Source organism: Pseudomonas acericola (SeqCode), from assembly GCF_053456465.1.
Genome location: NZ_JBRFJB010000004.1, coordinates 566,884 through 624,554, shown reverse-complemented (window position 1 = coordinate 624,554; position 57,671 = coordinate 566,884). Strand labels below are relative to the sequence as shown.

52 protein-coding genes (2 of these 52 only partly in view) are annotated in these 57,671 nt (G+C 61.4%); 38 read left to right on the top strand and 14 right to left on the bottom strand.

Going from position 1 to position 57,671, the window contains the following annotated elements; genetic code table 11:
* Positions 1-696, bottom strand: partial view of a serine hydroxymethyltransferase gene (glyA, locus tag ACU688_RS19135; protein WP_448185951.1) — the 5' portion only. Its footprint begins 558 nt before the window's first position; only the first 696 of its 1,254 coding nucleotides appear in the window; its start codon is at positions 694-696; its stop codon lies beyond the left edge, outside the window.
* A 248-nt stretch (positions 697-944) separates the two neighbouring features.
* Positions 945-1,667, bottom strand: coding sequence for a TraX family protein (locus ACU688_RS19130; RefSeq protein WP_448185950.1), 723 nt, complete (start codon positions 1,665-1,667; stop codon positions 945-947).
* Between the two features lie 90 nt (positions 1,668-1,757).
* Here ACU688_RS19130 and ACU688_RS19125 point away from each other — a divergent pair, with 90 nt between their 5' ends.
* From ACU688_RS19125 to ACU688_RS19115, 3 genes are all read left to right on the top strand, one after another.
* Entirely contained in the window at positions 1,758-2,798 is a 1,041-nt protein-coding gene (locus tag ACU688_RS19125; protein WP_017255052.1) for a threonine aldolase family protein, read from the top strand.
* Between the two features lie 173 nt (positions 2,799-2,971).
* On the top strand, positions 2,972-3,172 hold the full coding sequence (locus ACU688_RS19120) for a hypothetical protein (protein ID WP_448185949.1): 201 nt from the start codon (positions 2,972-2,974) through the stop codon (positions 3,170-3,172).
* An 88-nt stretch (positions 3,173-3,260) separates the two neighbouring features.
* On the top strand, positions 3,261-3,794 hold the full coding sequence (locus ACU688_RS19115; RefSeq protein WP_448185948.1) for an REP-associated tyrosine transposase: 534 nt from the start codon (positions 3,261-3,263) through the stop codon (positions 3,792-3,794).
* A gap of 73 nt (positions 3,795-3,867) precedes the next feature.
* On the opposite strand, the gene gbcB is transcribed toward ACU688_RS19115, so the two are convergent.
* Positions 3,868-4,968 carry a glycine betaine monooxygenase reductase subunit gene (gene gbcB / locus ACU688_RS19110; RefSeq protein ID WP_124527192.1) on the bottom strand — a complete coding sequence of 367 codons (1,101 nt, stop codon included), beginning with the start codon at positions 4,966-4,968 and terminating at the stop codon, positions 3,868-3,870.
* Positions 4,969-5,250: 282 nt separating this feature from the next.
* Here gbcB and gbca point away from each other — a divergent pair, with 282 nt between their 5' ends.
* From gbca to ACU688_RS19040, 14 genes are all read left to right on the top strand, one after another.
* Entirely contained in the window at positions 5,251-6,546 is a 1,296-nt protein-coding gene (gene gbca / locus ACU688_RS19105; RefSeq protein WP_448185947.1) for a glycine betaine monooxygenase oxygenase subunit, read from the top strand.
* Between the two features lie 819 nt (positions 6,547-7,365).
* Positions 7,366-7,860, top strand: coding sequence for a type II secretion system protein (locus ACU688_RS19100; protein WP_448185946.1), 495 nt, complete (start codon positions 7,366-7,368; stop codon positions 7,858-7,860).
* The gene (locus tag ACU688_RS19095; RefSeq protein ID WP_448185945.1) at positions 7,835-8,215 is read left to right on the top strand and encodes a type II secretion system protein; all 381 of its coding nucleotides are present in this window, start codon (positions 7,835-7,837) and stop codon (positions 8,213-8,215) included. The genes ACU688_RS19100 and ACU688_RS19095 overlap by 26 nt, the downstream gene beginning before the upstream one ends.
* Positions 8,202-8,717, top strand: coding sequence for a type II secretion system protein (locus ACU688_RS19090; protein ID WP_448185944.1), 516 nt, complete (start codon positions 8,202-8,204; stop codon positions 8,715-8,717). Before ACU688_RS19095 ends, ACU688_RS19090 begins: the two co-directional genes overlap by 14 nt.
* A 62-nt stretch (positions 8,718-8,779) precedes the next feature.
* A complete protein-coding gene (locus ACU688_RS19085; protein ID WP_448185943.1) occupies positions 8,780-10,294 on the top strand; it encodes a lytic polysaccharide monooxygenase in 1,515 nt (504 codons plus the stop codon).
* A gap of 197 nt (positions 10,295-10,491) precedes the next feature.
* Positions 10,492-10,923, top strand: a complete 432-nt coding sequence (gspG, locus tag ACU688_RS19080) for a type II secretion system major pseudopilin GspG (RefSeq protein ID WP_448185942.1) — start codon at positions 10,492-10,494, stop codon at positions 10,921-10,923.
* A 1-nt stretch (position 10,924) separates the two neighbouring features.
* A complete protein-coding gene (locus ACU688_RS19075; RefSeq protein WP_448185941.1) occupies positions 10,925-11,389 on the top strand; it encodes a transglycosylase SLT domain-containing protein in 465 nt (154 codons plus the stop codon).
* Positions 11,386-12,570 (top strand): type II secretion system F family protein, encoded by a 1,185-nt coding sequence (locus tag ACU688_RS19070; RefSeq protein WP_448185940.1) that lies wholly within the window; start codon positions 11,386-11,388, stop codon positions 12,568-12,570. Before ACU688_RS19075 ends, ACU688_RS19070 begins: the two co-directional genes overlap by 4 nt.
* Before the next feature lie 5 nt (positions 12,571-12,575).
* Complete coding sequence (locus tag ACU688_RS19065; RefSeq protein ID WP_448185939.1) at positions 12,576-14,213, top strand: GspE/PulE family protein; 1,638 nt, start codon at positions 12,576-12,578, stop codon at positions 14,211-14,213.
* Complete coding sequence (locus ACU688_RS19060; protein WP_448185938.1) at positions 14,194-14,919, top strand: hypothetical protein; 726 nt, start codon at positions 14,194-14,196, stop codon at positions 14,917-14,919. The genes ACU688_RS19065 and ACU688_RS19060 overlap by 20 nt, the downstream gene beginning before the upstream one ends.
* Positions 14,916-15,470 (top strand): hypothetical protein, encoded by a 555-nt coding sequence (locus ACU688_RS19055; RefSeq protein WP_448185937.1) that lies wholly within the window; start codon positions 14,916-14,918, stop codon positions 15,468-15,470. Before ACU688_RS19060 ends, ACU688_RS19055 begins: the two co-directional genes overlap by 4 nt.
* Positions 15,471-15,476: 6 nt before the next feature.
* The gene (locus ACU688_RS19050; RefSeq protein ID WP_448185936.1) at positions 15,477-16,013 is read left to right on the top strand and encodes a hypothetical protein; all 537 of its coding nucleotides are present in this window, start codon (positions 15,477-15,479) and stop codon (positions 16,011-16,013) included.
* Positions 16,010-16,498 carry a hypothetical protein gene (locus tag ACU688_RS19045; protein ID WP_448185935.1) on the top strand — a complete coding sequence of 163 codons (489 nt, stop codon included), beginning with the start codon at positions 16,010-16,012 and terminating at the stop codon, positions 16,496-16,498. Before ACU688_RS19050 ends, ACU688_RS19045 begins: the two co-directional genes overlap by 4 nt.
* A gap of 18 nt (positions 16,499-16,516) precedes the next feature.
* The gene (locus tag ACU688_RS19040; protein WP_448185934.1) at positions 16,517-18,451 is read left to right on the top strand and encodes a secretin GspD/PilQ domain-containing protein; all 1,935 of its coding nucleotides are present in this window, start codon (positions 16,517-16,519) and stop codon (positions 18,449-18,451) included.
* 132 nt (positions 18,452-18,583) lie between these two features.
* Here ACU688_RS19040 and etfB read toward each other — a convergent pair whose 3' ends face one another.
* The 6 genes from etfB to ACU688_RS19010 form a co-directional block, all read right to left on the bottom strand.
* Positions 18,584-19,354, bottom strand: a complete 771-nt coding sequence (gene etfB, locus ACU688_RS19035; RefSeq protein WP_448185933.1) for an electron transfer flavoprotein subunit beta — start codon at positions 19,352-19,354, stop codon at positions 18,584-18,586.
* A 10-nt stretch (positions 19,355-19,364) separates the two neighbouring features.
* Positions 19,365-20,585: an electron transfer flavoprotein subunit alpha gene (gene etfA, locus ACU688_RS19030; protein WP_448185932.1), complete on the bottom strand. Its 1,221-nt coding sequence runs from the start codon at positions 20,583-20,585 to the stop codon at positions 19,365-19,367.
* Positions 20,585-22,528 (bottom strand): dimethylglycine demethylation protein DgcB, encoded by a 1,944-nt coding sequence (gene dgcB / locus ACU688_RS19025; RefSeq protein ID WP_448185931.1) that lies wholly within the window; start codon positions 22,526-22,528, stop codon positions 20,585-20,587. The genes etfA and dgcB overlap by 1 nt, the downstream gene beginning before the upstream one ends.
* 163 nt (positions 22,529-22,691) lie before the next feature.
* Positions 22,692-24,752, bottom strand: a complete 2,061-nt coding sequence (dgcA, locus tag ACU688_RS19020; protein WP_124527207.1) for a dimethylglycine demethylation protein DgcA — start codon at positions 24,750-24,752, stop codon at positions 22,692-22,694.
* 15 nt (positions 24,753-24,767) lie between these two features.
* Positions 24,768-25,298, bottom strand: coding sequence for a DUF5943 domain-containing protein (locus tag ACU688_RS19015; protein ID WP_017738421.1), 531 nt, complete (start codon positions 25,296-25,298; stop codon positions 24,768-24,770).
* A gap of 55 nt (positions 25,299-25,353) precedes the next feature.
* Complete coding sequence (locus ACU688_RS19010) at positions 25,354-26,331, bottom strand: dipeptidase (RefSeq protein ID WP_003176573.1); 978 nt, start codon at positions 26,329-26,331, stop codon at positions 25,354-25,356.
* A 219-nt stretch (positions 26,332-26,550) separates the two neighbouring features.
* Between ACU688_RS19010 and ACU688_RS19005 the strand changes: the two genes are divergently transcribed.
* From ACU688_RS19005 to ACU688_RS18995, 3 genes are read left to right on the top strand one after another with little or no spacing between them, the layout of a single operon-like run.
* Positions 26,551-26,952 carry a lysozyme inhibitor LprI family protein gene (locus ACU688_RS19005; RefSeq protein ID WP_017738420.1) on the top strand — a complete coding sequence of 134 codons (402 nt, stop codon included), beginning with the start codon at positions 26,551-26,553 and terminating at the stop codon, positions 26,950-26,952.
* 38 nt (positions 26,953-26,990) lie between these two features.
* A complete protein-coding gene (locus ACU688_RS19000; RefSeq protein ID WP_448185930.1) occupies positions 26,991-27,473 on the top strand; it encodes a hypothetical protein in 483 nt (160 codons plus the stop codon).
* A gap of 27 nt (positions 27,474-27,500) precedes the next feature.
* Positions 27,501-27,917, top strand: a complete 417-nt coding sequence (locus ACU688_RS18995) for a DUF3010 family protein (RefSeq protein ID WP_448185929.1) — start codon at positions 27,501-27,503, stop codon at positions 27,915-27,917.
* A gap of 232 nt (positions 27,918-28,149) precedes the next feature.
* Here the strand turns inward: ACU688_RS18995 and ACU688_RS18990 are convergent, their stop codons facing one another.
* Positions 28,150-29,094 carry a GlxA family transcriptional regulator gene (locus ACU688_RS18990; RefSeq protein ID WP_448185928.1) on the bottom strand — a complete coding sequence of 315 codons (945 nt, stop codon included), beginning with the start codon at positions 29,092-29,094 and terminating at the stop codon, positions 28,150-28,152.
* Positions 29,095-29,287: 193 nt separating this feature from the next.
* Here ACU688_RS18990 and ACU688_RS18985 point away from each other — a divergent pair, with 193 nt between their 5' ends.
* From ACU688_RS18985 to ACU688_RS18965, 5 genes are all read left to right on the top strand, one after another.
* Positions 29,288-30,220 carry a choline ABC transporter substrate-binding protein gene (locus ACU688_RS18985; protein WP_124527211.1) on the top strand — a complete coding sequence of 311 codons (933 nt, stop codon included), beginning with the start codon at positions 29,288-29,290 and terminating at the stop codon, positions 30,218-30,220.
* A 73-nt stretch (positions 30,221-30,293) separates the two neighbouring features.
* On the top strand, positions 30,294-31,181 hold the full coding sequence (gene cdhC / locus ACU688_RS18980; RefSeq protein WP_448185927.1) for a 3-dehydrocarnitine:acetyl-CoA trimethylamine transferase CdhC: 888 nt from the start codon (positions 30,294-30,296) through the stop codon (positions 31,179-31,181).
* A gap of 175 nt (positions 31,182-31,356) precedes the next feature.
* Entirely contained in the window at positions 31,357-32,322 is a 966-nt protein-coding gene (locus tag ACU688_RS18975; protein WP_448185926.1) for an L-carnitine dehydrogenase, read from the top strand.
* A 106-nt stretch (positions 32,323-32,428) separates the two neighbouring features.
* The gene (locus ACU688_RS18970; protein ID WP_448185925.1) at positions 32,429-32,914 is read left to right on the top strand and encodes a thioesterase family protein; all 486 of its coding nucleotides are present in this window, start codon (positions 32,429-32,431) and stop codon (positions 32,912-32,914) included.
* A gap of 225 nt (positions 32,915-33,139) precedes the next feature.
* Positions 33,140-33,403, top strand: a complete 264-nt coding sequence (locus ACU688_RS18965; protein WP_017735989.1) for a hypothetical protein — start codon at positions 33,140-33,142, stop codon at positions 33,401-33,403.
* 105 nt (positions 33,404-33,508) lie between these two features.
* On the opposite strand, the gene gbdR is transcribed toward ACU688_RS18965, so the two are convergent.
* The gene (gene gbdR, locus ACU688_RS18960; RefSeq protein WP_003216915.1) at positions 33,509-34,612 is read right to left on the bottom strand and encodes a choline metabolism transcriptional regulator GbdR; all 1,104 of its coding nucleotides are present in this window, start codon (positions 34,610-34,612) and stop codon (positions 33,509-33,511) included.
* A gap of 522 nt (positions 34,613-35,134) precedes the next feature.
* Positions 35,135-36,511 carry an L-serine ammonia-lyase gene (locus tag ACU688_RS18955; protein ID WP_448185924.1) on the bottom strand — a complete coding sequence of 459 codons (1,377 nt, stop codon included), beginning with the start codon at positions 36,509-36,511 and terminating at the stop codon, positions 35,135-35,137.
* Positions 36,512-36,927: 416 nt separating this feature from the next.
* Here ACU688_RS18955 and ACU688_RS18950 point away from each other — a divergent pair, with 416 nt between their 5' ends.
* The 3 genes from ACU688_RS18950 to choV all read left to right on the top strand — a co-directional run bounded on the left by ACU688_RS18950 (position 36,928) and on the right by choV (position 39,965).
* Positions 36,928-37,875, top strand: coding sequence for a choline ABC transporter substrate-binding protein (locus ACU688_RS18950; protein ID WP_017735986.1), 948 nt, complete (start codon positions 36,928-36,930; stop codon positions 37,873-37,875).
* Between the two features lie 69 nt (positions 37,876-37,944).
* Complete coding sequence (gene choW, locus ACU688_RS18945; protein WP_017735985.1) at positions 37,945-38,790, top strand: choline ABC transporter permease subunit; 846 nt, start codon at positions 37,945-37,947, stop codon at positions 38,788-38,790.
* Positions 38,787-39,965 (top strand): choline ABC transporter ATP-binding protein, encoded by a 1,179-nt coding sequence (gene choV / locus ACU688_RS18940; protein ID WP_017735984.1) that lies wholly within the window; start codon positions 38,787-38,789, stop codon positions 39,963-39,965. The genes choW and choV overlap by 4 nt, the downstream gene beginning before the upstream one ends.
* 168 nt (positions 39,966-40,133) lie before the next feature.
* Here the strand turns inward: choV and ACU688_RS18935 are convergent, their stop codons facing one another.
* Positions 40,134-42,068, bottom strand: coding sequence for a BCCT family transporter (locus ACU688_RS18935; protein ID WP_448186034.1), 1,935 nt, complete (start codon positions 42,066-42,068; stop codon positions 40,134-40,136).
* Between the two features lie 380 nt (positions 42,069-42,448).
* Here ACU688_RS18935 and betI point away from each other — a divergent pair, with 380 nt between their 5' ends.
* The 10 genes from betI to yccS all read left to right on the top strand — a co-directional run bounded on the left by betI (position 42,449) and on the right by yccS (position 57,216).
* The gene (gene betI, locus ACU688_RS18930) at positions 42,449-43,042 is read left to right on the top strand and encodes a transcriptional regulator BetI (RefSeq protein ID WP_015886274.1); all 594 of its coding nucleotides are present in this window, start codon (positions 42,449-42,451) and stop codon (positions 43,040-43,042) included.
* A 92-nt stretch (positions 43,043-43,134) separates the two neighbouring features.
* A complete protein-coding gene (gene betB / locus ACU688_RS18925; protein ID WP_124527218.1) occupies positions 43,135-44,607 on the top strand; it encodes a betaine-aldehyde dehydrogenase in 1,473 nt (490 codons plus the stop codon).
* A 134-nt stretch (positions 44,608-44,741) separates the two neighbouring features.
* Positions 44,742-46,445 carry a choline dehydrogenase gene (gene betA / locus ACU688_RS18920; protein WP_448185923.1) on the top strand — a complete coding sequence of 568 codons (1,704 nt, stop codon included), beginning with the start codon at positions 44,742-44,744 and terminating at the stop codon, positions 46,443-46,445.
* 176 nt (positions 46,446-46,621) lie between these two features.
* Entirely contained in the window at positions 46,622-48,064 is a 1,443-nt protein-coding gene (locus tag ACU688_RS18915; RefSeq protein WP_448185922.1) for a TldD/PmbA family protein, read from the top strand.
* On the top strand, positions 48,064-49,380 hold the full coding sequence (locus ACU688_RS18910; protein WP_448185921.1) for a TldD/PmbA family protein: 1,317 nt from the start codon (positions 48,064-48,066) through the stop codon (positions 49,378-49,380). The genes ACU688_RS18915 and ACU688_RS18910 overlap by 1 nt, the downstream gene beginning before the upstream one ends.
* Before the next feature lie 258 nt (positions 49,381-49,638).
* Positions 49,639-50,487 carry an alpha/beta fold hydrolase gene (locus ACU688_RS18905; RefSeq protein WP_448185920.1) on the top strand — a complete coding sequence of 283 codons (849 nt, stop codon included), beginning with the start codon at positions 49,639-49,641 and terminating at the stop codon, positions 50,485-50,487.
* A 37-nt stretch (positions 50,488-50,524) separates the two neighbouring features.
* Positions 50,525-51,952 carry a multidrug transporter subunit MdtD gene (gene mdtD, locus ACU688_RS18900; RefSeq protein WP_448185919.1) on the top strand — a complete coding sequence of 476 codons (1,428 nt, stop codon included), beginning with the start codon at positions 50,525-50,527 and terminating at the stop codon, positions 51,950-51,952.
* 198 nt (positions 51,953-52,150) lie between these two features.
* Complete coding sequence (gene dbpA, locus ACU688_RS18895; RefSeq protein WP_235865629.1) at positions 52,151-53,488, top strand: ATP-dependent RNA helicase DbpA; 1,338 nt, start codon at positions 52,151-52,153, stop codon at positions 53,486-53,488.
* A 159-nt stretch (positions 53,489-53,647) separates the two neighbouring features.
* Positions 53,648-54,826, top strand: coding sequence for a BaiN/RdsA family NAD(P)/FAD-dependent oxidoreductase (locus ACU688_RS18890; protein ID WP_448185918.1), 1,179 nt, complete (start codon positions 53,648-53,650; stop codon positions 54,824-54,826).
* A 206-nt stretch (positions 54,827-55,032) separates the two neighbouring features.
* Positions 55,033-57,216, top strand: a complete 2,184-nt coding sequence (yccS, locus tag ACU688_RS18885) for a YccS family putative transporter (RefSeq protein ID WP_448185917.1) — start codon at positions 55,033-55,035, stop codon at positions 57,214-57,216.
* Between the two features lie 104 nt (positions 57,217-57,320).
* On the opposite strand, the gene ACU688_RS18880 is transcribed toward yccS, so the two are convergent.
* Positions 57,321-57,671, bottom strand: the final stretch of a protein-coding gene (locus tag ACU688_RS18880) for a substrate-binding periplasmic protein (protein WP_448185916.1). It continues 387 nt past the right edge of the window; 351 of the gene's 738 nt are visible here — the last part of the coding sequence; its start codon lies beyond the right edge, outside the window — the gene reads right to left on this strand; it ends in the stop codon at positions 57,321-57,323.

The window sequence follows — 57,671 nt, the reverse complement described above, 5'->3', positions numbered from 1 at the left end:
CAGGGTCTTGTGGGTGGTGGTGGTGACCACATCGGCGTAAGGCAGCGGGTTCGGGTACAGACCGGCAGCGACCAGGCCTGCCACGTGGGCCATGTCCACGAACAGCAACGCGCCCACTTTGTCGGCGATGGCGCGGAAGCGTGGGAAATCCAGAGTCTTGGAGTAGGCCGAGAAGCCTGCCACGACCATCTTCGGCTTGTGCTCGACCGCCAGGCGCTCGACTTCGTCGTAGTCGATCAGGCCGGTGTCGGTGTTGATGCCGTATTGCACCGCGTTGTACAGCTTGCCCGAGGACGACACTTTGGCGCCGTGGGTCAGGTGGCCGCCGTGGGCCAGGCTCATGCCGAGGATGGTGTCACCGGCGTTGATCAGGGCCAGGTACACGGCGCTGTTGGCGGACGAACCGGAGTGCGGTTGCACGTTGGCGTAGTCGGCGCCGAACAGTTGCTTGGCGCGCTCGATGGCCAGGGCTTCGACTTTATCCACATGCTCGCAGCCACCGTAGTAGCGCTTGCCCGGGTAGCCTTCGGCGTATTTGTTGGTGAGGCCGCTGCCTTGCGCTTCCATCACACGTTTGCTGGTGTAGTTCTCTGACGCGATCAGCTCGATATGATCTTCCTGGCGCTGCTCCTCGGCGTTCATCGCCGCCAGCAGTGCGTCGTCATATCCCTGGATCTGGTCTTGTTTGCTGAACATCGCGTCTCTCCCAGCCTTTCGTATTGTTGAGGCCCGGTGCAGGGCCCTTTGATGCGATGGTAGGGCTGGCGCTTGTAGATCAAATGCCTACGCACGCCACGCAAAGGTGCGTTTACGACATTGCCGAAACAACACCCAAAAAATGTGGGAGGACTTCTGTGGGAGCTGGCTTGCCTGCGATGGCGTCGCCTCGGTGCAACTGACACACCGAGGTGCCTGCATCGCAGGCAAGCCAGCTCCCACAGGGGTTAGGCGATGGTCTGGCGGACGAGTAGCAGCAGCAGGAAATGCAGCGGATAAAGGGTATAAGCCCAGCGCCGCATGGCCGGTGGCGAGACGTATTTGGCATGTCGCAACAAGAACAAACCCGCCAATGGCGCAATCAGGCATGCGGCCAGCCCCAACTTCGCCACCAGCGTGTCGCTATTGAGCAAAACCTGCCATTGATTGGCCGCCACACACACCAACCCCGGCAATACGCTGAAATACCAGGCACGGCTGAACACCAGCAACATCGCCAACGGCAGTAATACGCCGAAAAAACCGAACATCAACTGCGAGGAAAACACCCCGGCAATCGCGACGGCAACCAGCGCCAATCCTCGATCAAAAAGCGCCTTCTGCTGCCATCCTCGCGCAACCAGCAGGCCCAGCGCCAAGGTCGGCAACACGTTCAACGTATCGGCATCGTCGATAAACATCCGATACGGCACTTCGCTGATCACACTGAACAGCAGCAGCCAGCCCAGATAACGGCCGCTGACGGACGCGTTTTGCACCCGGTGCAGGTTCGCCGCAATCGCCAGGCAAAACCACGGAAACGCCAGGCGCCCCGGTACATACAGGCCATCCAGGCTCAACCCGACGTACCGCAGGTGATCCAGCACCATGCACAGCAGCGCCAGCCATTTGAGAGAGTCCAAAGCGCCGTCTCGGACAGGTCCGACAGGCAAGGTGTGAGTGCCGTGCATAATTCCCCAACGACTTTGCATTTACAGTACGTGCGCACCCCCGACAATCTTGGTTACAGTGCGCACCAACATCGACCACAGGAATGGGCCATGACCGACAAGAGCCAACAATTCGCCAGCGACAACTATTCCGGCATCTGCCCGGAAGCCTGGGCCGCCATGGAACAAGCCAACCAGGGCCATCAACGTGCCTACGGTGACGATGAATGGACCCACCGCGCCGCCGACGGTTTCCGCAACCTGTTCGAAACCGATTGCGAAGTGTTCTTCGCCTTCAACGGCACCGCGGCCAACTCCCTGGCGCTGTCCTCGCTGTGCCAGAGCTACCATAGCGTGATTTGCTCGGAAACGGCCCACGTCGAAACCGACGAATGCGGCGCCCCGGAGTTTTTCTCCAACGGCTCCAAGCTGCTCACCGCCCGCACTGAAAACGGCAAGCTGACCCCGGAGTCGATCCGCGAGATCGCCCTCAAGCGCCAGGACATCCACTACCCCAAGCCGCGCGTGGTCACCCTGACCCAGGCCACGGAAGTGGGCAGCGTGTACACCCCGGACGAAATCCGCGCGATCAGCGCCACCTGCAAGGAGCTGGGCCTGAACCTGCACATGGACGGCGCACGCTTCTCCAACGCTTGCGCGTTCCTCGGCTGCTCGCCGGCCGACCTGACCTGGAAAGCCGGCGTCGACGTGCTGTGCTTTGGCGGCACCAAGAACGGCATGGCCGTGGGTGAGGCGATCCTGTTCTTCAACCACAAACTGGCCGAAGACTTCGACTACCGCTGCAAACAGGCCGGCCAACTGGCGTCGAAAATGCGCTTCCTGTCCGCGCCATGGGTGGGCTTGCTGGAAAACGACGCCTGGCTCAAACACGCACGCCACGCCAACCATTGCGCGCAACTGCTGAGCAGCCTGGTAGCGGACATTCCGGGCGTGGAGCTGATGTTCCCGGTGCAGGCCAACGGCGTGTTCCTGCAACTCTCGGAACCGGCCATCGCCGCGCTGACGGCCAAGGGCTGGCGCTTCTACACTTTCATCGGCAAAGGCGGCGCGCGCTTCATGTGTGCGTGGGACACCGAGGAAGAACGTGTAAGAGAACTGGCGGCGGATATTCGCGAAGTGATGGGCGCCTGATACTGGCGTAATGCCGAGTCTGTTATTTGATATTTCTGACAGCAGTGCACTGCATATTCATTGACTAGCCTCTTGGAACCCGGAAGGAAAAAGCCGCTGCAGCGGCTACCTTTCGGGCCTAACTGCCTGCCGAATCATCGGCCGGAAATGGAAATCCAGCAGAGCGCTAAACCATGGAATATCAAAGCAACGGCAATACCCTGCAAAGTGACGACGGCGTCAGCACCACCGTGATTGACTGGGATGAGTTCAGGACATCCGCCAAAGTCGGCGACACCATCCGCGAGCCATCCAGAACATTGCGGATCTACGACAAAGTCTATGAACTGACAGCATCAGGCCAGCACTTCGTCGTGCACATCTTCGCCCAGTAACCACTAATGTGGGAGCGGGCTGATCGTTCCCACGCTCTGCGTGGGAATGCCTCCCCGGACGCTCCGCGTCCCATTCAAGGATGAATGCATGGGCAGAAGCCGCTACATCATCACCGAACCTGAAAAACCGCACTTCCTGACATGTACCGTCATGGAGTGGCTACCGTTGTTCACCCGAGACTACCTCGTTGCCCATCTCTTGAATTGCTGGCGCTACCAGCAACGCCATAAAGACTTAAACCTTTACGGCTACGTCATCCTCGAAAACCACCTGCATTTCGTTGCCCAGGCACCTGACCTGAACAAGTGCCTGCGCCAATTCAAGTCTTTCACCGCCCGCTCCATCATTGATGACCTGCAAAACAAAGGCGCCGAACGCGTTCTGCAACGCCTGCGCTTCAGCAAACGCGCGCACAAGACGGATCGGGTTTATCAACTTTGGCAAGAAGGCTCACATGCCGAGATGGTGTACAGCGAGGCTGTGATGCGACAGAAGCTCGATTACATCCACCACAATCCGGTTAAACGCGGTTACGTGGATTTGGCGGAACACTGGCGGTATTCCAGTGCGCGTAACTATGCAGGGGCGGAAGGGCTGATCGATATCCAACGCTGGTATTAATGAGGCGGGACGCGGAGCGTCCCGGGAGGCATTCCCACGCGGAGCGTGGGAACGATCAGAACTGCGCTCGCTGTTAGAACTCGATGCGCACATCGCCTTTCGGCACGCTGCAGCACGACAGGATGTAACCCTCGGCTTCGTCTTCCTCGGTGATCCCACCGTTGTGTTCCATCTCAACCTCGCCGCCCAGCTTCATCACCTTGCAAGTGCCACAGATCCCCATGCCGCAGGCTTTCGGAATCAACAAGCCGAGCTTGGCCGCCGCTGCGTGTACGGTTTCGCCGGGGGCCACGCGGATGCTTTTACCCGAGGCAATGAACTCCACCTGGTGCAGGTCCGCCAGATCGACTTCCGGTGCATCGGCGGCCTGTTCGGCTTGCTCCACCGCGTCGGCACGGGCTTCCGGTGGCGTCGCACCGAAGGACTCCTCGTGATAACGCGCCATGTCAAAACCGGCGACTTCCAGCAGGCGCTTCACCGCATTCATGTACGGCGTAGGCCCGCAGCAGAACACTTCGCGCTCCAGGAAGTCCGGCACCATCAGTTCCAGCATCTTGTGGTTCAGGTAACCGCGATAACCGGCCCATGGCTCGCCCAGGCCGTGTTTCTCACAGATCAGGTGCAGGCTGAAGTTGTCGATCCGCGACGCCATGTGCTCCAGTTCGCGGTGGTAGATGATGTCCTTGGGCGAGCGGGCGCTGTGGATAAACGTCATGTCGACGTTGGCGTTGGTGTCGTAGAACCAGCGCGCCATGGACATCACCGGGGTGATCCCCACGCCGCCGCTGAGGTACAGCACTTTCGGGCTCGGGAAGTCGATGGCGTTGAACAACCCCACCGGCCCGTGCACCGCCAGTTCCTGGCCTTCGTGCAAGGTATCGTGCAGCCAGTTGGAGACCTTGCCGCCCGGTACGCGCTTGATCGTCACCGAGAAGCTGTAGGGCACCGACGGCGAGCTGGAAATAGTGTAGGAACGCATGATCGGCTGGCCTTCGATTTCCAGCTCCAGGGTGACGAACTGCCCCGGCTTGAAAAAGAACAGGATCGGCTGATCAGCCATGAAACAGAAGGTGCGCACGTCCCAGGTTTCCTGGATGACTTTGACGCAACGGACGATGTGCCGACCATTGGCCCAGGTCTGGGTGGTTACCGGATTCAGGAAATTATTAGACATGTTGTTCTCCACCGCCGACGTCGGCCTTATGGTGGCGATTCTGCGTAACGCCGAATGCGCCCATTTACCTATCTGCGACATTCACATACTTATCGCGACCAGGCCCCAACTACCTAGGGTTAAGCGTCGGGATCAGATTGGGCCATGTCGCCCATGGATAAGGTTCGTCGCATCGGCGGCCCCACACTCGCTGCCAACAACGACGCTTTCTTTACGCCTTGCACTGCACCAACCGTAGCCACTATTCGCCGGCCACACAGAATGGCCATGAGGACACACACGATGGACGTCACCGCAACCTTAAGCTTGGGCGATCCGCTGGAACCCGCACGCAAGGCCACCGCGCAAATGCTGCAAGAGCGCGAGCGCACCTTCTCGCTGCCCCAGCCGTTTTACTCTGATGAGCGGCTGTTCGATATCGACATGCAGGAGATCTTCCAGAAAGAGTGGCTGATCGCCGGCATGACCTGCGAAATCCCCACCAAGGGCAACTACCTGACCCTGCAAGTGGGCAAGAACCCGATCATCGTGATCCGTGGCGCCGAAGGCGTGGTGCATGCGTTCCACAACGTCTGCCGCCACCGCGGTTCGCGCCTGTGCACCAGCGACAAGGGCAAGGTCGCCAAGCTGGTCTGCCACTACCACCAGTGGACCTACGAACTGGACGGCCGCCTGCTGTTCGCCGGCACCGAGATGGGCGCCGACTTCGACATGAAGCAGTACGGCTTGAAACCGGTGAACGTGAAGACCGCCGGTGGCTACATCTTCATCAGCCTGGCCGAGAACCCGCCGGCCATCGATGACTTCCTGTCGACGCTGAACCATTACATGGAACCGTACGACATGGAGAACACCAAGGTGGCGATCCAGACCACCTTGTTCGAAAAAGCCAACTGGAAGCTGGTGTTGGAAAACAACCGCGAGTGCTACCACTGCAACGCGTCGCACCCGGAACTGCTGAAAACCCTGCTGGAATGGGACGACGTCACCGACCCGCGCGCCGACCAGGCCTTCAAGGACCACGTCGCCGCCTCCGCTGCCGCCTGGGACGCCGAGAAGATTCCTTACGCCCACGCCAGCTTTGGCCTGCGCAACCGCATCGTGCGCATGCCGCTGCTCAAGGGCACCGTGTCGATGACCCTCGACGGCAAGCAAGGCTGCGCCAAACTGATGGGCCGCATCCAGAACCCTGACCTGGGCTCGATGCGCATCCTGCACCTGCCCCACTCGTGGAACCACTGCATGGGCGACCACATCATCGTGTTCACCGTGTGGCCGATCAGCGCCCAGGAAACCATGGTCACCACCAAGTGGATCGTGCACAAGGACGCCGTCGAAGGCGTGGACTACGACGTGGAGCGCATGCGCCAGGTGTGGGACGCGACCAATGACCAGGACCGTCGCCTGGCCGAAGAGAACCAGCGCGGTATCAACTCAACGGCCTACCAGCCAGGCCCGTACTCGAAGACGTACGAGTTCGGTGTGGTCAACTTTGTGGATTGGTACAGCGAGCGCATGCTGAGCAACCTGGGTGCAGCACCGGCGCCGTACCTCAAGGGCGTGGCCGTACACGAATAAAAAATGTGGGAGCTGGCTTGCCTGCGATAGCGGTGTGACTGACACACCGCTATCGCAGGCAAGCCAGCTCCCACATTTGAATCTTCTCAATGTTCAAAATTTGAGCAATACCGGCACAGACCTTTAACCCCGTGCCCTCCAGCCTTTACCCAACAACTTATCCACAAAGCCACCCACAGCAATTGTGGGCAACTCTGCTTACCGCCCACAAATAACTGAAGAAAATCCGTGACTTATTCAAGTAGACGGTTTTAAGCAAGCACTGGTCAATTTTTAACCATAACTCTGCAAGCAGCGTAAACCGTGGCCTGTAGCGGTACGCAAACACCTTATCCACAGAACCGCCAACAGACTTTGGGTGTAACTTTGCCTGCGCTGTGGAAAACCACGCCAAAGCGTCATAAACCGAGGCTTTCAGCGCTTTCATTCGCATTTACAGGCAAATCGATCACTTTTTGACCATGTCACCGAAAGCCTTTATCCATAAGGCCTGTAGACGATAGCGAACATCTTATCCACAGAAGCGCCAACAGACTTTGGGGGCAAGTCCAGCCCGCGCCACGCCCTTATCCACACAAAAAAGCCCCTAAAAACCGCAACTTAGCCTGATCACTTTTCATACAACCGGCTACAGGCGTTGATTGGCGTGGCCTGTGGACAGCCACGAACACCTTATCCACAGCTACGCGCACAGCGATTGTGGGTAACCATCCAAACTGTACAAAAAACACCCAGCACCTACACTCATTCTTGCAGTTCACTTCACAAGCCTGGGTTAACGCGGAAGTCCTTGGCGGGATGACAGGAGACACAACGGTGATGTGGCAGGGCAAACCCAGCCATCGCTGCGCCAACGGTTTTACGCTGATTGAATTGCTACTGACGCTGGCCCTGCTGGCCACGCTTGCGACAGTGGCTTATCCGCTGACGGCACTGATGGGTAAACGCGACCGCGAACTGGACCTGCAACGCTCGTTGCGGGAAATACGCCGCGCCATCGATTCCTACAAAGAAGCCAGCGACGACGGGCGCATTGAAAAGAACGTCAGTGCCAGTGGTTATCCACCGACCTTGCAAGCACTGGTCGAAGGCGTCACGGACAAAACCAACCTGCAAGGCAATAAACTTTATTTCCTGCGCCGCATTCCACGCGACCCCGTGTGCGAATGCCCCGAACTCGCACCTGAAAAAACCTGGCAACTGCGCAGCTACAAGAGCACCGCCGACAACCCACAAGAAGGAGAAGATGTCTTCGACGTTTCATCCCGCAGCCCCCGGGAGAGTTTGAATGGAACGTTATACAGCCAGTGGTAACCGGGGTTTTACCCTGATCGAGTTGCTGGTGGTCATGGCCATCATCGCCACGCTCATGACCCTGGTAACACCGCAGTATTTCCGTCAGCACGCCAAGGCCCAGGAAACCGTGCTGCGCCACAACCTGTCGTCCATCCGCCAGGCGCTGGACCAATACCGCGAAGACCACGGCGCCAACCCCGAATCCCTGCAAACCCTGGTGGATAAACGCTACCTGCGAGACGTGCCCAAAGACCCGGTCACCGACAGCCGTGACACCTGGCAACTGCAACCCTCAGACGAGCAAGGCCTGGGCGACGTGCGCAGCGGCGCGCCCGGCAGGGCCAAGGACGGGACGGCCTATGCCGACTGGTAAACAGCGCCAACAGGGCTCGGTGTTCATGGGCATGCTGGTGACGGTGGCCGTGGTGGCCGTGATGCTGATGGAAGTGGGCACGCTGTGGTCCAGCGTGTTGCAGCGCGAGCGCGAGTTGGAATTGCTGGCGCGGGGCAACGAGATCCGCCGGGCGATTGGGTTGTATTACCGGGAGGGCAACAGCTTTCCCAAGTCCCTTGAAGACTTGGTGCTTGACCGACGCCAGCCCACCGTCAAACGCTACCTGCGCCGGGTCTACGACGACCCGCTGACCGGCACCGCAGAATGGGGCGTGGTTGAGGGGCCGGGGGAAACCATCATGGGTGTGTTCAGCACGGCCAAGGGCACGCCGTTTAAACAAGGCAATTTCTCAGTCATTAACCAAGGTTTTTCAGGGCAAGGAAGTTATCAAGGGTGGGTGTTTCTGTATGGCTCTGTGCAGAGTAATCCTGCAACCCGCACCGCTCCCATGGGAGATCAGCTGACCAATGATGGCAATTGAATTAGCACACTGATCGTTCCAGCAGTTCGGAACTTGTTTATCTGAATTGAAGGTGACTGAGCATGAATAACTTAAAAAGGCACATCAAGAGTTTGCTCAAATGGATGCTTGCAGGTGTGCTGTTGGCGCCTGCGCTAGCGTTCGCCCATGGTGCGGTGGACATCCCCATTGCCAGACAAGTCTATTGCAAGACGCTCCCGGACTTTTGGTCAGGCAGCCCCAGCGACGCGGGATGCGCCGCACTGGACGCCGCAAGCGGGCAGTATCCGGGCCAGCAATGGAATGAAGTCGCGCATCTGATCGCAGCCCCCGGTTACAACGATCCCGACACTGTTAAAAGAGAAGTCCCCGATGGCCAACTTTGCTCCGCTGCCGACAGCAAGAAAGCTGGCTTGAATCTGGTTTCGCCGGACTGGTTCAGGACAGACGTCACACCCCAAGGCGGCATGATGGATGTGCGGATCATCGGTACTGCGCCGCATGTTCCAAGCTTCGCCAATGTTTACATCACTAAACCGGGGTTTAACCCTACTACCACGCCGCTGACGTGGAACAACCTTGTCCTGATCCACACAGAGCAACTGACTATTGCTCAAACCAACTGGGGCAGTGTACCCCCCGCCATACCCGGAGCCTCTGGGTTCTTCCAGTTCAAAGTCCCGCTTCCAGCAGGCCAGACAGGCCTTGCCACCTTGTTCGTGCATTGGCAGCGTATTGATCCCGCAGGAGAGGGCTTCTACAACTGCATTGATATCAACCTTGTTGGAGCTTCACTACCGGGATCGCTATTTGACCTGGGCCAATTCATCGATGCCATCATGAGCACGCTCAAGCCGGGCGATGCTGTGCACTTCCGTATTCTGGATAACTCACCAGCAGCGAAGGAGGTTGTAGACATCACCCTTCCTATTACGCAAACCAACCTGGACCCGACAATCTGGGGGCAACAACTGGCGAGCCAAATCAATCCGGCCATTGCCAAAGTGGGAGAAAAACAAGGCAACAACGTAACCTACAATGCAAAAGACCCCAGCGCCAACTCGGTATTCGCGCTTGCCAAAGGTTATTCCAAAGCGATGTCGATCATTCCAGGCGGAGGTCAAACGCCGGTCAATCCAGCGGCTCCGAGCGCGCGGATTACTGGACCAATCTCATTGAAGTCGGAAGAAGCCTTTACATTCAGTGGCACGGGGTCGACAGGCAGCAATGGCCCATTGCTCTATCAATGGGCAGTCCCTGGGATGGAAGGCTCGCAAAGCGGTAGTACCCTCCGAGGCAAAGCCTTCAAGGTCGTAACAGCGACTGTTTTCACGGCGCGCTTAAATGTACGTGATCAGCAAAATGGCAAAACTAGCCAAGCGACCTTGGATTTCACTGTTTCGCCCTCAGATGGCGGCGGCACTTACCCTGCCTGGGTCGCAAACGGTGGCTACATCGGCGGCTCAAGAGTATCTAACCGTGGGAAAAACTATGAATGTAAACCGGGGGATTCGGTGCCGTGGTGTAACCAGGCAGTAAACGAGCCTGGAACGGCCAATGTCCCTGCCTGGGAACGCGCCTGGCGGGTTATCCCGTAAGTAAGCGGCATATTCGTTGTCTCTATAACAGCAAGCGCCAAACGTTATAGGGCGCCTTTCGGCGCCCTATATCCAGCAACGCTACAGTTGAAGAAGTACGTGTTCCAACGCAGTCCTACCGGCGGTGCCCATTTGAACAACGGGCCGGGAGAGTTATACACAACCGCCGTACCTTGGCATCCCAACAGGGTATCTCCATGCGCGAACATTCATTTATCCACAGCTGCCGAACCGGCTTCACATTGCTGGAGCTGCTGGTCGTTCTCCTCATCATCGCCCTCCTCGCCGGCTACGTCGGCCCGAAGATGTTCGACCGCCTCGAACTGGCCAAAGTCCAAACCGCCCAAGGCCAGATGAAATCCCTGGCCGACGCCCTGAACCAGTACCGCCTCGACACCGGCAACTACCCCGACGAAACCCTCGGCCTGAACGCGCTCACCACGCGCCCCGCCAATGCCAACAACTGGCAGGGGCCGTATCTGAAAACGCTGCCGCCCGACCCCTGGGGCAACCCGTACATCTTCAAGAACCCCGGCACGCCACCCAACGACGCCGAGATCATCTCCCTGGGCCGCGATGGCAAGGCCGGTGGGATGAACACCTACGCCGACATCGTCTACGGCCTGTGACATGCGCACCCTGCGGCTTGCCCTGACCCTGTTGTGCCTCACGGGCACCGCCCAGGCCGACTGTTGGCAACTGGCAGCCAGCCGCTACCACATCGACCCTTTGCTGCTGTACGCCATCGCCAAGGTCGAATCCGGGCTTAACCCCAACGCACGCAATATCAACAGTGACAGCAGCCAGGACATTGGCCTGATGCAAATCAACAGCCGTCATTTGCCAGCCCTCGCGCAGTGGGGCATTACCGAACAAAACCTGATCACCCAGCCCTGCACCAGCGTGATGGTCGGCGCATGGATTTTGGCCGGATTCATTCAACAGAAAGGCTACGGTTGGCAGGCAGTCGGCGCCTATAACGCCGGCGCCAAACCGGGCCGGGATGAGCGCCGTACGCGCTATGCCTTGGCCGTCTGGCGCTACTACGGCGAGCTCCTGCAACAACGCCAACAACTGGCGAGACAGACGCCATGATCGACATCGACGCGCGCATCATCCGCGACGGCCATTTGCAGACCCTGCGCCTGCAAGCCCTCGACCTCAAGCAGGCGCGCCAGCAACTGCAAGCCGATGGTGCCCAGGTCGTCTCCCTGAAGGCTCGTCGCCAACTCAAGCTGCCCAGCCGCCGCGCCAAGTTCGCCCTCGGCCTGTTTATCCAGGAGCTGGTGGTGCTGCTCGACGCCGGCCTGGTGCTGGTGGAAGCCGTGGAAACCCTGCGCGACAAGGCGCCGCCGGGGATCAACCGGCAGGTGATGAGCGAATTGCTGGCCTCGATGTACGAGGGCAACTCACTGTCCAAGGCCATGCAGCTGAAGCCGCAGACTTTTCCCGAGCTGTTGATCGCCACCGTGGCGTCCTCGGAACACAGCGGCCAACTGGCGGTGGCCCTGCGCCGTTATCACCACTTTGAGGCGCACCTGGAGACGGTAAAAAAACGCGTCAGCGGTGCGCTGATGTATCCCTTGGTGGTGCTCAGCGTTGGCGCGCTGATCCTGTTGTTCCTGCTGTTTTTCGTGATCCCGCGCTTCGCCTCGGTGTTCGACTCGGTCACCGATCTGCCCGCCACCGCACGTTTCATGGTGTGGTGGGGCGCGCTGGTGGAGACCCGTGGCACCGAACTATTGATCGGCGTGGTGCTGGCGATTGTCGGCCTGGTACTGCTGTTGCGCAGCGCCGCATTCAAGCGCCGCGCCGCCGCCCTGTTCTGGAAAATCCCCAGCCTCGGCGCCCAGCGCACGCTGTTTATCCTCGCGCGGTTCTACCGCACCGCCGGCATGTTGCTGATGGGCGGGATGCCGGTGGTTACGGCGGTGCAAATGTCCGGCGCGCTGTTGCCCACCGAGCGCCAAAGTGCGCTGCGCCAGGCCATGACCGACATTCAGGCCGGGCAGCCGCTGTCCACCTCCCTGGCCCGCCATCAACTGACCACCGCCGTCGCCGAACGCTTATTACGCGTGGGCGAACAGAGCGGTGAATTGGCGGCGATGTGCGAGCGCATCGCGCAGTTTCACGATGAAGCGCTGGAGCGCGCCATCGAGTTGTTCAGCAAAGTCTTCGAGCCACTGCTGATGCTGGTGGTGGGCGGCTTGATCGGCCTGATCGTATTCATGTTGTACATGCCGATTTTCGAACTGGCAGGGTCCATACAGGGGTAGGCGCCATGAGCGAGCAGACACGGCAATGGCAGGCCCTCGCAGAGCGTCGTTCAATGTCGCTGGCCAACTACCTGCTGGAGGTGCTGCACAAGGCGCCCGAGCAATTGAGCAGCATCGCTGCGCCGCTGGGCTTGATCGCCATCGAGCCAAGCCACCTCGAAGCCCATTGGCGTTTCGACCACTTGCCACTGCCCCAGGCATTGATTCACAACGTACTGCCCATCGATTACCAGGGCCAGACCTGCCTGGTGCTGGGCGACCCGTTTACCTTGACCAATCGCCACTGGATCCAGTCCACCCCCAGCCTGCGCCAACTGCCCCTGGCCATGAGCTTGCCGGATGCGGTGAAGGCCCAACTCAAACGGGCCGAAACCAGCCAGCGCGTGATGCAGCCCTTTGGTGAAGACGACGAAAACGCCCGTGTCGGCCAGTCCGCGGCGGAAATCTCCCTGAGCAGCATCGCCCGTGACGACAACCCGGTGGTGCGCCTGGTCAACTCCATGCTGTTCGACGCACTGCAAAGCCGCGCCAGTGATATCCATGTGGAAACCACGCCTGCGGGCCTGGTGATCAAGTACCGCATCGACGGCGTGTTGCAGCAGATGGGCCAGGCCAGCGGCCTCGACATGGCTGAACAGGTGCTGTCGCGGATCAAGGTGTTGTCGGAGCTGGATATCGGCGAGCGCCGGGTGCCCCAGGACGGGCGTTTCAAGATGAAGATCCAGGGCCGCGAGGTGGATTTTCGTGTGTCGATCATGCCCAGCATCCATGGCGAAGACGCGGTACTGCGCATCCTCGACAAGTCGCAGCGCGGGGACTCCCTGAGCCTGGAAGGCCTGGGCCTGGCCGCCGACACCATCGCGCGCATTCGCGTGTTGGCCAGCGAACCCTACGGCATGCTGCTGGTGACCGGCCCTACCGGCAGTGGCAAATCCACCACCTTGTACGCGGCCCTGTCAGAGACCAATACCGGCGAGAAAAAAATCATCACCATTGAAGACCCGGTGGAATACGAACTGCCCGGTGTGTTGCAGATCCCCGTGAATGACAAGAAGGGCCTGACCTTCGCCCGGGGCCTGCGCTCGATCCTGCGCCATGACCCGGACACGATCCTGGTGGGTGAAATCCGCGACGGTGAAACCGCCGGCATCGCGGTGCAGGCGGCGCTGACCGGGCACTTGGTGATGTCATCGGTACACGCCAACAGCGCGTTCAGCGTGCTGGAGCGCTTCACCTACATGAACGTGGACCCGGCCAGTTTTGTCGAGGCCCTCAACGGCGTCGTTGCCCAACGCCTGGTGCGGCGTATCTGCGCGGACTGTGCGGCGGATGCCGAGCCCGACGCGGAAATCGCCCGGCTCGCGCAACTGAGCGACGCCCAACTCAAGCAGGGCCACTATCGCGTGGGCAAGGGCTGCGACGCCTGCCGCCACACCGGTTATCGCGGCCGGCTCGCCTTGGCGGAAGTGCTGACACTGACCGACAGCATCAAGGAAGGCCTGCTCAATCGCAGCTCGGCATCGGTCTTGCGCGAGCTGGCGCGTGACGCTGGCCACGTGTTCATCCGCGATATCGCCCTGGCCCATGCGGCCCGGGGCGATACCACGCTCAAGGAGATTCACCGTGTCATTTCCCTTTATTGAGCACGTCGTGTGGCTTAACAGCAGCGGCGCCACCTGGGCCGCGTGCCCGCGCTGGCGGGGTGCAACCGTGTGGCGCGTGGAACAGGCCGGCGAACCGTTGGCCGCCTGCGCCGCCCTGTTGGAGCAAGCGCCCCGGGGCCGCGTACGGTTCCTGGACCGGGCCAACGTGCTGCTGGGGTTTCCCCACGTGCATTACCTGATGCTGCCGTGGCAAACCGGCCTGTACCGGCAGGCCGACTGGCAAGGCTTCGCCGAAGCCGCGTTCGCCCAACAGGCCGGTATCGACACCAGCCAGTGGCAGGTGCAGGTCGCCAGCAGTGCGTTCGGCCATGACCGCCTCGCGGTGGCGATCCCACGGGCGTTGCTGCAAGACCTGCGCGACCTGTTCAAGCTGGCCCGCTTGCCCCTGCTGACCTGTACGCCACTGCTCACCGCCGTGGCCCAACGCTATTGGCGATACCTGCCCGAAGACTGCGTGCTCGCGGTGCCCGAAGCCACCGGCCTCAGTTGCCTGTACCGGCAACAGGGCGCGCCGTCCCAGGTGTGCGTATTGCCCACCCGACCCGACAGCGAGTTGAGCGACAACCTATTCACCGCCGACCTGCTCACGCAACGTTCAGCGCCGGCCACGCTGATCGTCGCCAACCGCCCCGTCGCGCCATGGCTGGGGCCGCTGCATCCCTGGCTGGAGGAAGCCCCGGTATGAACGCCAGGCTCGCGGCCCTGCGGCAACAATTGCGCGCGCCCCCGGCGCCCGAAGTGGATTTCCAACACCCCAACGCCGCCCACCGACCGCTGCTGGCGGTGCTGTGGCTGCTGGCGCTAGCGCTGCTGTTCAACACCTGGCAGCACTGGCAGCGCATGGAGCAACAGCAACTGCGCACCGATGAGCTGGAGCAGCAGTTCATTCAACTGACACGCCGCCAGGAGCAGTTGATCCAGGCCGCCATTCGCCTGTCGCCCCAGCAAAAACAACAGTTGGCGGCGTTCGCCAAACAGTCGCAGACGCCCTTTGCACTGATCGACGCCGTGGCCCGGGCCTGGTCCAAGGACATCGCCCTGACGCGGGTCGAGGTCAATACCCAGAACCAATTGCTGCACCTGGATCTGGAAGCGCAGGCACTGGCTGAAGCGTTCCGTTTTGTCGAGCGGCTCAAGGCCCAGCCGGGTGTGCGCGTGAGCCTGCAACAAAGCGCACGCAAGACCAACGACCCGCAACACCCGGTGCAGGTCAAACTCATCGTTGGCGCGGGATAGCCGCCCATGGACATCCTCACTCGCCACCTGCCGCGCCTGCGCTGGCAACTGATGCACTGGCAACAGAGCCTGGGCTTCTGGGGCCTGCTGGCGCTGGGGATGATGGCGGCAACGCTGTTGATCGAAGTGGCGGTGATTCACCCGGCAGGCATCGCCGACCAGCAGCGCCGCCAGGAACTGGAGGCCGGTATCGCCGAACAGCCGCAGGATGTGCAAGTCACGGAGCCTGCGGTGGTGGAAAAAATGCCCAGCGCCCATGACTTCGCCCCGCGCCTGGAAACCTTGCTGGGCACACTCGCCCAACGCGGCTTCATCATTGAACAAACCACCCTGGCCTACTCCGCGCCGGGCGACACCGGGCTGCAACGCCTGGACGTCGAGATCCCCCTCAGCGGCCCCTACCTCCTGTTGCGCGAAGCCTTGGCGGACTTAGCGCAGCAGCCCGCCGTGCGTATCGAAAGCGTGACCCTGGAACGCAAGGAGATCCTCAGTGGCTTGCTGAGCATCAGCCTCAAAGTCAGCGTCCTGGGGGTGGTGGAATGAAACTGCCGCTGTATTTGCGCGTGCTGTTGCTGCTCACCTTGATCGGCTGCGGCTGGCTGTTCTGGCAAGACACCCCCGACAGCCCTCCCCCCGCGCCCACAGCGCCGCGAATCGCCAAGCCGCTTGAATCTGCGCCAGCTTCAGAGCCAGCCTCCGCGCAGCCCAACACGGTAGATCTGTTCCCTGCCCAAACCTGGGTCCCACTGCCGCCGCCGACACCGGTCGATACCTCACCGCCCAAACCACCGCCATTGCCCTTCACCGTCGCCGCGCAATGGCGTTACGAGAACCAGGCAAAAATCGTCGTGCTGCGCGGCAACGGCAGCCAATACACCCTGTGCAACCGTTGCTCGGTGCCCGGGCGCATCGTGCCGGGCAAGATGCTCGACGCGCACTACCGACTGGATAAACTCACCGACACTGCCGTGGTACTGACCTACATGCCGCTCAAGCATGTCAGCACCCTGCGCCTGGACACGCGTTGACCGGGGAAGGAAACGATCATGTCGATACGTACGTGGATTCCCTTGAGCCTGGCGCTGCTGCTGCTCAATGGCTGCGAGACCCAGCGGGCGATCAAGCGCAGCGATGAGTTGCGCGAACAGGGTGACATCGTCAGGTCCGTCGAAGTGCTGCAAGCCGAAGTCAAAGAGTCGCCCGACGATGTGCGATTGCGCATGGAGCAATTCGGCAAGCTGGAGCTGCTGGTTGCCCAATACAGCCGCGAGGCCAGCGCAGCGCTGATGCGCGGCGACGACGCTGGCGCGATCCAGGCCCTGGAAACCATCCTCAAATATGACCCCAGCAACCTCGGCGCACGCCAGGAAATCCAGAGCATCCAGGCGATGAAACAACTGCGCCCGCAACTGGCACGGGCCTATGAGATGAAACGCGCCAACCCGGTTGAAGCGCTTAACTTGGTGCGCCAGATCATCGCGCAAAAGCCCAACTACCGAGAGGCCCTGGACTTTCGCAATGCACTGACCCGCGAGCTGGTGAGCGCCGATTATCTGAGCGCTAACCTGTCCGATGCCATGCGCAAACCCCTGAGCCTGGAGTTCAGCGACCAGAGCCTGACCACGATTTTCGAAACCATCGCGCGCCTGTCGGGGGTCAACTTCGTCATCGACAAGGACGTCAATCCCAGCGCATCCGCCAGCATGAGCGCCAGCCGTACCACCGCCGAAGACGCATTGAATCTGCTGCTGACCACCCAAGGGTTGGACAAGAAAATCCTCAACAACAACACCATCCTGATTTACCCGCGGCGTCCCGATAAAGAGCGTGAGTATCGCGAGCTGGCCGTGCGCACTTTTTACTTGAGCCATGGCGACGCCAAGGTCATCGCCGCTGAGATCAAGCAGGTGCTCAAGCCCAAGGAAGTGCTGGTGGACGAGCGCCTGAACGCCGTAATCGTGCGCGACGGGTTAGACACCCTGAGCGCCGTGGAAAAAATGGTCGAGGCCACTGATATCGCGCAGTCGGAGGTGACCCTCTACATGAAGGTGCTGGAGGTGAACCGGGCGGATGAAGTGAATCTGGGGCTCCAACTCCCGGAGAGCATCGGCCTGTCTGTAGGCAATCTGACCAACCTGCCTGCAGGGCTGGCGGGGATTCCCATCAGTGCATTGCGCGGCATCAACGGCGACAACATCCTGCTGGACTCCGGCAGCACCTCGGCGCGTATCAATATGCTGGAACGCAGCGGCAACACGGTGACCCTCGCCAACCCACGGGTGCGAGTGCGCAACCGTGAAGAAGCATCGGTGAACATCGGCGACAAAATCCCGGTGGTGACCACCACCACGGCCAACCAGATCACCACTTCCTCCGTGTCCTATCAAGACGTGGGGCTACAAATCAGGGTCAGGCCCATCATCAGTCTGAGCGAGGAGGTCAACCTGGAAGTGCATGTGGAAATGAGCCATATCACCAAGCGCATCCCCGGCTCGGAAAACGTACCCGCCACCTTTGAACTGGGCTCACGCTCCACCAAGACCCTGCTGACGGCGCGCAACAATGAAACCCAGATCGTCTCGGGGCTGATCCGCACGGCGGAGGTTGACGAAGGCTCGGGGTTACCGTGGTTGAGCCAGATCCCGTGGATCGGCAAGAAGCTGTTTGGCACCAATCAAAGCACCCAACAGAAAACCGAGATCATCCTGCTGCTGACACCACGGATCGAACGCAACCTGGACTTGCCGATCTCGCAGATCAGCACCTTTCACAGCGGCACCGAGGCGCGCAGTTCGACGGAGGGGATGATCCTGCGCGACACCACCGAGAAGATGATTCTCAAGCCAACTGGCGGCGATCCAACGCCGCCCATGCCACCGCCGATGAACACAACAGGCCCTTGGGAGCCGTTGCCGCCGCCGTTGCCGGAGCTGGTGCCCAAGCCTGCGCCAGTACCAGCGCCGCAGCCCCAGACACAATGAAGATCAACTGTGGGAGCTGGCTTGCCTGCGATGCAGGCACCTCGGTCTATCAGCCAGACCGAGGCGATGCTATCGCAGGCAAGCCAGCTCCCACACAAGCTAGCTCCCACAGGGTTTTGTGGTGTTTTGGGGTTAGCGGACCACGCCCTCTTCCACCAACAACTTGAGAATCGCCTGAGCGCCTTCTTCCGCGCTCACGCCCTTGAGCACTTGCCCGCCACCACCGCTGGCCTTGGCCGTGGCCGCCTTCATCCGATCCGCACCGCTCTTGGCCTTGATCACCTTCAAGCGCTTGGGTCGTGGCTTGGCCGGTTGCAGCACCGCGTCGGTGAACAACCCGTCCTCTTCAACCTCGACCTCATGGGCCGCCAGTTCACCCCGTTGCGCCGGACCATACGCGCTCTGCCGTGGCTTCGGCGCGGCGTTGTCCACAGTGGCGAGGAACGGCAAGCGCACCTTCAACCGCCGCCGCTGCCCACGCGGCAACGCCTGCAATACGTGGGCGACACCGCCATCGATAGACTCCACCTGTGCCAGCCCGACAATCAACGGCCAGCCCAATTGCTCGGCGAGCAAAAACGGCAACATGCCCGAGCCTTCGCCGGTTTCCGCCTGGCTGCCGGCGAGCACCACGTGGGCACCGGCATCGCGCAGGTACTCGCTGAGCACCGGCAACGCATCGCTGCCCGCCGGTTGTTCCAGTACGTGCAGTTGCGGCAGGCCCATGCCCAGGTAACTGCGCAGGGTCGGCTCATTGACATTGCCGGCGTGCAACACCTGCAACTTATCCCCAGCCATCTGCAAACCCAGCTCGACCGCACGTGCGTCTTGCTCGGCGCGGCGCGGGCGCCCGGACGTCGGGTGGGCGCCGATGGACACCAGGCTGATTACATTCGTGGTCATGGCCAACTCCTTAAGCCGCATCGCGCTTGGCGCCGTTGCGGTAGGTTTCTACCGCCGCGATCAAGGCTTGCAGGATTGCGGCGCTGTCGCCGATCACCGACAGGTCGGCACGCTTGATCATGTCGCAACTCGGGTCGAGGTTGATCGCCACCACCTTGTCGCAGGCACCGATGCCTTGCAGGTGCTGGATCGCCCCGGAAATACCCACCGCCACATACACCCGCGCAGTGACCCAGATACCGCTGGCGCCGACCTGGCGGTCGCGGGCCATAAAGCCGTCGTCCACGGCCACCCGTGACGCGCCTTCGGTGGCACCGAGGGCGGCGGCGGTCTGGTGGAACAGCGCCCAGTCCTTCACGCCGTTGCCGCCGGAGAAAATGAACTCGGCTTCGGCCATCGGGATCGCCGCCGGGTCCACCGCCACCGCGCCAAGGTCTTCGATGCGCGGCAGGCTGCGTGCCAGGCTTGTGGATAACTCCACGGGCAACACTTCGTGGCGGGTTTCGCTGACCGGTTCCGCACACTCCACGGCAGCGAGAATCAGGCGCGGCAGCGGCCGGGCCAAGTCTTCCTGGCCCGCGCCGGCGCGGCCAATGCACTCGTCACCCTTGATCTGCCACACACGTGTGGCCGGGCGTTCCTTGAGGCTGGCGGCAAAGCGTCGGCCCAATTCACCGCCACCGCTGCGGCTGTCCGGCAGCAGCCAGTGGCGTGGGTTGAACTGGTTATCCACAGCGCGCAAACCTTGCACCCGTTGTTCCGGTGCATAACCGTCGAACTCATGGCCCTCCAGCACCAGCAGGCGGTCCACACCGGCCGTGGCAAACGCGCTTTCCTTATGCTCGCCAAACACCACGGCCAACACCGCACCGTCGCTGCCGGCGAGTTGGCGGGCGAGGCCAAGCAAGTCGCGGTCGTGGCTGCTCAGGCGGCCACCGACCATGTCCGGCACCACGTTGATGTAGAAAGCCGGCGCAGCAACCTGATGCAACGGCAACTGCACTTCCACCGCTGCCGTGCGCTTGGCCGCGCCGCCCTGCTGGGCGCCGCTGCGGTCGATGCGCTTGATGCCGTTGGGGCCGACAAAACCGACGCCATGCACGTTCTTGCGGATGACGCCGTTAGGCCCCATCCAGCTGCGTTGCACCGGCTGCATCGCCGCATGCAGCGGGTGCAGACGGTTGCGGGCGATCCACTCAGCGCGTGGGTCGCGGCGGATAATGTCGCTCATCAGTGCACCTCCGCAGGTTCACGCTTGATCGGGGCTTTGGCAGGGGCGGCGTCTTCCAGCAACGCATCGGCGACCAGTTCGGCAATGTCTTTGATCAAAGGTCTTGGCTCAACAACACCCTCAAGCATCGCCGTGCACTGTGGACAACCTACGGCCACCAGTTCAGCACCGGTTTCGCGGATGTCTTCCATGCGCATATCGGGAATGCGCTGCTTGCCGGGAATATCGGTAATCGGCGCACCGCCACCACCGCCGCAGCAGCGTGAACGGAAGCCCGAGCGTTGCATCTCTTTGACCTCGATCCCCAGCGCTCGCAGCACTTGGCGCGGCGCCTCGTATTCGCCGTTGTAGCGGCCCAGGTAGCACGGGTCGTGATAGGTCACGCTATTGCCTTTGTGCTGGCCCAGGTTCAGCGCGCCCGCGCCGATCAGCTCGGCCATGAAGGTGCTGTGGTGCTGCACAACGTAGTTGCCGTTGAAGGCGCCGTACTCGTTTTTCAGCACATGGAAGCTGTGGGGATCGCAGGTGACGATGCGCTTGAAACTGTACTTGGCCAGGGTCTGGATATTGCGCGACGCCAGCAACTGGAAGGTCGCTTCGTCGCCCAGGCGGCGGGCCACGTCGCCGCTATCGCGTTCTTCCAGGCCAAGCACGGCGAAGTCGACATTCGCGGCCTTGAGCACTTTGACGAAGGCGCGCAGGGTACGTTGGTTGCGCATGTCGAAGGCACCGTCGCCGACCCAGAAGAGCACGTCGCAGCTGCCTTTGTCGCTGAGCAATGGCAGGTTCAGATCCGCCGCCCAGTTCAAGCGCCCGCCCGGGGCGAAGCCGCCGGGGTTGTCGGTGGCGATGAGGTTTTCGAGGACTTCGGCGCCTTTGTTCGGCGTGGCGCCTTTTTCCAGGGTGAGGTGGCGGCGCATGTCGACGATGGCGTCCACGTGCTCGATCATCATCGGGCACTCTTCCACGCAGGCGCGGCAGGTGGTGCAGGACCACAGGGTCTCGGCGTCCACCAGGCCGTTGACGATCGGCTGATGCGGGTTGCCACTGTGTTCACCGATGGCCTTGCCTGGATACGGGCTGCCGGCGAACTTGGCATCGGTGCCACCGGCCAGGCCGACGACCATGTCCTGGATCAGTTTTTTCGGGTTCAGCGGCTGGCCGGCAGCAAACGCCGGGCACGCGGCTTCGCACTTGCCGCACTGCACGCAGGCGTCGAAACCGAGCAGTTGGTTCCAGGTGAAATCCTTGGGTTTTTCCACGCCCAGGGGCGCGCTTTTATCGCTCAAATCCAGCGGTTTCAAACCGGTGGAACGGCCGCCGCCAAAACGCTCGGCGCGACGGTGCCAGGCCAGGTGCAGGGCACCGGCGAAGGCGTGTTTCATCGGGCCGCCCCAGGTCATGCCGAAGAACATCTCGCTGACGCCCCACAACACGCCCACGCTCAACAGCGCCGCGAGCAGCCAGCCGCCGAAGTCCGCCGGCAGAATCCCGGCCACCGGCAAGGTCAGCAGGAAGAAGCTCACCGAGAACGCCATCAGGCTTTTCGGCAGGCGCATCCACGGGCCTTTCGACAGGCGTGACGGCGGGTTGCGCCGACGCAGGTAGACGAAGGTCGCGCCGACAAACATCAGTACCGAGGCCAGCAACAAGGCGTAGCCGAGGATGCGGCTTTGCAGGCCGAAGCCGTGCACCAGGATGGCGAGCAAGGCCGACAGCACAAAGCCCAGCGCCGTGGCGACGTGGGTGTTGGCAATGTATTTGTCGCGGGCGACCACATGGTGCAGGTCGACCATGTAGCGCTTGGGCATGGCCAGCAGGCCGCCCAGCAGGTCGACTTTGGACGCACGGCCACGGCGCCACATGTTTACCCGGCGCAGGGCGCCGAGGACGGCAAGGCCCAGGGCGGCGAAGAGCAGGATGGGAAGAAGGGTGTTCAGCATGGTGAAGCTCCCAAAGACCTCGGGGTCTTGCAGGTCGAGATGCCTTGCTCAATTCCTGTGGGAGCGGGCTTGCCCGCGATTGCAGTGTGTCAGTCAACAAAGATGTTTACTGAACCACCGCTATCGCGGGCAAGCCCGCTCCCACAGGGTTCTCCACAAGCCGTCAGAAATCCTTGCACAAGCGCAGGGCGTCATAGATCGCAGCGTGGGTGTTGCGCTGCGCCACGCAGTCGCCGATGCGGAACAGCAAGTAACCGTCACCCGCCTCGCTCAGGCACGGCTGCGGCTTGATCGCGAACAGCGCCTCGACGTCCATCTGGCCCTTGTTGCGCGAGCCTTCCTTGAGGGCGTAGTAGATCGCTTCGTCCGGGCGCACGCCGTTTTCGACGACCACCTGGTCCACCACACGTTCTTCTTTGGCGCCGGTGTATTCGTTCTCCAGCACCGCCACCAGCTTGTCGCCTTCGCGGTAGACCTTTTCCAGCATCATGTCGCCGGTCATGATCACTTCCTTGGGGTACATGCTGCGGTAGTAAGTCGGGAACGACGTACCGCCGATGGCCACGCCAGGCTTGATGTCGTCGGTGACGATCTCCACCTGGCTGCCTTTGTCCGCGAGGAAATCCGCCACCGACATGCCGGTGAATTCGCAGATGGTGTCGTACACCAGCACGTTCTTGCCCGGTGCAACCTTGCCGTCGAGCACGTCCCAACTGCTGACCACCAGGCCTTCCGCCGCGCCCCAGTGTTCGTTCTGCTCCAGGAACGGATGCCCGCCCACGGCCAGCACCACCACGTCCGGGCGCAGGTCGAGGATGGTCGCCGCATCGGCGGCCACGCCCAGGCGCAGGTCGACATTCAAGCGCGCCAGCTCCAACTGGAACCAGCGGGTGATCCCGGCAATCTGGTCACGCTGCGGCGCCTTGGACGCCGTGGTGATTTGCCCACCGATAAATTCTTTCTTCTCGAACAGCGTCACGTCATGGCCACGCTCGGCGGCGACGCGTGCGGCTTCCATCCCGGCAGGGCCGGCACCGACCACCACGACCTTGCGTTTGACCCCGGTGGTTTTCTCGATGATGTGCGGCACGCCCATGTATTCACGGGACGTCGCGGCGTTCTGGATGCACAGCACATCCAGGCCCTGGTACTGGCGGTCGATGCAATAGTTGGCGCCGACGCACTGCTTGATCTGGTCGATCTGGCCCATCTTGATCTTGGCGATCAGGTGCGGGTCGGCCATGTGCGCACGGGTCATGCCGACCATGTCCACGTAGCCGCCTTCCAGAATGCGCGTGGCCTGGTTCGGGTCCTTGATGTTCTGCGCGTGCAGCACCGGGGCCTTGACCACTTCCTTGATCCCGGCGGCCAAGTGCAAGAACGGCTCCGGTGGATAACTCATGTTGGGGATAACGTTGGCCAGGGTGTTGTGGGTGTCGCAACCCGAGCCCACGACGCCGATGAAATCGAGCATGCCGGTGTCGTCGTAATACTTGGCGATCTGTTTCATGTCCTCGTGGGACAAGCCGTCCGGGTGGAACTCGTCACCGCACAGGCGGATGCCCACGCAGAAATCCGGGCCGACTTCCTTGCGCACGGCCTTCAGTACTTCCAGGCCGAAACGCATGCGGTTTTCAAAGCTGCCGCCCCATTCGTCGGTGCGTTTGTTGACCCGAGGGCTCCAGAACTGGTCGATCATGTGCTGGTGCACCGCCGACAGTTCCACGCCGTCCAGGCCACCGGCTTTCGCGCGGCCAGCGGCGGCGGCGTAGTTGCCGATCACCCGCCAGATTTCTTCCGGTTCGATGGTCTTGCAGGTGGCACGGTGCACCGGCTCACGCACGCCGGACGGCGACATCAGGGTCGGCCAGTTGAAGCCGTCCCACCGCGAGCGACGGCCCATGTGGGTAATCTGGATCATGATCTTGGCGCCATGCTTGTGCATGGCGTCGGCCAGGTTCTGGAAGTGCGGGATGATGCGGTCGGTGGAGAGGTTGACCGAACTCCACCATTCCTGCGGGCTGTCGATGGCCACGACGGACGAGCCACCACAGATCGCCAGGCCGATGCCGCCCTTGGCTTTCTCTTCGTAATAACGGATGTAGCGCTCGGTGGTCATGCCGCCGTCGGTGGCATACACCTCGGCGTGGGCGGTACTGAGCACGCGGTTGCGGATGGTCAGTTTGCCGATCTGGATCGGCGCAAACATTGCTTCGAAAGCCATGGCACGGTCCTCGGCTTACAACGGCTTGACGGTGAACAGGCCGTCATCGTGGCCCTCTTCGGAGCCTCCGTAGACTTGCTCTGCGACGGTGCGGATGTTGCTGCCACGCGCCTGAAGAATCTGGTCCATGGCGCCGGCAAACCAGCCGGTGAACATGTAGTCAACCTTGCGCCCGACCTTGCCGTACACGTAGACAAACGCGGAGTGTTCCAGCTTGACGCTGCAGGTGCCCTTGTCGAGGTCGATGTCCTGGATCTTGAACAGGCCCCAGCCACGTTGCGACAGGCGCTTCATGTAGTGCTCGAACACCGCGACGCCTTCCAGGCCGTGGCATTCGGCTTCTTTTTCACACCAGTGCCAGGCGGACTTGTAGCCGGCTTTGTAGAGGATCTCGGCGTAGGCATCGGCGCCCAGGACTTCCTCGATACCGATGTGGTTGTTGACGAAGAAATGGCGCGGCACATACAGCATTGGCAGGGCGTCGGAGGTCCAGACACCGGTCTCGCTGTCGACTTCGATAGGTAATTGCGGGGCGATCTTGGCCATGGAAACTTAACTCCAGAAAATTTTTTAGTGTGGTGTTGCGCAGTTGTGCGCTGGCTTATTCGCCCCAGACGTCCTTGAGGACGTTGACCCAGTTCTCGCCCATGATCTTGCGCACCACGCGTTCGCTGTGGCCGCGCTTGAGCAGGGTCTCGGTGAGGTTGGGGAACTCGCCCACGGTGCGGATGCCCAGTGGGTTGATGATCTTGCCGAAGCTGGTCAGGCGGCGGGCGTAGCCCTTGTCATGGGTCAGCATTTCAAAGAAATCCTGGCCATGGCCCTGGGTGAAGTCGGTGCCGATGCCGATGGCGTCTTCGCCGACGATGTTCATGGTGTATTCGATGGCTTCGGCGTAGTCGTCGATGGTCGAATCGATGCCCTTGGCCAGGAACGGCGCGAACATGGTCACGCCAACAAAACCGCCGTGGTCCGCAATAAACTTAAGCTCTTCATCGGACTTGTTGCGCGGGTGCTCCTTGAGCCCGGACGGCAGGCAGTGGGAGTAGCACACCGGTTTTTTCGATTCGAGGATGACTTCTTCGGAGGTCTTGGAACCGACGTGGGACAGATCGCACATGATGCCGACGCGGTTCATCTCGCCGACGATCTCACGGCCAAAACCCGACAGGCCGCCGTCGCGCTCGTAGCAACCGGTGCCGACCAGGTTCTGGGTGTTGTAGCACATCTGCACCACGCCAACGCCGAGCTGCTTGAAGATCTCGACGTAGCCGAGTTGGTCTTCGAAAGCATGGGCATTCTGGAAGCCGAAGATGATGCCGGTCTTGCCCAGTTCCTTGGCGCGGCGGATGTCGGCGGTGGTTTTCACCGGGATCACCAGGTCGCTGTTTTCACGGATCAGGGTCTGGCTGGCCACGATGTTATTGATGGTGGCCTGGAACCCTTCCCACACCGACACGGTGCAGTTGGCGGCGGTGAGGCCACCTTTGCGCATGTCCTCGAACAGGTCGCGGTTCCACTTGGCAATAATCAGCCCGTCGATAACGATGCTGTCGGCGTGCAATTCGGCTGGGCTCATCAGGCGTCCCCTTATTGGCGATTCATGCGCCGAATCGTCTGCCGGCGCTTTGGGGCCAGCATATGCCCAGGGGCAACCCGAGCCGGGTGCAAAAACGACAGGGGAATTGCCGAAAGCGTCAATCCACGACAAAGGCTGCTATGACAGCTCTGACTGGCGGCTGTTATTTGTCCTACTCTTGGGCCAGAATTCCCGCATCACCTGATATGAGACGGCGCAATGAAATCGATTTTCCTGGCTTTGGCACTCATCGCAACCACCGCCCATGCGGCCGAAGACACCGACAGCACGCCCTGCGACGGCATCGAAAACGACAAGCAAACCCTGGAATGCGCCACCTACAACAAAACCACCGCCGAACAACTGCTCAAGGATAACTACCAGGGCCTGTTGGAACGCATGGCTGCGACCTACGGCAGCGACAAGACCAAGCTGGCGGACATTACCGCTCGTCTGAAGGATGCCCAGCAGAAGTGGGAAAAACTGCGGGATGCCGATTGCGCCGTGGACACCTTCCCGGCGGTGAACGGCACCAAGGCGTATGCGATTGCGGTGAATGACTGTTTGGCGCGGATGAGTGATGAGCGGTCGGAGTTTTTGGAGTCGATTGGGCAGGAATAACCCGGTCGAGCAACTTGATCCACTGAAAAGGATGTCACATGTACTACGCACGCGAAGCGGAACGGGATTTCCTGTTCACGCGCGCTGTTCTGCTGTTTCTGTTCACCTTGATACTGGCGCTGATGTTGTCGCTGTCCGTCAGCCGGGGCGCGCCCCATGGGCTGATCAAGGCGGGCCCCGTAGAAACGGTCGGACAGATCACCCAACTCGAAAGCGTCGGCCCGCGCAACTCAAGCACCAACGTGTATTACACGTTCAGCCACGAAGGCCAGCGTGAAGACGGCATGGTCAATAACAGCTTCTACGTCCAAAACCCTGGCTACGAAGTGGGCGACCCGGTCGCCGTCGTGTATTCGAAATGGTTCCCGACGGTGCATAACATCAAGGCGAACTTCCATTACAGCTCGCCCAACTTCTACATCATGAGTGTGAGCGCCAGCCTGATCGCTTTATGCTTTGCGCTGATCCTCTGGACGGTGCATCGGATCTATCAGCACAAAGCAGAAGACCGGTATTACTGACACCCTTCCATTCCCATAGGCTTGAACATGACTATCTGCGGCATCGAAATCAAAGGCAGCGAAGCCATCATCGCGGTCGCTTCCCTGGACAACCAGGCGCTGAACCACGTCGCCCTGGCCACCAAGAAAATCGCCCTCGAAGACGATGATGAAGCGGCCAACGTCAAAGCCTTCGCCGCCCAGGTGAAGGCTTTTGTGCAGGCCAACGGCATCGAGCGGATCGCGATCAAGAAGCGCAGCAAGAAGGGTGAATTTGCCGGTGGGCCGACCACGTTCAAGATCGAGGGCGTGTTTCAGTTGCTCGACGGTGTGGAGGTGACGTTGCTGTCGCCGCAGACCATCAATGCGCAGAACAAGAAGCACAACTTTGAACTGCCGGCCAGCCTGAACAAATACCAGCATGAAGCCTACAAAGCTTCCTGCTCGGCCCTGCTGAAGAAATAAGCCACACCGGGTATCCATGTGGGAGCTGGCTTGCCTGCGATAGCGATGTATCAATTGGCATTTGTGGTGCTGACCCACCGCCATCGCAGGCAAGCCAGCTCCCACATTTGATAGGTGTGCACTCAGAACTCGCGCGGTGACAGTGCAATTGCCAATCCCTGAACCGAGTTTTATACCCAATTATGGCGGCAACTATAATTTATAGTCGCCACTATAATTGGCTAAAAAACGATCAAACCACCTCCCGTCGCCGATCTTCCCTTGGACATTTCGCAAACCTTGCCCTGTAACTACGGGTGAAATACGACGGCGATTCAAACCCGCACGCAATACTCACCTCCAGCACGCTCATGTCGCTCTGGCGCAAGAGCTGCCGGGCTTTTTCCAGGCGCAGGCCGAGGTAGAAGTTACTCGGCGTATCGTTCAGGTGCAGGCGAAACAGGCGCTCCAACTGGCGCCGCGTGACCTTGATCGCTTCGGCCAACGCCAGGGTGGTCAGCGGCGGTTCGGTGTGTTGTTCCATCTCGCCGATCACCTGCACCAATTTTTTGTTGTTGATGCCGTAGCGCGTGGCGATCTGCATGCGCTGGTGGTCTTTGCGCGGGCGAATGCGCCCGAGGACGAACTGTTCCGACACTTGGATCGCCAGCTCCGGGCCGTGGGCCTGGGCGATCAGGTCGAGCAGCAGGTCGATGGACGCGGTGCCACCGGCGCAGGTGATGCGGCGGCGGTCGATCTCGAACAGTTCCTGGGTCACGCTGAGGTGCGGATAGGATTCCTTGAACGCATCGATGGCTTCCCAGTGCAGGGTCAGGCGGTAGCCGTCGAGCAGGCCCGCTTCGGCCAGCACGCAAGCGCCGGTGTCGATGGCGCCGAGGGTCACGCCGTCGTGGTCGAGGCGGCGCAGCCAGTGTTCCAGCGCTGGCGTGGCGAACTTCAGCGGTTCAAAGCCGGCGACCACCAGCAAAGTCGCGCCCTTTTTCAGCGGCTCCAGCGCCGCGTCGGCGTTGACCGACATGCCATTGCTCGCCAAGACCGCGCCACCATCGGCACTCAGCACGTGCCAGCGGTACAGCTCGCCGCGAAAGCGATTGGCCACCCGCAGCGGCTCAAGGGCGGAGATAAAACCGATGGCCGAGAAGCCCGGCATCAGCAGAAAGTAGAAATCCTGGGACATGGTAGCGCTCTCGTCGGGCGGGCAGCGTGGCCCTGTGATACTCCCGTTCGCGGCGGGTTTCAAGAGGACAGGTCGCTGCAGTGCAAGAGTCGGTCGCCGCCGTGCGTTTTACCGCCCCGCAAGCTGCGTAACGTGGCGTCACGGTGCACAAAGACACCGGCCCCCACAATAACGACCTGCCGAGGGACCCACCATGAACCGACTGTTACTCGCACTCAGCGCCAGCGCCATTTTCAGTACCAACGTCATGGCGGCCGACGCGGCTTCGTGCCAGAACGTGCGCATGGGCGTGGTGAACTGGACCGACGTGATCGCCACCAGCGCCATGACCCAAGTACTGCTCGACGGCCTCGGCTACAAGACCAAACAAACCAGCGCCTCCCAGCAAATCATCTTCGCCGGCATCCGCGACCAGCGCCTGGACCTGTTCCTCGGCTACTGGAACCCGCTGATGACCCAGACCATCACGCCGTTCGTAGACGCCAAGCAGGTCAAGGTCCTCGACAAACCGAGCCTGGAAGACGCGCGCGCCACCCTCGCCGTGCCGACGTATCTGGCGGACAAGGGCCTGAAAACCTTCGCTGACATCGCCAAATTCGACAAAGAGCTGGGCGGCAAGATCTACGGCATCGAGCCCGGCTCGGGCGCCAACACCCAGATCAAGGCGATGATCGCCAAGAACCAGTTCGGCCTGGGCAAATTCCAGCTGGTGGAGTCCAGCGAGGCCGGCATGCTCGCCGCCGTGGACCGCGCGGTGCGGCGCAAGGAAGCCGTGGTGTTCTTCGGCTGGGCGCCGCACCCGATGAACGTCAACGTTGCCATGACCTACCTCAGCGGCAGCGACGACGCCCTGGGCCCGAACGAAGGCATGGCCACCGTGTGGAGCGTCACGTCGCCGACCTACGCCGAACAGTGCCCCAACGTGCACAAATTGCTGACCAACCTGACGTTCACCGCCGCCGACGAGAGCCGGATGATGCAGCCGTTGCTGGACCACAAGGACGCGATCGAGTCCGCCAAGCAGTGGCTCAAGGATCACCCGCAAGACCAGCAGCGCTGGCTTGAAGGCGTGACCACCTTCGACGGCAAACCGGCTGCGGCGAACCTGCAACTGACCAGTAAATGACCCGTTTTCAATCACCGTTTCGCGGTCACTTTCGACCGCGAACGGCACCACCACGCCTGTAAGGAACCGCCCCATGAACCACGACGTCATCATCACCTGCGCACTCACCGGTGCTGGCGACACGACCAGCCGCAGCCCCCACGTGCCGGTCACTCCCAAGCAAATCGCCGCCGCTGCGGTGGAAGCCGCCAAGGCTGGCGCCACCGTTGTGCATTGCCACGTGCGCGACCCCGAGACCGGCAAGTTCAGCCGCGACGTCGCCCTGTACCGCGAAGTGATGGAGCGCATCCGCGAGGCCGACATCGACATCATCGTCAACCTCACGGCGGGCATGGGCGGCGACCTGGAAATCGGCGCCGGTGAAAACCCAATGGAATTCGGCCCCAACACCGACCTGGTCGGCCCGCTGACGCGCCTGGCCCACGTCGAAGAGTTGCTGCCGGAAATCTGCACCCTGGACTGCGGCACCCTCAACTTCGGCGATGGCGACACCATTTACGTGTCCACCCCGGCCCAACTGCGGGCAGGCGCCAAACGTATCCAGGAGCTGGGCGTGAAGGCCGAGCTGGAAATCTTCGACACCGGCCACCTGTGGTTTGCCAAGCAACTGATCAAGGAAGGCCTGCTGGACAACCCGCTGTTCCAACTGTGCCTGGGCATCCCGTGGGGCGCGCCGGCTGACACCACCACCATGAAAGCCATGGTCGACAACCTGCCCGCCGACGCGGTGTGGGCCGGCTTCGGCATCGGCCGCATGCAAATGCCGATGGCCGCGCAAGCGGTGCTGCTGGGCGGCAACGTGCGGGTCGGTTTGGAAGACAACCTGTGGTTGGACAAGGGCGTGCTGGCGACTAATGGGCAACTGGTGGAACGCGCCAGCGAGATCCTCAGCCGACTCGGTGCGCGCGTTCTGACGCCCGCAGAAGGCCGCATAAAAATGGGCCTGCCCCAACGCGGCTAACCCCCAAACACCTCAACCCCCCTGTGGGAGCGGGCTTTGTGGCGAGGGAGCTTGCTCCCGCTGGAGTGCGAAGCGCTCCCAAAATCCTCGGGCCGCTACGCAGCCCAGCGGGAGCAAGCTCCCTCGCCACAGCAAGCCCCACAACAGATCACCGAAATCTTCAGGAATGTTGCCAATGAGCTTTATCACCGAAATCAAAACCTTCGCCGCCCTCGGCAGCGGTGTCATCGGCAGCGGCTGGGTCTCCCGCGCCCTCGCCCACGGCCTGGATGTGGTCGCCTGGGACCCCGCGCCCGGCGCCGAAGCCGCCCTGCGCAAACGCGTCGCCAACGCCTGGGGCGCCCTGGAAAAACAAGGCTTGGCGTCCGGTGCCTCCCAGGACCGCTTGCGCTTCGTCGCCACCATCGAGGAGTGCGTCAAAGACGCGGACTTCATCCAGGAAAGCGCCCCGGAACGCCTGGAATTGAAGCTCGATTTGCACAGCAAGATCAGCGCCGCCGCCAAGCCAAACGCCTTGATCGGCTCCAGCACCTCCGGCCTGTTGCCGAGTGAATTCTACGAGGGCTCGACCCATCCGGAACGCTGCGTGGTCGGCCACCCGTTCAACCCGGTCTACCTGTTGCCGCTGGTGGAAGTGGTGGGCGGTAAAAACACGGCGCCAGAAGCGATTCAGGCGGCGATCAAGGTGTACGAATCCCTCGGCATGCGCCCGTTGCATGTGCGTAAGGAAGTCCCGGGGTTTATCGCCGACCGCCTGCTCGAAGCCCTCTGGCGCGAGGCGCTGCACCTGGTGAATGACGGCGTGGCGACCACCGGCGAAATCGACGATGCGATCCGTTTTGGCGCCGGGCTGCGCTGGTCGTTCATGGGTACATTCCTGACCTACACTCTCGCGGGTGGCGATGCCGGCATGCGCCACTTCATGGCACAGTTCGGCCCGGCCTTGCAGTTGCCGTGGACGTATTTGCCAGCGCCGGAATTGACCGACAAGTTGATTGACGATGTGGTCGATGGCACCAGCGATCAACTGGGCACACACAGCATTTCGGCGCTGGAACGCTATCGTGATGATTGCCTGCTGGCGGTGTTGGAAGCGGTAAAAACCACCAAGGCCAAACACGGTATGACTTTCGCTGAATAACAGCTTTTGATCTGTGTGGGAGCTGGCTCTCCTGCGATAGCGATGCAAGATTCACCACCGCCATCGCAGGCAAGCCAGCTCCCACACTTTTGACCGAGTACTGACCATGCCTGCACTGACGACTTACACCACTGCCATCCACCCCGACTGGGTCGACTACAACGGCCACCTGCGCGACGCGTTCTACCTGTTGATCTTCAGCTACGCCACCGACGCCCTCATGGACACCCTTGGCCTCGACAGCGAAAACCGCGAAGCCAGCGGCCATTCGCTGTTCACCCTGGAGCTGCACCTGAACTACCTGCACGAAGTGAAACTCGGTGCCGAGGTCGAGGTGCATACCCAACTGATCGACCATGACGCCAAGCGCCTGCATCTCTATCACAGCCTGCATTTAGTCGGGGATGAAAAGGAGCTGGCCGGCAACGAACAGATGCTGCTGCACGTCGACCTCGCCGGGCCGCATGCGGCGCCGTTTACCGAGGCGTCATTGCAACGCCTCTCGGCGATCAGCCAAGAGCAGGCCGACCTGCCGCGCCCTGCCCTGCTCGGCCGGGTCATCGGCATAAAAAAAGCCCCGATCAAGCCGTGACAAGATCGAGGCAGAATGTGTTGTGTGAGCCGTACATCCCGAGGGTGACCAAACCTTCAAGCTGCTTGCTTGAGCTCAGTGTGCCTATTACTTCTGTCGGCAAATGGCCCGAAAACGACATGCCCATAGCCATCTGAGGCATTCGCGCAATCTGCCCTTGCCGACCGGTTGAGCGGCTACCAGAATCCAGGTCAAACCCCGCTCCCTTCACCAGGATAAAACGTCATGATGCATGCGGATTTGATTGATCAGGATGACCTGCTGGGCCAACTGCGCTCACTGGGTTTTGAGGTTTCCAGCGGCTCTACCGCCGAGCAGGCCTGCGAGTGTGCGGTACGCGGTTTGAGCGAAGCGCGGGCCAAGGCGCTGAAAGGAATGGTGGAGCAGATGTACACCGGCAGTGCGACGATTTTGCCGGCGGTGAGGCAGGCGATTGATAAGCAGTTGTTGCCGGCCCTGGTGCAATTCAAGCAGAACTCTGGGGCCTGACCTGTGGCGAGGGAGCTTGCTCCCGCTGGGCTGCGAAGCGGCCCCAAAATCCTGGGAGCGCTGCGCACTCTAGCGGGAGCAAGCTCCCTCGCCACAAAAGCCGGTCTAAAGCCGAACGCTGGCAAATGTCGATTCGTTCCTGGCCTGGCTCAACGCCGACAACGGCCCCGACAACGGTGACAACACCAGTGCCTGCGGAATCGGCATCATCGCCACCTGCTGGGTAGTGTTGGAGCCCACACGTTCATCCCGTGGCGGAATGCCGAAGTATTCGCGGTAGCACTTGGAGAAGTGCGGCGTGGAGACAAACCCGCACACCGACGCCACTTCGATGATCGACATTGGCGTTTGCTTGAGCAGCTGCCGCGCACGGATCAGGCGCAGCTTGAGGTAATAACGCGACGGCGAGCAGTGCAGGTACTTCTGGAACAGCCGCTCCAGCTGGCGCCGCGACACGGCGACGTACACCGCCAGTTCGTCGAGGTCGATCGGTTCTTCCAGGTTGGCTTCCATCAACGCGACGATTTCCTGCAGCTTCGGCTGGTTGGTGCCGAGCATGTGCTTGAGCGGCACGCGCTGGTGATCCTGTTCGTTGCGGATGCGTTCGTACACAAACATCTCGGAGATCGCGGCGGACAGTTCACGCCCGTGATCGCGGCTGATCAGGTGCAGCATCATGTCCAGCGGCGCGGTGCCGCCGGAGCTGGTGAAGCGGTTGCGGTCGAGGGTGAACAGGCGTGTGCTCATGGCCACGCGGGGGAAGGCTTCCTGCATCGACGCGAGGCATTCCCAGTGCACGCTGCAATCGAAACCGTCGAGCAGACCGGCGCACGCCAGCGCCCAACTGCCGGTGCACACGGCGCCCAAGCGGCGGGACTGGCGCGCCTGGCTTTGCAGCCACGACACGTGTTCACGGGTGACGGTGCGCTGGATGCCCACGCCGCCGCACACGATCACCGTGTCCAGGGCCGGGGCTTTGTGCATGGAGGCGTCGGGGGTGATTTGCAGACCGTCGCTGGCCCACACCTGGTTGCCATCGACACTCAGGGTTGTCCAGCGATACAGCTCGCGGCCGGACAGCTGGTTGGCCATGCGCAGGGGTTCGACTGCGGACGCCAGGGAAATCAGCGTGAAATTGTCCAGCAGCAAAAAGCCGATGGATTGAGGCGCACGGTTCTGGGGTTGAGCCCCGGAGTTGAACGACGTCATCACAGTATCTCCTCACACAAAGCGGGTGATGGCCTCAGGCGAGGCTCTTGTTATTGCGCTCTTCAACCGGCGAGGCGAGAGGCTTTGAATTGATAGAGCAATTGCCATGCCTAAAATTGAATGGCCGTCCAATAACTCCTAAAAGCGACGTTTTGACGCGTCTATATAAGCCCGTGTCGCAAGTGGGGGTATGAGCGGAAAAGGACGTAGGAACGGGCTTGCCCAAGGGGTGTGAGCAGATCGGTAGCACTTGTGGGAAGGCGCTTTGCGGGCGTGGGACGAGTCTGTCACCGCTGGCACGGGTGATGGATGGTTAGGCAGGAAATCGTTTGGGAGCTACTTATCTGTTTGCGACGCGCTAAAAGGTGGCGCTTTTGGTCTGGGCGTTCACTTTGTGAGCAGTGCACCTACCTTTGTGGCGAGGGAGCTTGCTCCCGCTGGGCTGCGTAGCGGCCCCAAGAATCTTGGGAGCGCTTCGCACTCCAGCGGGAGCAAGCTCCCTCGCCACAAAAGCCTGTCAATTCAACACTCGACAGCACTCACCGCCAACCCACCCCGCGATGTCTCCTTGTACTTGTCATGCATATCCGCCCCGGTATCGCGCATGGTGCGGATCACCCGGTCCAGCGAGATAAAGTGCTGGCCGTCACCACGCAGGGCCATCTGCGCGGCGTTGATCGCCTTCACCGCCGCAATCGCGTTGCGCTCGATGCACGGCACTTGCACCAGCCCGCCCACCGGGTCGCAGGTCAGGCCGAGGTTGTGCTCCAGGCCGATTTCGGCGGCGTTGCACAGTTGCTCCGGCGTGGCGCCGAGGATTTCCGCCAGCCCGGCAGCGGCCATGGCGCAGGCCGAGCCGACTTCGCCCTGGCAGCCCACTTCGGCGCCGGAGATCGAAGCGTTCTTCTTGCACAGGATGCCCACCGCTGCTGCGCCGAGCATGTAGTCCACGACGTTGGCTTCGGTGACTTCTTCGCTGAACTTCATGAAGTAGTGCAGCACCGCCGGGATGATCCCCGCCGCGCCGTTGGTGGGGGCGGTGACCATGCGCCCACCGGCGGCGTTTTCCTCGTTCACCGCGAGGGCGAACAGATTGACCCATTCCATCGCGCTCAAGGTCGAGCCGATCACGTTGGGCTTGCCCAGCTCCTGCAAGCTGCGGTGCAACTTCGCCGCGCGGCGGCGTACGTTGAGGCCGCCGGGCAGGATGCCTTCGTGCTTGAGGCCCTGCTCCACGCAATCTTGCATGGCGCGCCAGAGCTTCATCAGGCCGCTGCGGATTTCTTCTTCAGAACGCCAGACCTTTTCGTTCGCCAGCATCAGCTCGGCGACGCGCAGGTTGTGGGTCTTGCACAGCTGCAACAGCTCTGCCGCGCTGGAAAAATCGTAGGGCAGCTCGGTGCGGTCCATGTCGGCCACGCCGCTTTGTGCCTGGGCTTCATCCACCACAAAACCACCGCCCACGGAATAGTAGGTGTCGCGGTGCAACTCGCCGTTGTCGCCATGCACCACGAGGGTCATGGCATTGGGGTGGAACGGCAGGTTTTCGTCGAGCAGTTGCATGTCGCGCGCCCACACAAAAGGCACCGGCAGGCGCCCGTCCAGCAGCAAGGTGTCGGTTTCGCGCAGGGTCGCGATGCGGATGCCGATTTGCGAGGGGTCGATGGCGTCGGGCCATTCGCCCATCAGGCCCATGATGGTGGCGGTGTCGCTGCCATGGCCGATGCCGGTGGCCGACAGCGAGCCATACAGCTGCACTTCGACGCGCCGCACTTGCTCCAGCCACCCACGTTCGCGCAAGCCTTGCACAAACAACGCCGCGGCGCGCATGGGGCCGACGGTGTGAGAACTCGAAGGCCCGATGCCGATCTTGAACAGGTCGAAAACGCTGATAGCCATTGCCGTGGAACTCCTCGATAAGCACGGGCCAGGCATGAACGAGGTGCTACGCTCAGATCGCCCAGATGGCGGCATCATCAGCCTTTTGTTCGTCATCACGGCGTCTCACACCGACGTGACCATGCTCACCAGCGTCGCTGCCGTGCGATCCCTGGTTTTGGCCGTTTTTTGCGGTGCAGAGGGGTAAAAACAGCAGTTTTACCTCTGGAAAAATCTGTAAGCGACGTCACCGACACTGGATACGACCATCCCTGTACTGGATACGACGCCCCCTGTAGGCGTCAGATTTTCACTGGTACATGATCAGTCTCGACTCGTTTGCAAGGCACCGTGCCAGAGCTGTTGTCGCACGCACCAACCGCAACCCTTATAAAGCGCGGCGAAGGCCGCCAGAAAAAACACAGGAGTCTAGCCCTATGAAAGGTTCACCCCAGTTGTTGTTGGCCGCCATGTTGAGTCTGCCAGTCCTGGCGCACGCTGCAGAACCGGCACAATGTCAGACCGTCAACTTCTCCGATGTCGGCTGGACCGACATCACCGTCACCACCGCGACCACCAGCGAAGTCCTCAAGGGCCTGGGCTACAAGCCGCGCACCACGATGATTTCGGTACCGGTGACCTACAAGTCCCTGGCCGACGGCAAGAACATGGACATCTTCCTCGGCAACTGGATGCCGACCATGGAAAACGACATCAAGCAGTACCGTGATGCCGGCACCGTGGAAACCGTGCGCGCCAACCTGGAGAACGCCAAGTACACCCTGGCGGTCCCCGAGGCGCTGTACAACAAGGGCCTGAAAGACTTCGCCGATATCGCCAAATTCAAGGACGAGCTGGGCGGAAAAATCTACGGCATTGAGCCGGGCAACGACGGCAACCGCACCATCCAGACGCTGATCGACAAAGACGCCTTCGGCCTGAAAACCGCCGGTTTCAAAGTGGTCGAATCCAGCGAAGCCGGGATGCTCTCCCAGGTGGAACGCGCCTCCAAGCGTGACCAGGCCATCGTGTTCCTCGGCTGGGAACCGCACCCGATGAACACCCGCTTCAAGATGAAGTACCTGACCGGCGGTGACGACTCGTTCGGCCCCAACTACGGCCAGGCCACCATCTACACCAACACCCGCAAGGGCTACTCCGAGGAATGCAGCAACGTTGGCCAGCTGCTGAAAAACCTGGTGTTCACCCTGGACATGGAAAGCACCCTGATGGGCAAAGTCCTGGACGACAAACAAAAACCCGACGCAGCCGCCAAAGCGTGGCTCAAAGCTAACCCGCAAGTCCTCGACACCTGGCTCGCCGGTGTTACCACTGTGGATGGCAAACCTGGATTGGACGCCGTTAAAGCCTACCTCGCCAAGTAACACCGTTGTCCCCGGGGCGGTACGCTGCCCCGGGATGTTTTCCCTCTTCGCATGTGGACATTCACTACCATGCTGACTGAACAGAAAATCCCACTAGGCCAGTACATCGCTGCCTTCGTTGAATGGTTGACCCAACACGGCGCCAACTACTTCGACGCAATCGCATCGACCCTGGAAACGATGATCCACGGCGTGACGTTCGCGCTGACCTGGTTCAATCCGCTGGCATTGATCGGTCTGATTGCGCTGCTGGCTCACTTTATTCAACGCAAATGGGGCCTGACCGTTTTTGTCATCGCCTCCTTCCTGCTGATCCTGAACCTTGGGTACTGGCAGGAAACCATGGAGACCCTGGCGCAAGTGCTGTTCGCCACCCTGGTCTGCGTGGTCATCGGTGTGCCGCTGGGCATTGTTGCCGCGCACAAACCGTTGTTCTACACGATGATGCGGCCGGTGCTCGATCTGATGCAGACCGTACCGACCTTCGTCTACCTCATCCCTACCCTGACCCTCTTCGGGCTGGGTGTGGTGCCTGGCTTGATCTCGACGGTGGTGTTCGCGATTGCCGCGCCGATCCGCCTGACTTACCTGGGTATCCGCGACGTTCCCCAAGAGCTGCTCGACGCCGGCAAAGCCTTTGGCTGCTCGCGCCGTCAACTGCTCTCGCGCATTGAACTGCCCCACGCCATGCCGAGCATCGCTGCCGGCATTACCCAATGCATCATGCTGTCGTTGTCGATGGTGGTGATCGCGGCCCTGGTGGGCGCCGACGGCCTCGGCAAGCCAGTGGTCAACGCACTCAACACCGCTGACATCGCCCTGGGCTTTGAAGCCGGCCTGGCAATCGTCCTGCTGGCCATCATGCTCGACCGCATCTGCAAACAACCCGACGCCAAAGTAGGGGGTGATGCATGAGCATTATCCGATTCGACAATGTCGACGTGATCTTCTCCAAAGACCCACGCGAAGCGCTCAAGCTGCTGGACCAGGGCATGAGCCGTAACGAGATCCTGAAAAAGACCGGGCAGATTGTCGGCGTAGAAAAAGCCAGCCTGGACATCGAGAAAGGCGAGATCTGCGTGCTCATGGGCCTGTCGGGCTCGGGCAAATCCAGCTTGCTGCGCTGCATCAACGGCCTCAACACCGTAAGCCGTGGCCAGTTGTTCGTGGAGCATGAAGGGCGCCAGATCGACATCGCCTCCTGCACCCCGGCCGAGCTGAAAATGATGCGCACCAAACGCATCGCCATGGTGTTCCAGAAGTTCGCCCTGATGCCCTGGCTGACGGTGCGCGAAAACATCAGCTTCGGCCTGGAGATGCAAGGCCGCCCGGAGAAAGACCGGCGCAAGCTGGTGGATGAAAAACTCGAGCTGGTGGGCCTGACCCAATGGCGTAACAAGAAGCCGGATGAGCTGTCCGGCGGCATGCAGCAACGCGTCGGCCTGGCCCGCGCGTTGGCGATGGACGCCGATATCCTGCTGATGGACGAACCCTTCTCCGCCCTCGACCCGTTGATCCGCCAAGGCTTGCAGGACGAACTGCTGGAGCTGCAACGCAAGCTGAGCAAGACCATCGTGTTTGTGAGCCACGACCTCGACGAGGCGCTTAAGTTGGGCAGCCGCATCGCGATCATGAAAGACGGCAAGATCATCCAGTACAGCGTGCCGGAAGAGATCGTGCTGAACCCGGCGGACGACTATGTGCGAACCTTCGTCGCCCATACCAACCCGCTGAACGTGCTGTGCGGGCGCAGCCTGATGCGCACGCTGGACAACTGCAAGCGCGTCAATGGTTCAGTGTGTCTCGATCCGGGTGGCGATTCGTGGCTGGACCTGGCCGAAGGCAACACCATCAAGGGCGCTCGCCAGAATGGCGCAGTGATGAATTTGCAGAACTGGGCGCCGGGGCAAGCGGTGGAAGGTCTGGGGCGGTTGCCGACGCTGGTGGATTCGAATATCGGCATGCGCGATGCGTTGCAGATTCGCTATCACACCGGGAACAAGCTGGTGTTGCATAACAACAACCAGGTGGTGGGGATCTTGGGGGATAGTGAGCTGTACCATGCTCTGCTGGGCAAAAACCTGGGCTAAGCCAACCCCACAACCCCACTGAAGAAACGGGGTCAATGTGGGAGCTGGCTTGCCTGCGATAGCTATGTTGGATTCACCATTGCTATCGCAGGCAAGCCAGCTCCCACAGTTGGCCTCATTTCAATCTTGAGAAAGCGGCGCCAGTGACGGCACCGCTTGCTTCAACTATCAGCTATAGACCCGGCCAAGGAGCTGCCGATGGCTTTCAAACTGATCGAGCACGTCCCGGGTGATCTGTTCCTGGGCAAAGCCCATCAGGTCGTATTCCTGAGGCCCGTTGTGCAGGTACACCTCGGCACGGTAGTAGCGGGTGCGCTCTTCTTCAGGCAGGTCAGTGGAAGCCGACGAGTAAGCATCCAGGCTCACTTCGTAGACAAACGGGTTGCCCTCTTCCATCTCGATGCGCACACCGATGCAGCGCTTGGATTTGCCCAGCAGCGTCTGCACTTGCAGCCCCTGTTCACGCAAGGCCACGGCGGCTTCTTCCAGCGCCGGCGTTACGTGCTTGTCCATGAAACGCTGCACCGTGCCCTGGCTCGGTTGCAGGTCCAGCGCGGTCAGGCGCTCGCTGAAACCACGACGGCCACGCTCGGCCAATTGCGCCTGCTCTTGTTCGATGGCCACGTCCTGGCGCATCGCCTTGTGCAAACCGAACATAAAGAACACCAGCACCACCGAGAACGGCAGCCCCGCCAGCACCACCATGGTTTGCATGGCCTGGAAGTTGCCGGCAAAGAGCAAGCCGATGGTCACCAGGGTGATCACGGCCGACCAGAAGATCCGCAACCAGTGCGGCGCGTCTTCGTCCACATTGCCGCCTTTGCACGACAGGTTGGCCATCATCACCGCGCCGGAATCCGCCGGGGTCAGGAACAGCACAAAGCCGACAAAGATCGACACGCCGATGACGATTTTCGACGCCGGGTAATGCTCCAGCAGTTGGTAGATGGCCATCGAGGGCTGTTCCAGCGCCGTCTTGCCCAACTCCACCGCACCGTGGTTCAGCACCAAATCCAGCGCCGAGTTACCAAAGATCGACAGCCACGCCAGGGTGAAGCCCAGCGGGATCAGCAGTACGCCAGCCACCAGTTCACGCACCGAGCGACCACGAGAAATCCGCGCGATAAACATGCCGACGAATGGGGCCCAGGAAATCCACCACGCCCAGTAGAACAGGGTCCACAGGCCCATCCAGCCTTCGGTCTTCGCCGCGTCGCCTTCGTACACATAGAGGTCGAAGGTTTTCAGCACGATACCGTTGAGGTAGTCACCGGTGTTTTGCACCAGGCCGTTGAGCAGGTGCAGGGTCGGGCCGAACAGCAGCACAAAGATCAGCAGGCCGCTGAACAGCACGATGTTGAGGTTGGACAGGCGGCGAATGCCGTTCTCCACACCCGACACGGCGGCGATGGTCGCCACGGTGCTCATCACGATAATCACGATCAGCAGGTTGGTGTTGTTGTGCTCCATGCCGAACAGGTTTTCCAACCCGGACGACACTTGCATTGCGCCAATCCCCAGGTTGGTCACCAGGCCCAGCAGGGTCACGAACATGCCGAAACCGTCCACCGCGTGGCCGGCCGCGCCCTTCACCCAACGCTCGCCCACCAACGGGTACAGCGCCGAACGCAAGGCCAGCGGCTGGTTATGCCGGTAGGCGAAGTACGCCACGGCCAGGCCGACCAAGGCGTAGATCGCCCAGCCGTGCAGGCCCCAGTGCAGGAACGTCAATTGCAGCGCCTGGCGTGCAGCCGTGTTGCTGGCGGCCGCGCCTTCGGGCGGGTTGAAGTAGTGATCCAACGGCTCCGAGGCGCCGAAGTACAGCAGCGAGATGCCGATACCCGACGAGAACAACATGCCGGCCCAGGCGCCGTAGCTGAAGTCCGGGGTGTCGTCCTTGCTGCCCAGTTTCAATTTGCCGTAGGACGAAAACGCCAGCCCGACCACAAACACCAGGTAGGCGGCGATGACCACCATGTAGTACCAGCCAAAGCTTTTCGACAGCCACGCTTGCGCGACGCCGAGCATGCGCCCGGCCTCCTGCGGGGCGATGATCAGGATGGCCGTCAACAACAGAATCAACGCGGTGGAGGTGTAGAACACCCAACCGTTGACCCGCACCTTTTCTGGCGGGGTCTTTATAAGAGAGGCAGAACTCATGGCGCAGATGCTCCGGGCAGTGCGAAAGAGAAACACAAGGCAGCGGTTATCCCGGGACATCGCTTTATGGGCAGGCGACGGACGGGTGTTATAAAGACACCCCGAAAATCCTCGGCCCCCTACCGAACCGGTAGACAGGGCGTTTCAAGGGTTTTTGCAGGTGTCATTTGTCGCGGCTCCCAGGTAGGAAACTTCTGTAGGCAGCGACCATTTGTCGCAGATCTTATTCTTTGTTGATTGAACGTTCAATCAAAACAAAATAGACTGGCCATCAAGCCGACGGACGTTTATCGCCCCTCGGCAGGCCTAAGGAGAGGTGCTACATGCCCAAGGTCGGTATGCAACCCATACGCCGCCAGCAATTGATCGAAGCCACCTTGACGGCCATCGATCAGGTCGGGATGGGAGATGCCAGCATTGCGCTGATCGCCCGTTTGGCCGGCGTCTCGAACGGCATCATCAGTCACTACTTCAAGGACAAGAACGGCCTTATTGCAGCGACGATGCGCTACTTGATGAACGCGCTGATCGATAACGTCCACGAACGCCGACTGGCCCTGACGGACGACAGCCCACGGGCGCACCTTCAGGTGATCATCGAGGGCAACTTCGACGCCAGCCAGGTCAACGGCCCGGCAATGAAAACCTGGTTGGCCTTCTGGGCCACCAGCATGCACCACCCGTCATTGCACCGGTTGCAGCGGATCAACGATCAACGTCTGTATTCCAACCTGTGCTGCCAGTTCCGCCGAGTGCTGCCGTTGCCGCACGCACGCAAAGCAGCCCGCGGGCTGGCGGCCCTGATCGACGGTTTGTGGTTGCGCGGCGCCCTGTCGGGAGACGCTTTCGACACGGCGCAGGCGCAACGGATCGCTTACGAATACATGGATTTCCAATTGGCCAAGCAGGTGAGTTAGAGCACACATAAACCGCTCAACCCCTGAACGCTGCCGCACCGGCCTACGGTGCGGTGGTCAACGCCAACCACTTATGCACTTGCGAGGACTTTATGGCCCGTTTCGAACTGCAAAAACTCTACATTGACGGCGGCTACAGCGACGCTGGCAGCGATGCCACCTTCGAAGCCATCAACCCGGCTAACGGTGAAGTTCTCGCCCAAGTGCAACGCGCTACCAAGGAAGACGTTGAACGTGCCGTGGTCAGTGCCGAAAAAGGCCAGAAAATCTGGGCCGCCATGACCGCCATGGAGCGTTCGCGCATCCTGCGTCGTGCCGTCGACATCCTGCGCGAGCGCAACGATGAGCTGGCCGCCCTGGAAACCCTGGACACCGGCAAAGCCTTCTCCGAAACCAAGTACGTCGACATCGTCACCGGCGCCGACGTGCTGGAATACTACGCAGGCCTGGTGCCAGCGATCGAAGGCGAGCAGATCCCACTGCGCGACACCGCCTTCGTCTACACCCGCCGCGAGCCGCTGGGCGTGGTCGCCGGTATCGGCGCGTGGAACTACCCGATCCAGATCGCCCTGTGGAAATCCGCGCCAGCCCTGGCCGCCGGTAACGCGATGATCTTCAAGCCAAGCGAAGTCACCTCGCTGACCACCCTGAAACTGGCCGAAATCTACACCGAAGCCGGCGTTCCAGCGGGCGTGTTCAACGTATTGACCGGCAGCGGCCGTGAAGTCGGCACCTGGCTGACCGAGCACCCGCGCATCGAAAAAATCTCCTTCACCGGCGGCACCGACACCGGCAAGAAGGTCATGGCCAGCGCTTCCAGCTCTTCGCTGAAAGACGTGACCATGGAACTGGGCGGCAAGTCCCCGCTGATCATCTTCGACGACGCCGACCTCGACCGCGCCGCCGACACCGCGATGATGGCCAACTTCTACAGCTCCGGCCAGGTCTGCACCAACGGCACGCGCGTGTTCGTACCCAAGCACCTGCAAGCGGCGTTTGAAGCCAAGATCGTCGAGCGTGTTGCGCGCATTCGCGTCGGCAACCCGGAAGACGAAAACACCAACTTCGGCCCACTGGTCAGCTTCCAACACATGGAAAGCGTGCTGGGCTACATCGCCAAGGGCAAAGAGCAAGGCGCACGCCTGCTGTGCGGCGGCGATCGCCTGACCGACGGCGACTTCGCCAAAGGCGCCTTCGTGGCCCCGACCGTGTTCACCGACTGCACCGACGACATGGTCATCGTGCGTGAAGAAATCTTCGGCCCAGTGATGGCGATCCTGACCTACGAAACCGAAGAAGAAGTGATCCGCCGCGCCAACGACACCGACTTCGGCCTGGCCGCTGGCCTGGTGACCAAAGACCTGAACCGCGCGCACCGCGTGATTCATCAGCTGGAAGCGGGTATCTGCTGGATCAACGCCTGGGGCGAGTCCGACGCGAAGATGCCGGTGGGCGGCTACAAGCAGTCGGGTGTGGGCCGTGAGAACGGCATCAGCTCGCTGAACAACTTCACCCGCATCAAATCGGTACAGGTTGAGCTGGGCGATTACGTCTCGGTGTTCTAACACCTGAGCCTTGTATTGCCTGTGAGTGCCCTATCGCAGGCAAGCCAGCTCCCACAGTTGGAATGCATTCCCCTGTGGGAGCGGGCTTGCCCGCGATGAGGCCCGACCTGACCATCTCCAAAGAGGGTGCATTTATGTCCCAAGAATACGACTACATCATCGTGGGTGCCGGCTCCGCCGGTAACACCCTGGCGACCCGTCTCACCGAAGACGAAGGCGTCACCGTCCTGCTGCTGGAAGCCGGCGGCCCCGACTACCGTTTCGACTTCCGCACGCAAATGCCGGCGGCACTGGCGTTCCCGCTGCAAGGCCGCCGTTACAACTGGGCCTACGAAACCGATCCAGAGCCACACATGGACGGCCGCCGCATGGAATGTGGGCGCGGCAAGGGCCTGGGCGGTTCCTCGCTGATCAACGGCATGTGCTACATCCGTGGCAACGCCATGGACTACGACGGCTGGGCGAAACTGCCGGGGCTGGAAAACTGGACGTACCTCGACTGCCTGCCCTATTTCAGAAAAGCTGAAACTCGGGACATCGGCCCGAACGATTGGCACGGCGGCGATGGCCCGGTCAGCGTGACCACGCCAAAAGCCGGCAACAACCCGCTGTTCCACGCCATGGTTGAAGCCGGCGTACAGGCCGGTTACCCGCGCACCGTGGACTTGAACGGCTACCAGCAAGAAGGCTTCGGCCCGATGGACCGTACCGTCACGCCTAAAGGCCGTCGCGCCAGCACCGCGCGCGGTTACCTGGACACGGCCAAGAAGCGTTCGACACTGACCATCGTCACCCACGCCCTCAGCGACAAAGTGCTGTTTGAAGGCAAGCGTGCCGTTGGCGTGCGTTACCTGATCGGCGCGGCTGAAGAGCGCGTTGAAGCCCGTGCACGCAAAGAAGTGATCGTGTGCAGTGGCGCCATCGGTTCGCCGCAACTGCTGCAACGCTCCGGCGTCGGCCCGGCCGAACTGCTGAACAACCTCGACATCCCGGTGGTCCACGACCTGCCCGGCGTCGGCGAAAACCTGCAGGACCACCTTGAGTTGTACCTGCAATACGCCTGCACCCAACCGGTGTCGCTGTACCCGTCGCTGCTCTGGTACAACCAACCGGCCATCGGTGCCGAGTGGCTGTTCAACGGCACCGGTATCGGCGCCAGCAACCAGTTCGAAGCGGGCGGTTTCATCCGTACCCGTGAAGAATTCGAGTGGCCGAACATCCAGTACCACTTCCTGCCGGTAGCGATTAACTACAACGGCAGCAACGGTGTGAAAGAGCACGGTTTCCAGGCGCACATGGGTTCCATGCGTTCGCCAAGCCGTGGCCGCATCCAGCTCAAGTCGAAGAACCCGCGGGACTACCCGAGCATCCTCTTCAACTACATGGCCACCGAGCAAGACTGGCAGGAATTCCGCGACGGCATCCGCCTGACCCGGGAAATCATGCAACAGCCGGCACTGGACCAATACCGTGGCCGCGAAATCAGCCCGGGCATCGACGTGCAAACCGATGAGCAGCTCGACAAGTTCATCCGTGAACACGCCGAGACCGCGTTCCACCCGTCCTGCTCGTGCAAGATGGGCACCGACGACATGGCCGTCGTGGACAGCGAAGGCCGCGTGCATGGCATGCAAGGCCTGCGGGTTGTCGATGCGTCGATCATGCCGATCATCACCACCGGCAACCTGAACGCGCCGACGATCATGATCGCAGAGAAAATCGCCGACAAGATCCGTGGCCGCCAGCCGCTGCCGCGCAGCACTGCCGATTACTACGTGGCCGGCGATGCGCCGGTGCGTGGCAAGCCGATGCGTGAAGTGGGCCCTACGGCGCAGTAACTGCCGTACTTTGTGGCGAGGGAGCTTGCTCCCGCTGGAGTGCGAAGCGCTCCCAAGCTTTTGGGGCCGCTACGCAGCCCGGCGGGAGCAAGCTCCCTCGCCACAGGTGCTCACCTCCTCCTTGATCAGCTACTCTGTCCGCCTGCCCGCGACGAGCCGCCCACAAGGAAGGCCCCATGTTCGACTACCACGCCACACTCAAAAAACACTTCGCTGCCCTGCGCACCCGCGCCGAATTCTTCTCCCTGCGCTACGTGCGCGAATCCGGCCACTACCTGGCCGTGCGCAAGAACGTCGCCGAACCGCCGCACCTGAACCACGACGAGGGCGCCATGCTCACCGTGCGTCTCAACGGTGTGGTAGCCTACGCCGCGACCAACGATATTTCCCTCGCCGGCCTGCAAGCCGCCCTTGAGCGCGCCGAGCAACAAGCCCGGTTGATCCAGCCCCACGCCCTGCTCGACCTGCGCGACCAGCCGGTGTCCAGCGATGTGGCCGACTACCTGTCCCCCGACCTCGAGCAAGCCTTCCCGTCCTTGAGCGATTGCTACCAACTGCTGGGCGACGAGTCTGCCGCCGTGCCCGCGGACGAGCGCCTGGTGAACTGGGAAGTCAGCCTGGGCCTGACCCGCGTCGAACAGATCTACCTCAACAGCGCCGGCGCCGAACTGCGCCAGGCCCAGCGCTTTGTGTTCCCCGGCGTCAACGTCACTGCCTACGACGGCCATGACAGCCAGACCCGCACCCTCGGCGGCAGCAACTTCGGCCAGCAAGGCGGCGTTGGCGTGATCAGCCGCTTCGGCCTGGCCGGCGCAGCGCCGCGTATTGCCGACGAAGCCCTGCAACTGCTGCTGGCGCCGAACACCCCCAACGGCCCACGCGACCTGTTGCTGATGCCCGACCAGATGATCCTGCAGATCCACGAATCCATCGGCCATCCGCTGGAACTGGACCGCATCTTGGGCGATGAGCGCAATTACGCCGGCACCAGTTTTGTGCAGGCCAGCGACTTCGGCCAGCTGCAATACGGGTCAAAGCTGCTCAACGTGACCTTCGACCCAGAGATCCCCGAGCAGCTCGCCAGCTACGGCCATGACGACGACGGCAGCGCCGCCAGCAAACAATTCCTGATTCGCGAAGGGCTGTTGCTCAAGCCGTTGGGCGGCGCGTTGTCGCAATTCCGCTCGGGCATGAGTGGCGTCGCCAACAGCCGCGCCAGCAGCTGGAACCGCGCGCCCATCGACCGCATGGCCAACCTGAATATCGAAGCTGGCGACCAAAGTTTCGAACAGCTGGTGGGCGGTATCGAGAACGGCATCCTGATGTCCACCAACCGCTCGTGGTCCATTGATGACGCGCGCAATAAATTCCAGTTCGGCTGCGAGTGGGGCCAGTTGATCGAAAACGGCGAACTGAAAGGCGTGGTGAAAAACCCCAACTACCGAGCGATTTCCGCGCAGTTCTGGCGCAACCTCAGCGCGGTCGGCGATGCCAGCACCTTCAAGGTGTTGGGCACGCCGAACTGCGGTAAAGGCGAACCCAACCAAGTGATCCGCGTCGGCCATGCGTCGCCCGCGTGTGTGTTCAGCAACGTCGATGTATTTGGGGGAGATGCCTGATGGACAACTTCAAGGCACTGGTGGATTGGCTCAAGCAGGCCATCACCGACAACGAGCAATTTCACCTAGGTTACGCCGCCGAAGCGTCCGAGTTCGTGCGCTTCAACCACGCCAAGGTGCGCCAGGCCGGGCAAGTGCAGCAGGCCAGCGTGCACCTCAAGCTGATCAACGACGGACGCCATGCCGACCTCGGCATCACCCTGGCCGGTGAACCGACGCTGGATCGCCAGCGCCTCGCCGATGGCCTGCAACAGTTGCGCGAGACCTTGCCACTGTTGCCACAAGACCCGTACCTGTTGCTCAACCACAACGCCTGGCAAAGCAGCAACGAACAGGCCCAGCCGTTGCCGGAGCTGGCCCAGGTGTTGGAAGACATCAGCCGCGCCGCCGACGGTGTGGACTTGGTCGGCTTCTACGCCGCAGGTCCCATCAGCCGTGGCTTCGCCAGTTCATCGGGGGCGTTCGGCTGGCACCAGGCCAATAGTTTCAACTTCGATTTCAGCCTGTTCCACGCCAACGGCGAAGCGGTCAAAGCCAGCTACGCCGGGCACACCTGGGACAGCGGCGAATTTGCCGCACGCTTCCAGCAAGCCCGTGAGCAACTCGAATTTCTCGGCCGCCCCCTGCACAAACTGGCGCCGGGACAGTACCGCGCCTACCTCGCCCCAGCGGCGATGGAAGAAATCATCGACCTCATCACCTGGGGCGGTTTTTCCGCCCAGGCCATCGCCAGCAAAAGCAGTTCGCTGCAAAAGTTGTATGCCGGCGAACAGTCCCTGAGCCCGCTGGTGACGGTGAGCGAGCACGTCAGCGATTCCCTGAGCGAGGCGTTTTCCAGCGAAGGCTACCCGCGCGGCGACGTGACGCTGATCAACGCCGGCAAAGCCGCCGGCGAATTGATCAACTCCCGCAGCGCCGCCGAGTACGGCCTGAGCACCAACGGCGCGAGCAGTGACGAAGCACCCAGCGCGTTGCAAATGGCGGCGGGCAGCCTGGCCCAGGCCGACATCCTCAAGCAGTTGGGCACCGGCTTGTACATCAGCAACCTGTGGTACCTGAACTACTCCGACCTGCCGGCCGCACGCCTCACCGGCATGACGCGCTTTGCCACGTTCTGGGTGGAAGACGGCGAGATCAAGGCGCCGGTGAGCACCATGCGCTTTGATGACAGTGTGTACAGCTTGCTGGGTTCGCAGTTGGAAGCGCTGACGGTGGAGCGGGAGTTGTTGTTGTCGGCGAGTACTTATAGCCAGCGCAATACCTCCTCCAACTTGCTGCCAGGCGCCGTGGTAAACCGCCTGACCTTGACCCTCTAAACACAGTAAATCCCCTGTGGGAGCGGGATTGCCCGCGATAGCGGTGTATCAGTCAACTCATCCGGCGACTGATACACCGCTATCGCAGGCAAGCCAGCTCCCACACTGTTTTGCGGTGTTTTCAGGCCGCTTTATTCCCATATTCCTACCGTGAAATCCCTTCTCGTACTTGTTCCCCCGTGCTCTGTTGTCCCCCGCAAAAAACCTCGCTATAACGGTTAGTGGCATACCGCCACCCCACAGGAAGTGAGCGTTGACATGGACCACGGAAGTTTCGTCATCAACAAGCTGTTCAAACACTACAACGTTCACGTCGAGCAACTAGGCAACGACCCGCAAAAAAACACCGTGCTGATGGTCAATGGCGCGCTGTCCACCACCCGCTCGTTCGCCCGCACCAGCAAGTGCCTGGCCGAGCATTTCAATGTATTGCTCTTCGACCTGCCCTTCTCCGGCTATTCCCGCGAACACAACGCCGACCTCGACCTGGTGACCAAGGACGACGAAGTGCAGATGCTGCGTGCCCTGGTGGAACGCTTCGGGGTCAACCACCTGGTGTCGGCCTCGTGGGGCGGCATCTCCACGCTGCTGACCCTGGCCCACAACCCGCCGTCGATCCAAAGCTCGGTGGTGATGGCCCTGGCGCCCAACCTCAACCAGGCCATGCTCGATTACGTGGAGCGCGTGCGGGTGCTGATCGAGGCGGATGACAAATCCGCCGTCGGCGATTTGCTCAACGAGACGGTGGGCAAATACCTGTCGCCCCGCCTCAAGCGCAACAATCATCGGCACTTGTCGACCATGGCCACCACCGAATACCGCCAGGCGCGCTTTCATATCCATCAGGTGCTGGCCCTGGGCGATGGCAATTACCTGCCGGCGCTCAAGCAGATTGAAACACCGGTGCACTTCATCAACGGCACGCTGGACGAATACACGCCGGCCGCCGAAGCGCAGTTGTTCAAGGCGTACGTGGGGCGCAGCAGCTTTGCCGTGGCCGAGCATACCGGCCACTTGCTCGACCTCGAATCCAGCGAAGCCGCCACGGCGGTGCACCGCGAACTGCTGGATTTCCTGGTGGGAAAAGGCGCGACGGATGGCGCATAATCGCCGACACATAGCCTGCTAACAAAAAGGGTTTTCTATGCCGAATCGCGTCCCGCTCGATGCCAAGACCGCCCGCTGGCTCCCCTGGGTGGTGGCGATTGCCTTCTTCATGCAGTCGCTGGACGGGACGATCCTGAACACCGCGTTACCGGCCATGGCTCGCGATCTCGCGGAAAACCCGCTGCGCATGCAAGGCGTGGTGATTGCCTACATGCTCACCGTGGCCTTGCTGATTCCGGCGTCGGGCTGGATCGCCGACCGCTTCGGCACGAAGAAAATCTTCTTTGGCGCGATCATGCTGTTCAGCATCGGTTCGCTGCTGTGCGCCTTGTCCAGCAGCTTGAGCATGCTGATCGGCGCGCGGGTGATCCAGGGCCTGGGCGGTGCGCTGATGCTGCCGGTCGGGCGGCTGGTGGTGCTGCGCGCTTACCCGCGTTCCGAGCTGGTGCGGATCATGGGCTTCATCACCATCCCCGGCCTGCTCGGCCCCTTGCTCGGCCCGACCATGGGCGGCTGGATGGTGCAGTACCTGACGTGGCATTGGATCTTTTTGATCAACCTGCCGGTGGGCATGATCGGCTGCTACGCCGTGTGGAAGTTTATCCCCGACCTGCGCGGCAGCGAGCGCACGCGCTTTGATAGCGTGGGTTTCCTGCTGTTTGGCGCGGCGATGGTGCTGATCACCATCGCCATGGAAGGCCTGGGCGAACTGCACCTGCCGCACCTGCGGGTGATGTTGCTGCTGTTCGGCGGGCTGGCGTGCCTCGCGGCCTACTGGCTGCGCGCCGGGCATATCGATAACCCGCTGTTTTCGCCGGTGCTGTTCAAGACCCGCACCTTTGCCGTGGGCATCCTCGGCAACCTGTTTGCGCGCCTGGGCAGCGGCGCGTTGCCATTCCTGGTGCCGTTGCTGTTGCAGGTGGCGCTGGGTTATTCACCGTCGGAAGCGGGGATGAGCATGCTGCCGCTGGCGGCGGCGGCGATGTTTGCCAAGTCCATCGCGCGGCCGTTGATCGAGCGTTTGGGCTATCGCATCGTGCTGACCGGCAACACCCTGGCGCTGGGCATCATGCTGGCGAGCATGGGCCTGGTCAGCGAGCACACGCCGTACCCGCTGCTCTTGGCGATGCTGGCGGTGCTGGGGGCGATCAACTCGCTGCAATTCACCGCGATGAACACCGTGACCCTGATCGACCTCGACGACGCCCAGGCCAGCAGCGGCAACAGCCTGCTGTCGGTGGTGGCGCAATTGTCCCTCAGCCTCGGCGTGGCCTGCGCCGGTGCGTTGCTCGGCGGGTTTACCGCAGAAACGGGCAACGACGGCGTGGAAAGCGTACTTGGCGCCTTCCAATTGACCTTCCTCACCGTGGGCATCATGGCGATGCTGGCGGCGGCGATCTTCCTGCAATTGTCGCCAAAAGACGGCAAACGCGTGGCCAGCCCGGAGCAGCACATCGAGCATTGAGGCAGCGGCAAGCTTCAGGTTGTAAGCTTCAAGCTTGGAGCTTGCAGCTCATAACTTGCCGCAGCCCCCACCCCCTTGTCTGGAACATGCGAAAAAACCTACGGGGGGCTGCTACACTGCGCGACATTTTGTTTTTGCAGAGCCAGCCCCGTGACCACCATCGCCACCGCTTTTAATACTTTGCCGCTGTCCGCCGCCATGTTGGCTAACCTCGACTCGCTGGGTTATGTCGAGATGACGCAGATCCAGGCGCAAAGCTTGCCGGTGATCCTCAAGGGGCTGGACCTGATCGCCCAGGCCAAGACCGGCAGCGGCAAGACCGCCGCCTTCGGCATCGGCCTGTTGAACCCGATCAACCCACGCTACTTCGGCTGCCAGGCCCTGGTGATGTGCCCGACCCGTGAGCTGGCCGACCAGGTCGCCAAGGAAATCCGCCGCCTGGCCCGTGCCGAAGACAACATCAAGGTCCTGACCCTGTGCGGCGGCGTGTCCCTCGGCCCGCAGATCGCTTCGCTGGAACACGGCGCCCACGTCATCGTCGGCACCCCGGGCCGCATCCAGCAGCATTTGCGCAAAGGCTCGCTGGTACTGGACGGCTTGAACACGCTGATCCTCGACGAAGCCGACCGCATGCTCGACATGGGCTTCTACGACGCCATCGAAGACATCATCAGCAAGACCCCGCCGCGCCGCCAGACCCTGCTGTTCTCGGCCACCTACCCGGTGAGCATCAAGCAGCTGGCCTCCAAGTTCATGCGCGCACCGCAGCAAGTGAAGGCCGAAGCGTTCCACTCCGACGACCAGATCGAGCAGCGTTTCTACGAGATCTCGCCGGAAGAGCGCATGGACGCCGTGACCAAAGTCCTGGCGCACTTCCGCCCGGCGTCGTGCGTGGCGTTCTGCTTTACCAAGCAGCAAGTGCAGGAAACCGTGGATCACCTGACGGCCAAGGGCATTTCCGCCGTCGGCCTGCACGGCGACCTGGAACAGCGCGACCGTGACCAGGTCCTGGCGATGTTCGCCAACCGCAGCACCTCGGTGCTGGTTGCCACTGACGTTGCAGCACGCGGCCTGGACATTGACGCGCTGGACATGGTGATCAACGTCGAACTGGCCCGTGACTCGGAAATCCACATCCACCGCGTCGGCCGTACTGGCCGTGCTGGTGAGACCGGCATCGCCATCAGCCTGGTTGCCCCGTCCGAAGCGCACCGTGCCCAGGCCATCGAGCAACTGCAGAAGTCGCCGCTGAACTGGGACCAACTGGACAACCTCAAGCCGCAAAGCGGTGGCCCGTTGCTGCCGGTGATGAGCACCCTGTGCATTGCTGCCGGGCGTAAAGACAAGGTTCGTCCGGGTGACATCCTCGGTGCATTGACCGGTGAAGCCGGGATTCCGGGGGCGCAGGTGGGCAAGATTGCGATCTTTGATTTCCAGGCGTTTGTGGCCGTGGAGCGTGGGATCGCCAAGCAGGCGTTGCAGCGTTTGAATGACGGCAAGATTAAAGGCCGTTCGTTGCGCGTTCGCATCCTGTAAAGCGCTCAAGCTCTACAGAGATCAAAATGTGGGAGCGGGCTTGCTCGCGAATGCGGTGGACCAGTCAACTTATCCAGTGGCTGACACACCGCATTCGCGAGCAAGCCCGCTCCCACATTTGACTGTATTTCAAATCAGCATTTGTATGAGGACACCGTTTTGCGCTCGACCGAAGTTGTGATCATTGGCGCCGGCGCCGCAGGCTTGATGTGCGCACTGACCGCCGCCGGGCGTGGGCGCAAGGTGATGTTGATCGACCACGCGAACAAGGCCGGCAAAAAGATCCTGATGTCCGGCGGTGGCCGCTGCAATTTCACCAACATGTACACGGAGCCTGCCAACTTCCTCTCGCACAACGCGCACTTCTGCAAATCCGCCCTGGCGCGTTATACCCAGTGGGATTTCATCGGGCTGGTGGCCAAGCACGGCGTGCCGTACCACGAGAAGAAACTCGGCCAGTTGTTCTGCGATAACAAATCCAGCGACATCCTCGGCATGCTGCTGGACGAGTGCATTCAGGTCGGCGTGAGCATGCACCTGGACACCTCGATTGAGGAGATCGCCAAAGTCGATGGCGGCTACCAGTTGCAGACCACCTTGGGTGAACTGCGCTGCGAATCCCTGGTAATCGCCACCGGCGGCCTGTCGATTCCGACACTGGGCGCCACCGGTTTTGGTTACCAAGTGGCCAAGCAGTTCGGCCACGAACTGCTGCCAACCCGCGCAGGTCTTGTGCCGTTCACCATCACCGATCAACTCAAGGATTTGTGTGGCGAGTTGAGCGGCACTTCGGTGGATTGCCTGGTGAGCTGCAACGACCAGAGCTTTCGCGAGAACATCCTGTTTACCCACCGGGGTTTGAGCGGGCCGGCGATCCTGCAGATTTCTTCGTACTGGGAGTCCGGCGACACGGTGGAGATCAACCTGCTGCCCGACCACGACGCCCACGAGTGGCTGCAACAGCAACAGGCCGAGCGCCCGAACAGCGAGCTGAAAACCCTGCTGGGGGAGATCTTCACCAAGAAGATGGCCAACTTGCTGGCGGAAACCTGGTTTGAGTCCAAGCCGATGAAGCAGTACACCCATGCGGAGATTGCCGACATCGCGCAGAAGCTTGGCAGCTGGCAGCTGGTGCCAGCGGGCACCGAAGGTTATCGCACGGCTGAAGTGACGCTGGGCGGGGTGGATACGCGGGAAGTGTCGTCCAAGACCATGGAATCGCTGAAAAGCCCTGGCTTGTACTTTATTGGCGAAGTGTTGGATGTGACCGGCCACCTGGGCGGCTTCAACTTCCAGTGGGCCTGGGCCTCAGGCTACGCCGCCGCGCAATACGCCTGACCAAAGACTGTACTCGGTCAAATTGTGGGAGCTGGCTTGCCTGCGATAGCGGTGGTGAATTCGCCGCCGCTATCGCAGGCAAGCCAGCTCCCACATTGTTTTGTGGTGTTGCTGGAATAATTTGCCAGCAGATGTGATCGCGACCCTTGCCGTGGCGTCACTGATGCGCCAACTTAACGGCATCGTCCCGGAAGACTCCAGCCTTCATGTCATCGACCTCGTTCAAGCAGTCCCTGCGCCGTCTCTGGGCGCTGGATAAATTCAGCTACAGCATCCGGGTATTCATCGCCCTCACCGGCAGCATGGCGCTGTGCTGGTATCAGGATGAAATGACGCTGCTGATCCCGCTGTTCCTGGGGATTATCGCCAGCGCCCTGGCCGAGACCGATGACAGTTGGCAAGGCCGTCTCAATGCCCTGGCCGTGACGCTGGTGTGTTTCAGCATTGCCGCGCTGTCGGTGGAGCTGCTGTTTCCCTACCCGTGGATTTTCGCGATTTCCCTGGCCCTGGCCACCTTCTGCCTGACCATGCTCGGCGCCCTCGGCGAGCGCTATGGCGCGATTGCCTCGGCGACGTTGATCCTCTCGGTGTACACCATGATCGGCGTGGACCAGCGCGGTGGCGCGGTCTCGGATTTCTGGCATGAGCCGCTGCTGCTGGTGGCCGGCGCCGCGTGGTATGGCGCGCTGTCGGTGCTGTGGCAGGCGCTGTTTTCCAACCAGCCGGTACAGCAGAGCCTGGCGCGGTTGTTTCGCGAACTGGGGCGTTACCTCAAGCTCAAATCGTCGCTGTTCGAACCGATCCGCCAGCTGGATGTGGAAGCGCGCCGCCTGGAACTGGCCCAGCAAAATGGGCGGGTTGTGGCGGCACTGAATGCCGCGAAGGAAATCATCCTGCACCGCGTCGGCAATGGTCGACCGGGTTCGAAGGTCAGCCGCTACCTCAAGCTGTACTTCCTCGCCCAGGACATCCACGAGCGCGCCAGCTCGTCGCACTACCCTTACAACGCCCTGGCCGAAGCCTTTTTCCACAGCGACGTGCTGTTCCGCTGCCAGCGCCTGCTGCGCCAGCAGGGCAAGGCTTGCCAGACCCTGGCCGAGTCGATCCAGCTGCGCCAGCCGTTCATCTATGACGACAGCTTCGCCGAAGCCTTGGGCGACCTGAACGCGTCCCTGGAACACTTGCGCATCCAGAGCAACCCGGCGTGGCGCGGGCTCCTGCGGTCGCTGCGCGCGTTGGCGGCCAACCTGTCCACGCTGGACCGCCTGCTGGGCGATGCAAGCAACCCCGACCGCCTGGCGGAGGCCTCCGACAGCAACCTGCTGGACCGCGCCCCGCGCAACCTCAAGGAAATGTGGACGCGCCTGCGCACGCAGATGACGCCGACGTCGCTGCTGTTCCGGCATGCGCTGCGCCTGTCCCTGGCGTTGACCGTCGGCTACGGCATGCTGCATGCGATCCACGCGTCCCAGGGCTACTGGATCATCCTCACCACGTTGTTTGTGTGCCAGCCGAACTACGGCGCCACGCGGCGCAAGCTCGGCCAGCGGATCATCGGCACCGCCATCGGCCTCACCGTGGCCTGGGCGCTGTTCGATCTGTTCCCGAGCCCCTTGGTGCAGTCGATGTTCGCCATCGCCGCCGGCCTGGTGTTCTTTATCAACCGCACCACCCGCTACACCCTGGCCACGGCGGCGATCACCCTGATGGTGCTGTTCTGCTTCAACCAGGTCGGCGATGGCTACGGGCTGTTCCTGCCGCGCCTGTTCGATACCTTGCTCGGCAGCCTGATCGCCGGCCTGGCGGTGTTCCTGTTCCTGCCGGACTGGCAAGGCCGGCGCCTGAACAAAGTGCTGGCCAACACCCTGACCTGCAACAGCATCTACCTGCGCCAGATCATGCAGCAATACGCCGCCGGCAAAAGCGACGACCTCGCTTACCGCCTGGCACGGCGCAACGCGCACAACGCCGATGCGGCGCTGTCCACGACCCTGGCAAACATGCTGATGGAACCGGGGCACTTCCGTAAGGAAGCCGATGTGGGCTTCCGCTTCCTGGTGTTGTCGCACACGTTGCTCAGCTACCTGTCGGGGCTCGGCGCCCACCGCGAAACCCAGTTGCCGGCCGAGGTGCGTGAGCATTTGATCGATGGCGCGGGGAATACGTTGGCGGCGAGCATCGATGAAATCGCTACCGGGCTGGCGAACAAGCAGCCGATTGCGATTCAGAGTGATGCCGAGGAAGCGTTGGCGGCGGATCTTGAGCAGATGCCGGATGAGATCGACGAGGGGCAAAGGTTGGTGCAGACGCAGTTGGCGTTGATTTGTCGGCAGTTGGGGCCGTTGCGGACCTTGGCGGCGCATCTGATCAAAGAGACTGGCGAGGCTTAAATCGCTTTCGCGAGCAAGCCCGCTCCCACATTCGACCGCATTCCAAATGATGTACGCGGTCAACTGTGGGAGCGGGCTTGCTCGCGAAGAGGCCCTTCCAGACACTACATCCCATGCGCCTTCATCAACCGCGCATAACTGCCATCATCCTTCATCCGCGCAATCTCCCGATCAAACCCCGCCACGATCTGCGCATGCTCAGGGTTCTTCAGGCTCACCAGAATATGCAGGCTGTTTTCACTCAACGGCGTAGGCAAAAACTCCACCGCATTGCGCACCTTGGGCGATTCACGGGACAGGTAATACCGTGCCACATATTCATCCTCCACCGTCAGCCGCACCCGCTGCGCCGCGAGCATGCGCACGGCCATGGAGAAGTTGTGCACAGGCACCTTCTGTAGCTGCGTATCACCGTCGAACGCCGCCGAATAGGCATACCCACGCACCACCGCAAT

Excerpts from the sequence above, each read along its gene's own strand:
- etfA (WP_448185932.1), bottom strand. The coding sequence starts at position 20,585 with ATGAGCGACATTATCCGCCGCGACCCACGCGCTGAGTGGATCGCCCGC.
- mdtD (WP_448185919.1), top strand. The coding sequence starts at position 50,525 with ATGCCGAATCGCGTCCCGCTCGATGCCAAGACCGCCCGCTGGCTCCCC.
- ACU688_RS18915 (WP_448185922.1), top strand. The coding sequence starts at position 46,622 with ATGTTCGACTACCACGCCACACTCAAAAAACACTTCGCTGCCCTGCGC.
- betB (WP_124527218.1), top strand. The coding sequence starts at position 43,135 with ATGGCCCGTTTCGAACTGCAAAAACTCTACATTGACGGCGGCTACAGC.
- ACU688_RS19055 (WP_448185937.1), top strand. The coding sequence starts at position 14,916 with ATGAACGCCAGGCTCGCGGCCCTGCGGCAACAATTGCGCGCGCCCCCG.
- ACU688_RS18965 (WP_017735989.1), top strand. The coding sequence starts at position 33,140 with ATGATGCATGCGGATTTGATTGATCAGGATGACCTGCTGGGCCAACTG.
- dbpA (WP_235865629.1), top strand. The coding sequence starts at position 52,151 with ATGTTGGCTAACCTCGACTCGCTGGGTTATGTCGAGATGACGCAGATC.
- gbca (WP_448185947.1), top strand. The coding sequence starts at position 5,251 with ATGGACGTCACCGCAACCTTAAGCTTGGGCGATCCGCTGGAACCCGCA.
- ACU688_RS19015 (WP_017738421.1), bottom strand. The coding sequence starts at position 25,298 with ATGGCCAAGATCGCCCCGCAATTACCTATCGAAGTCGACAGCGAGACC.
- ACU688_RS19000 (WP_448185930.1), top strand. The coding sequence starts at position 26,991 with ATGTACTACGCACGCGAAGCGGAACGGGATTTCCTGTTCACGCGCGCT.
- cdhC (WP_448185927.1), top strand. The coding sequence starts at position 30,294 with ATGAACCACGACGTCATCATCACCTGCGCACTCACCGGTGCTGGCGAC.
- ACU688_RS19010 (WP_003176573.1), bottom strand. The coding sequence starts at position 26,331 with ATGAGCCCAGCCGAATTGCACGCCGACAGCATCGTTATCGACGGGCTG.
- ACU688_RS19130 (WP_448185950.1), bottom strand. The coding sequence starts at position 1,667 with ATGCACGGCACTCACACCTTGCCTGTCGGACCTGTCCGAGACGGCGCT.
- ACU688_RS19070 (WP_448185940.1), top strand. The coding sequence starts at position 11,386 with ATGATCGACATCGACGCGCGCATCATCCGCGACGGCCATTTGCAGACC.
- choV (WP_017735984.1), top strand. The coding sequence starts at position 38,787 with ATGAGCATTATCCGATTCGACAATGTCGACGTGATCTTCTCCAAAGAC.
- gspG (WP_448185942.1), top strand. The coding sequence starts at position 10,492 with ATGCGCGAACATTCATTTATCCACAGCTGCCGAACCGGCTTCACATTG.
- ACU688_RS19065 (WP_448185939.1), top strand. The coding sequence starts at position 12,576 with ATGAGCGAGCAGACACGGCAATGGCAGGCCCTCGCAGAGCGTCGTTCA.
- ACU688_RS19125 (WP_017255052.1), top strand. The coding sequence starts at position 1,758 with ATGACCGACAAGAGCCAACAATTCGCCAGCGACAACTATTCCGGCATC.
- yccS (WP_448185917.1), top strand. The coding sequence starts at position 55,033 with ATGTCATCGACCTCGTTCAAGCAGTCCCTGCGCCGTCTCTGGGCGCTG.
- ACU688_RS19005 (WP_017738420.1), top strand. The coding sequence starts at position 26,551 with ATGAAATCGATTTTCCTGGCTTTGGCACTCATCGCAACCACCGCCCAT.
- ACU688_RS18975 (WP_448185926.1), top strand. The coding sequence starts at position 31,357 with ATGAGCTTTATCACCGAAATCAAAACCTTCGCCGCCCTCGGCAGCGGT.
- ACU688_RS19115 (WP_448185948.1), top strand. The coding sequence starts at position 3,261 with ATGGGCAGAAGCCGCTACATCATCACCGAACCTGAAAAACCGCACTTC.
- ACU688_RS19075 (WP_448185941.1), top strand. The coding sequence starts at position 10,925 with ATGCGCACCCTGCGGCTTGCCCTGACCCTGTTGTGCCTCACGGGCACC.
- ACU688_RS19095 (WP_448185945.1), top strand. The coding sequence starts at position 7,835 with ATGGAACGTTATACAGCCAGTGGTAACCGGGGTTTTACCCTGATCGAG.
- ACU688_RS19100 (WP_448185946.1), top strand. The coding sequence starts at position 7,366 with ATGTGGCAGGGCAAACCCAGCCATCGCTGCGCCAACGGTTTTACGCTG.
- ACU688_RS19040 (WP_448185934.1), top strand. The coding sequence starts at position 16,517 with ATGTCGATACGTACGTGGATTCCCTTGAGCCTGGCGCTGCTGCTGCTC.
- betI (WP_015886274.1), top strand. The coding sequence starts at position 42,449 with ATGCCCAAGGTCGGTATGCAACCCATACGCCGCCAGCAATTGATCGAA.
- ACU688_RS18910 (WP_448185921.1), top strand. The coding sequence starts at position 48,064 with ATGGACAACTTCAAGGCACTGGTGGATTGGCTCAAGCAGGCCATCACC.
- choW (WP_017735985.1), top strand. The coding sequence starts at position 37,945 with ATGCTGACTGAACAGAAAATCCCACTAGGCCAGTACATCGCTGCCTTC.
- gbcB (WP_124527192.1), bottom strand. The coding sequence starts at position 4,968 with ATGTCTAATAATTTCCTGAATCCGGTAACCACCCAGACCTGGGCCAAT.
- dgcA (WP_124527207.1), bottom strand. The coding sequence starts at position 24,752 with ATGGCTTTCGAAGCAATGTTTGCGCCGATCCAGATCGGCAAACTGACC.
- ACU688_RS18970 (WP_448185925.1), top strand. The coding sequence starts at position 32,429 with ATGCCTGCACTGACGACTTACACCACTGCCATCCACCCCGACTGGGTC.
- gbdR (WP_003216915.1), bottom strand. The coding sequence starts at position 34,612 with ATGACGTCGTTCAACTCCGGGGCTCAACCCCAGAACCGTGCGCCTCAA.
- ACU688_RS19090 (WP_448185944.1), top strand. The coding sequence starts at position 8,202 with ATGCCGACTGGTAAACAGCGCCAACAGGGCTCGGTGTTCATGGGCATG.
- etfB (WP_448185933.1), bottom strand. The coding sequence starts at position 19,354 with ATGACCACGAATGTAATCAGCCTGGTGTCCATCGGCGCCCACCCGACG.
- betA (WP_448185923.1), top strand. The coding sequence starts at position 44,742 with ATGTCCCAAGAATACGACTACATCATCGTGGGTGCCGGCTCCGCCGGT.
- ACU688_RS18995 (WP_448185929.1), top strand. The coding sequence starts at position 27,501 with ATGACTATCTGCGGCATCGAAATCAAAGGCAGCGAAGCCATCATCGCG.
- ACU688_RS19085 (WP_448185943.1), top strand. The coding sequence starts at position 8,780 with ATGAATAACTTAAAAAGGCACATCAAGAGTTTGCTCAAATGGATGCTT.
- ACU688_RS19045 (WP_448185935.1), top strand. The coding sequence starts at position 16,010 with ATGAAACTGCCGCTGTATTTGCGCGTGCTGTTGCTGCTCACCTTGATC.
- ACU688_RS18955 (WP_448185924.1), bottom strand. The coding sequence starts at position 36,511 with ATGGCTATCAGCGTTTTCGACCTGTTCAAGATCGGCATCGGGCCTTCG.
- ACU688_RS19050 (WP_448185936.1), top strand. The coding sequence starts at position 15,477 with ATGGACATCCTCACTCGCCACCTGCCGCGCCTGCGCTGGCAACTGATG.
- ACU688_RS19120 (WP_448185949.1), top strand. The coding sequence starts at position 2,972 with ATGGAATATCAAAGCAACGGCAATACCCTGCAAAGTGACGACGGCGTC.
- dgcB (WP_448185931.1), bottom strand. The coding sequence starts at position 22,528 with ATGCTGAACACCCTTCTTCCCATCCTGCTCTTCGCCGCCCTGGGCCTT.
- ACU688_RS18905 (WP_448185920.1), top strand. The coding sequence starts at position 49,639 with ATGGACCACGGAAGTTTCGTCATCAACAAGCTGTTCAAACACTACAAC.
- ACU688_RS18950 (WP_017735986.1), top strand. The coding sequence starts at position 36,928 with ATGAAAGGTTCACCCCAGTTGTTGTTGGCCGCCATGTTGAGTCTGCCA.
- ACU688_RS18990 (WP_448185928.1), bottom strand. The coding sequence starts at position 29,094 with ATGTCCCAGGATTTCTACTTTCTGCTGATGCCGGGCTTCTCGGCCATC.
- ACU688_RS18985 (WP_124527211.1), top strand. The coding sequence starts at position 29,288 with ATGAACCGACTGTTACTCGCACTCAGCGCCAGCGCCATTTTCAGTACC.